The following is a 57,671-nucleotide window of genomic DNA, read 5'->3' as shown; positions in this document are numbered from 1 at the left end:
GTCACGGTTGATTTGGCCCATGATGTTTTTCAGAAGTGGACTAAATGCTGATGCTTTGGCATCAGGTAACAGGGCTTGCACAGTACCTGAGGCAAACATATCACGCAGTAACTGCTCGGTTGGGGTTAATTCCTGCTCCATTACTTTAATATCGTATTGCTTCAAACCCGCTTTTTCAGCAGCTGCGGCTATTGCATCATCAAAGGTGCCCAGTTTATCCACTAAACCAAATTCCAAAGCTTTGGTACCAGTCCAGACACGACCTTGCGCGATTTTATCCACGGCTTCTTTGGTCATACCACGGTTTTCAGACACCATACTGATAAAGTCGTCATAACCTTTGTTGATCAGAAGCTGGAATATGCTGGACATCTCTGGCGTTAAGCCTTTAAACAGCGGCAGCCCAGCACTCATTCCTGCGAGTTCAGTAGTGCCTACACCATCGGTATTTAAACCTAACACAGGCATTGCGTTTTCCAGGGTGTGGAATAAACCGAAGATACCAATAGAGCCCGTGATCGTGGTAGGAGAGGCCCAGATCTCATTCGCCGGAGCCGCAATCCAATAGCCACCCGAAGCCGCTACCGCGCCCATAGACGCAACCACAGGCTTACCGGCAGCTTTTAACAGCTTGATTTCCTGACCTATCACATCAGATGCAAAGGCACTGCCGCCGCCGCTGTCGATACGAAGTACCACGGCTTTTACTTTTTCATCAAAACGGGCACGACGTAATAAAGCAGCAGTGCTATCTCCGCCTATAGTGCCAGCTTTGGCTGAACCGTCAATAATAGTGCCTCGAGCAACCACTACTGCGACTTTTTCAGTCAAAGGATTGTCGTAATGAACCGGTGGTAACACCTGGGCCTGATAATCTTTAAATTGAATTTGATTAAAGCTGTGTTTATCGCTTTCACCAACGAGCGCTATTAAATCCTGACGGAACTCTTCACGACTTTTGATGCTGTCGACTAACTTGGCATCCAGAGCATACTGAGTCATATCGCCATTGACGGCTTGTAATTTTTGATACAACCCGGTGATGGTCTCATCAAAATTGTCGACTGCAAAACCGCGACGCTCGGCCACTTGCTGCTTGTAGCTGGCCCATAATTCGTCTAACCAGGCTTTGTTGGCTTCTTTGGCCTCATCTGACATGGTATCGCGGGTAAAAGGCTCTACCGCAGACTTGTAGGTGCCTACTTTAAACACATGAGTGGTGATCTTTAATTTCTCTAATGCTGACTTGTAATACATAGGGTAAGTGCCGAAACCTTCCAGTAATACAGTACCCATAGGGTTTAAATTGATGCTGTCGGCATAAGAGGCCAGGAAATACTGGTTTTGACTGTAATAATCTCCTGTCGCCAAAACTTTTTTGCCTGTTGCTTTAAAGTCCTGCAGAGCAGCACCGACCATAGTCAATTTGTCCATAGAACCAGAACCAAAGGAGGATAATTCCAGTACTATGGCTTTAATACGCTCGTCCGTTTTTGCGGCCTGAATAGTTTTCAGCAGGTCAGTCAGCAAAATTTCCGGTTCTTCCTCTTCGGAGCCCATGCTCTCATTCAACACTTGATCCAAAGGGTCGACATAACGTTTTTCTTCCACCAAATCACCAGATAAGTTCAGAACTAACGCTGCACTTTCAGGAACTTCAATCTTATCGTCGCCGCTGAAAATGGAGATCAGGACCAAAATGAAGACAAGAGCAAACAGCAGATTAAAAGTGATATGACGAACCAGACTGATAGCGCGCCAAATGCCACCAAAAAAGCGTCTTAAGATCCCAGGTTTTTTCTCAGACATATGATGTACCTATAGTTTCGGCAAAGTAGTAGAGGTCTATGCTAACGAATTTATCTGCAAAGCTCAGGGTGGAATTTGTAAGTAAATGTTTATTTGCTTCTGTCATAGAAAGTTTCATCGGTAATTACTTTGGGTAGTTCTTGCGATAAGGCAGTAAAACGGCTACATTCTTGCTATTCAACAGGTACGACCAGAGAGATTGTTGTGGCATATCCGCATTTATTGGCCCCATTGGATTTGGGCTTCACTCAGTTAAAAAACCGCGTCATTATGGGTTCCATGCATACTGGCCTGGAGGAAGAGAAAAAAGGTTTCGATAAACTTGCTGCTTTTTATGCCGAACGGGCTAAAGGCGGAGTAGGTTTAATTATCACTGGCGGTATTAGTCCCAACTTTCGTGGCAATCTGGTGCCTTTTGGCAGCCAGCTTACTTGGTGGTGGCAAGCCGGAAAACATAAAAAAGTCACGCAAGCTGTGCATCAGCATGGTGGAAAGATTTGTATTCAGCTGCTGCATGCCGGTCGCTATGGTTATCATCCATTTAGTGTGGCTCCAAGTGCTGTGCAATCGCCTATTACGCCCTTTAAACCTAAGGCGTTGTCGGATAGCCAAATTCGCAGCACCATAGCCGACTTTGCACACTCTGCCAAACTGGCGAAAAAAGCAGGCTATGACGGTGTTGAAATTATGGGCTCTGAAGGTTATTTATTAAACCAGTTCCTTTGCGAGCGCACCAATCAGCGCACCGATCAATGGGGCGGTAGTTTCGAAAACCGTTGCCGCTTTGTCCTTGAAGTTTTAAAAGCAGTGCGTGAAGCCTGTGGTAAAGACTTCATTATTATCTACCGCTTGTCCATGCTGGACTTAGTTGAAGATGGTAATAGTTTTGATGAGGTCATCGCACTGGCCGCTTCTGCGGCCGCAGCTGGTGCCACTATGCTCAATACCGGTATAGGCTGGCACGAAGCCCGTATTCCAACCATAGGCACTATGGTGCCGCGGGCCGCCTTTAGTTGGGTGACGGAGCAAGTTCGCAAACACGCCAGCATTCCTGTGATTGCCACCAACAGAATTAACGATCCAGAAGTGGCCGAACATATCCTCCAATCAGGTCAGGCCGATATGGTCTGCATGGCACGGCCATTTTTAGCTGATGCTGAATTTGTGAATAAAGCCGCAGCAAACCAGGCGCATCTAATCAATACCTGTATCGCCTGTAACCAGGCGTGTTTGGACCATGTATTTCAACAAAAGCGGGCCAGTTGTCTGGTGAATCCCCGAGCTTGTTACGAGACTGAACTGAATTTTGAAACTGCAGCGACAAAGAAAAAAATAGCTGTAGTAGGTGCAGGTCCAGCAGGTTTGGCTTTCAGTGTTTATGCAGCCTCCCGTGGTCATGATGTGACTTTGTTTGATCGCGCTGCAGAAATTGGTGGCCAGTTTAATTACGCCAAACAAATACCAGGTAAAGAAGAGTTTCATCAGACGCTGCGTTATTTCGCCGAGATGTTAAAGGTAAACAAAGTCAATGTGCAGCTGAATTCTGAACAAACGGCCGAGAGCTTATCTTCTGGTGGTTATGATCATGTGGTGTTATCTAGCGGCATTAAAGCCCGTCAGTTAGATATTCCAGGTTTTGATCACCCTAAAGTATTAAGTTATCTCGATGTTTTAAAGCATCACAAGAGTGTCGGAAAAACCGTGGCAGTGATCGGGGCCGGTGGTATTGGTTTTGATGTGTCTGAGTATTTGACTGAGCCACATTCGTTAACTTTACAACCCGAAGCCTGGTTAAAAGACTGGGGTATAGACAAGGGGTATCAAAGCCGCGGTGCTCTGCTGCCTGATACTCCCTCTGAACCTGCAGAACGTAAAGTATTTTTATTGCAGCGTAAAACCAGTAAGGTCGGTGCCGGGCTTGGCAAAACTACAGGCTGGATCCATCGCAGTTCATTAAAGAAAAAAGGCGTCGAGATGCTCAGTGGCGTCAGCTACCACAAGGTGGATGACGCAGGACTTTGGATTAGCATTGATGGCAAGGAGCGTTGTCTGGCGGTTGATAACGTCATCGTTTGTGCTGGGCAGGAGCCTGAGCGCAGCTTGCAGCAGCAATTGCTGGATGCAGGACTACAGGTGCACCTGATCGGTGGTGCTGATGTAGCCGCTGAGCTGGATGCAAAACGTGCCATTCGACAGGGCGCTGAACTAGCTGCCCGTTTATAGTATGTTTCTGTCAGCTCCAATCAGACTATACACAGATTGGAGCTGACAAAATCTTCGCCGCTTTTACTCTGATCCCGCTGCTGAAATATATTTTTCTAACTTTCACTTGCTAAGCAGACCCAATTCCCGTTATTACTCAGCTCGTGATTGCATTCGTATGCATAAAGCTGCTGTTCTATTTTGGTGCAACTTTGAAGCGCTGCACCAAAAAAGAGACTTGTCATACAGACGTCATCTGCTGTTCCTAACTTAACTGTTCGTAGAAGCATTGCCGGGCTTGGGGCTGCAAGAGTTTTTCGTGCTTCTGCTGCTTGTGGTATTAGCTTTGCTTTTGTAGCAACAAAGTAAAAAAACAATAGTCAAATCGTCAGTTATATCTACAGGGAGAATTTTATGTCTGGTGTACTTACCATGATTTTAGCAGGGGGCGAAGGGACCAGGCTGGCACCTTTGACTGGAGTCAGAGCTAAACCTGCGGTGCCTTTTGGTGGCAATTACAGGATTATTGACTTTGTACTGAATAACTTCGTCAATTCAGATTTGTTGCAGATCTTTGTGATCACTCAGTTTAAATCACATTCACTGATGAAACACTTAAGCCGGGCCTGGCGGGTGACGGGCTTAACCAACAGATTCATTGACCCTATTCCTGCTCAGATGCAAACGGGTAAACATTGGTATCTGGGTACAGCGGACGCTGTTTATCAGAATATCCATCTGATCCATGGTCTGGATCCGGAAGAGGTGTGTGTGTTCGGGGGAGATCACATCTATAAAATGGATGTACGGCAAATGCTGAACTACCATCGTCAGAACAATGCTCTGCTGACGGTGGCCGCTATCCCGGTGCATGTGTCTCAGGCTCATGAGTTTGGTGTGATAGAAGTCGATAGCACAGGCAAAATGATAGGTTTTGAAGAGAAACCTAAATCGAATGCTAAAACTATCCCTGGTCGGCCAGACTACGTATTGGCGTCGATGGGCAATTATATTTTTGATGCTAAAACCTTAGTTGAGGTGCTGAACGAAGATGCAGCACAAATTGATTCAAAGCATGATTTTGGTCATAACATTATTCCGAAGATGTACCCGCAAGGCAGCGTCTATGTCTATGACTTCTCTACTAACGTGATCCGTGGTGAGCAGGCAGAATCTAAAGGGTACTGGAGAGATGTAGGGACTTTAGATTCTTATTATGAAGCCAATATGGATTTAATTTCGGTTCAGCCGCCACTGGATTTATACAACAAATACTGGCCACTACGCAGTTACACGCCACCAATGCCACCTGCCAAGTTTGTCCATGATGAGGCCAACAGAACAGGGCAGGCGATAAGTTCCATGGTGGCTTCTGGCTGTATTGTCAGCGGCGCTATCGTGTATCAATCTATTTTGGGTTATAACACCGTAGTGCACAGCCATGCTTATATTGAAAAAAGTGTGTTGATGGGCAATAACGATATTGGTCGGGGTTGTCGTATTCGCCGTGCTATCATCGATAAAGATGTGAAAATTGCACCGAATACCATTATCGGCGAAGATCCGGTGCTGGATCGTCAGCGTTTCCATGTATCGGCTGACGGTGTTGTAGTGATCCCCAAAGGGGCAATGGTAGGATTTGACTGATACTGTAGGCAAAAGGCCGCAGGTCGGAATGCGGCCTTGAGTGGGAAAGAATCAATGCGTGTGTTGTTTTTATGCAGTGAATTTGAAGGTGTCATTAAAACCGGTGGTTTAGCCGACGCCTGTCGAGGTTTAGCATTGCAGATGCAAAAACTTGGGCATGACGTCAAAGTACTGATCCCTCGTTATGGCAGCCTCTATGCAGTGCCTGTTGAAGAAAGCTGGAGTTCTGTTTATTTTGCTTTAGGTGGTCATGCGCAGGGCTGTGCAGTGCGACAAGTTGTGAATGCGGAAGTACCGCTTTTACTGATCGAGCACCATGATTATTTTGGCCGGCCGCGACCTTATGACGATGGTCAACAGGCCTATGCTGACAATGCGTTACGTTTTGCTTTCTTTTGCAAGGCAGCCTTGCAGTTTTGTGTTGATACGGGCTGGATACCGGATCTGATCCATGGCCATGACTGGCAGACCGGTATTGCCGCCTATTACTTAAAACAGTATTACCAGCAGGCTTTGCCCGGCACTAAAATGCTGTTTACTATTCATAACGGTGCTTATCAGCAAGCTTTATCCGCTCAGGACAGGGCACAAACAGAAGTGTACTCATCCGATTCTATAGCATGCTCCAGTATGTTGGCTTTGGGACTGGCGCACGCGGATAAGGTGAATACGGTCAGTAAAGGTTATGCCAGTGAGTTACTGTCTGAACCTGCAGCCAATGGTTTAGCGGCTTTGTATCAATCCCGACTTGCTGATTTCTCTGGCATCTTAAATGGATGCGACTATGAACAATGGGACCCTGCCACTGATATCTATCTGAGTTCGAACTACAGTCAGAGTGAACTCGAAGGCAAACAGGCCTGTAAAGAGCGGATGAGACAAAGGTATCATCTGGAGCTAAGCACGGCGCCACTTTTTGTACTGGTTAGCCGGATCACCGAACAAAAAGGTTTTGCTTACTTACTGCCTGCACTGGAGCAGTGGCTCAGTGATGCGGATGCACAGGTACTAATGATGGGGACAGGGGACCAGATGTACGCCGGGCGACTGCGTGCGCTGAACGAAAAGTTTCCGGGGCGCTTTGTGTTTGTCGAAGGTTTTGATGAAGCCTTATCACACCAATTGGAGGCAGCGGGTGATTTTTTTCTGATGCCTTCTTTGTTTGAGCCTTGTGGCTTAAACCAGATTTATAGCCTACGTTATGGCACAGTACCGCTGGTGCGTTTAACGGGGGGCTTAAAAGACACAGTACGGGATTTGACGGACAGCGAGCCCACAGGAGTAGGTTTTGTAGAACCTACGATGCAGGCTCTGCAGGAAGCCTTGAACAGAGCTGTGACCTTGTATCAGCAAAAGACCTTATACAAAGAAATACAGCAACGTGGTATGCAACAACGTTTCGGTTGGGCTGAGTCTGCCTTGCAGTATCAGATGTTGTACCAACAACTTAAGCCTTAAAGGGGCATCGCAGCACTAATTCGTCCAGAGCTTGAACAAACAGTAGCTGAGGGTACGAAAGCTGTTGTACGGATAAAATAAAGTTTGGTAGCCTTAAGCCAGCTAAATTAAAGGGTTTATTTATGGATGCTGTTACATTACTGACGACCCGTTATTCCTCTGCGCGTTTAACTGAACCTGCGCCAAGCGGCGAAGCTTTGGCGTTGATCAAACAAGCTGCCTTACAGGTGCCAGATCATGGTCATCTGAGACCCTGGCGTTTTGTAGTGGTCCATGGCCGTAAGTCTCTGGAAAAGTTAGGGGATATTTTTGCTGAAGCAGCGTTGGAAGAAGACCCGTCCGTTGCTAACGAGCTGATTGAACGTGCCCGCCAGTTGCCTTTGCGTGCTCCTATGGTCATTGTTTGTATTGCTAAATGTGTAGAACACCCGAAAGTACCTTTGTCTGAGCAAATCCAGTCTGCTGCTTGTGCCGTTATGGCGATGCAACAAGCCGCTTTTGCCTTAGGTTTTGGTGGTATATGGCGCACAGGTGCCTACACTCAGTATGAATTTGTAAAACAGGCTTTCGAGCTTGGCGAAGATGACGAAATAGTGGGTTTCCTGTATCTAGGCACTTGTGCTCAGGACGTACCAGCCAGGGCACCTTTAGCTGTCGAAGAGTTTTTTAGCGATTACCAATAAAAGATTGTTTTGACACAATAGCACCGACGATAAAGGATGAAGAACTGACTATGGATCAACAGAGTGTTTTTCTGGCGCAAGTGCAACTGCAGTTTGAACAGTTGTTTCAGGCGAAAAAAAACGGTCAGAATGTGCAGGTATTAAAACATAGAGCTGAAGGTTTTTTTTATGCAGGGGAGCTTCTAGGCCTGGTGGATAAAGCGGTATTACAACAGTTGATGGAGCAAAGTTATCTGCAGGTATTTGGGGTGGCTTTATCGAAAGACTCGTCGTACAAAACTGAACGTAAACAGGCTATGGACAACGAATTTTATCAGTATTTTGAAGAGCCTGCTTTTAACAGAGTTCGTAGCTAAAGCGCATTCTTACTATCGATGGTAGTAAAAAGGCCTCTTTTGAGGCCTTTTTACTTTGCTAAGTCAGAACTTAGAAATCAGCATTTCCAGGTGTACGAGGGAAGGCAATGACGTCACGGACGTTGCCCACACCAGTCACATAAGACACCAGACGCTCAAAACCTAAACCAAAACCAGCATGAGGTACTGTGCCGTAACGGCGCAGGTCGCGATACCAGCTGTAGTCTTCTTTATTCAGACCCATCTGATCCATACGCGCATCCAACTGCTCTAAACGCTCTTCACGTTGGCTGCCACCGATGATTTCACCAATACCAGGCGCCAGAATATCCATAGCGGCCACAGTTTTACCATCTTCATTCATCCGCATGTAAAAGGCTTTGATGTCTTTTGGATAGTTTTGCAGAATGACAGGAGCACCTACGTGCACTTCAGCTAAGTAACGCTCGTGTTCAGACTGTAAATCCACACCCCATTCCACAGGGTAATCAAACTTCTTGCCGCAGTTTTTCAGAATTTCAACCGCGTCTGTGTAATCCATACGAACAAAAGTGGAGTCGATCATGCTCTGCAGACGACTGACCGCGTTTTCATCGACACGTTCAGCAAAAAATGCCATATCATCAGCGCGTTCTGCGAGGACAGCTTTAAATACAAACTTCAGCATGTCTTCCGCCAGCTGCGCTACGTCTTTTAATTCGGCGTAAGCTACTTCTGGTTCAATCATCCAGAACTCGGCTAAGTGACGGGTGGTGTTTGAGTTTTCAGCGCGGAAAGTCGGGCCAAAGGTATAGACCTTCGACAAAGCACAGGCATAAGTTTCAACGTTCAGTTGGCCTGATACCGTCAGGAAAGTTTCTTTGCCGAAAAAGTCCTGTTTGTAATCAATAGCGCCTTTGTCGTCACGTGGCAGATTTTCCAGATCCAGTGTACTGACTCGGAACATCTCGCCAGCGCCTTCAGCATCAGCACCTGTAATAATAGGCGTGCTGATCCAGTAGAAACCCCGTTCATGGAAGAAACGGTGAATGGCCTGAGCTAAACAGTGACGCACACGGGTGATAGCACCAACCATATTAGTACGGGCGCGCAAATGCGCTTGCTCACGCAGGTACTCCATGCTGTGGCGTTTTGGTGCCATAGGGTAGGTGTCCGGGTTTTCTACCCAGCCAACCACTTCAACAGAGGAGGCCTGGATTTCAAAGGCCTGACCCTGACCTTCTGACTTGGCAATAGTGCCGGTCACAATGACAGAGCAAGCCGTCGTCAGACGTTTAATTTCGTTTTCGTAATTATTCAAATCAGCCGGAGCAACGGCCTGAACTGCATCAAAGCAGCTGCCGTCGTGCACGGCTAAAAATGAAATCCCGGCTTTGGAATCACGCTTAGTGCGGATCCACCCTTTTACTGTGACTGTATCGCCAACCTGATACTGGCCAGACAGCACATCTTTGATTACTGCATGCGTCATGCAACCTGCTCCAACTTACTAATAGACTTTAAAAATAAGAAAGATGACATCATACTGAGGCGAAGAATGAACACAAGTAAAAGTTGTAGGAAAACTACATATGGAAAGCCCTGCTGCATCAGAAAACACACAAAGAAGGCGCAGTGACCGCCGTAAAGGCTCAGATTGGCTCATGCGTTTGCTTGCTGCACTAAACCTTAGTTGCTGGGGACTGTTGTTGCTGGTGCTTAATCTGGCTCATTTCGCTAAACCTGAATTTAACAGTGGCCTTGTGCAGTACTGGGGTTTGGCCGTTGATACGAGCTGGGATGCTGAACAGGTAAAGCGGCTGCAGCTTATGCTGTACTGCTGTCTGGGTTTTACTTTGCTAACCTTGCTGATCCACCAATTCAGGAATAGAAGACGAAGTGACGGCAAAAGACTTAATTTGCTTTTTGTTGCTTTAGCCTGCTCAGTGGCACTTTATATTTTTTCTACCTTGTAGTGGAGTCTGAAAGACTGACGATCCGTACCTTCTGAATGTTCAGGCGCCTGGCAGCGCCTGAACCCTTGTTGTCGGCGTATCAAGACAAGCTAAGCATAACGCCGAGGTTAATTTGGAAAGCTGCGCTCTACCAATGACGTAAGGTGGCATGATATAGAGCAGTTTGCCAAAAGGCCGGATCCAGACTCCCAGTTCAACAAAAGCTTTTTGCATAGCTGCCACATCGACATTCTGTTTCATCTCTACTACCCCTATAGCACCCAGTACCCGCACATCAGCGACATAAGGTGAGCTACGGCAAGGCTCAAGCTCATTTTTTAATTGCAGCTCTATAGCTGCAACCTGTGCTGGCCACTGGTTTTGCCGCACCAGTTGCAGGCTTTTCACCGCTACAGCACAGGCCAGCGGATTAGCCATATAAGTAGGGCCGTGCATTAACGCAGGCACAGCGCCCTTCGCTATGCCATCCGCGACTTTATCGTTGCACAAGGTCGCAGCAAGCGTCAGATAGCCGCCTGTTAAAGCTTTACCCAGACAAATAATATCCGGGCTTATATCTGCATGCTGACAAGCAAAGAGTTTTCCGGTACGACCAAAACCTGTTGCTATTTCATCTGCTATCAGCAGCACCTGGTATTGATCACAAAGTTTACGCGCCAGCTTTAAATAATCCGGATGATAAAAACGCATCCCGCCCGCGCCTTGCAGTATGGGTTCCAGAATAAAAGCCGCTAAGTGCTGGTGATGTTTCTCAAATAAAGCCGTCAAAGCCTGCTCATCTTCAGCTAAAAAGTCGCCATCAAATTGGCTTTGGGGCGCAGGGGCAAATAGCTGCGGGATGATCTGATGTTTAAACATCGAATGCATACCATCCACAGGGTCACAGACCGACATAGCTGCAAAGGTATCACCGTGATAGCCTTTTTGAATGGTCAGTAAGCGGCTTTTCTCCGGTTGGCCTAAACCTAACCAGCACTGCAACGCCATTTTAATCGCCACTTCGACTGAAATAGAACCGCTGTCAGCAAAAAACACTTTGGTTAAACCTTGAGGCACCATCTGCAGTAATAACTTCGCCAAGTCCACAGCAGGCTGATGGGTGATACCGCCAAACATCACATGGCTCATTTTTTTGCTCTGTGCAAGTAACGCCTGATTCAACTCCGGATGATTGTAGCCATGAATAGCAGCCCACCAGGAAGAAGTGCCATCGACCAAAGCGCGACCATCTTCGAGCATCAGCTCGCAGCCATGAGCACTGACCACAGGATAGACTGGCAGAGGTTTACTTAAGGAAGTGTAGGGATGCCAGATATGCTGACGGTCAAACTCACGATCGATGCTCATAAAATAACCTGCAGTAAACTTTGCGAACTGGTTGGCGTTGACATGGCGCTAAGGGCCGATAGACTAACGGAAAATTTAAAAGACCACAATTTGTCTGGCTCTTGTCTTCGGGGAATTTTATGTCTGCAGTTTTACCACTTCGTCACAACTGGACTCTGGCTGAAGTAAATGCCTTATTTGCTTTACCTTTTAACGACTTAGTTTTTCAGGCCCAAACGGTGCACCGTCAATTTTTTAAACCCAATGAAGTGCAGATCAGCACTTTATTGTCGATTAAAACCGGTGCTTGTGCCGAAGACTGCAAATATTGCCCTCAAAGCGGCCATTACAATACTGGTCTTGAGCGCGAACGTTTGCTGGAAGTGGAAAAAGTCTTAACTCAGGCCAAAGCCGCTAAAGACAAAGGCGCCAGCCGTTTTTGTATGGGCGCGGCCTGGAGTAATCCAAAACAGCGGGATATGCCGTTTCTGATGGAAATGGTCAAAGGCGTCAAAGAAATGGGTTTAGAAACCTGTATGACGCTGGGCAAACTCGATGCGGGTCAGGCGCAGGAATTAAAACAGGCCGGTTTAGATTACTACAATCATAACCTGGATACCTCGCCTGAGTTTTACGGTGAAATTATTACGACCCGTACTTATCAGGACAGATTAGACACCCTGCAGCATGTGCGTGATGCAGGTATGAAAGTTTGTTGTGGTGGCATAGTGGGTATGGGCGAGTCGGCGAACGACAGATCCGCACTTCTAATGCAACTGGCGAATTTGCCTGAGCACCCACAAAGTGTGCCTATTAATATGCTGGTAAAAGTGCAGGGCACTCCGATGGAAAATGTCGAAGACTTAGATGGTTTCGAATTTATCCGTACCATAGCGGTCGCCCGAATCATGATGCCACAAAGCCATGTGCGTTTATCTGCAGGTCGTACGCGCATGAACGAGCAAATGCAGGCGCTGTGTTTCTTATCTGGTGCGAACTCGATATTTTACGGCGATAAGTTGCTGACCACAGAAAACCCGGAAGCAGATGCCGATATGTTGTTATTTGCTAAGCTCGGTATCAATCCAGAGCAACGCCATGATGTATCAGACGAAGCCCATGAAGCGGCTTTAGCCGATGCGATTAAAGAACAAAATACACCTTCATTGTTCCATAGCGCGGTTTAAGTCTGGTGATGGACAGGTTACAGCGCTTTGCGCAGCAGATTGCCGATCGCAAAGCAGCTGGCTTGTATCGGCAGCATCCGGCTATTGATTCCTATCAGGGCCGTTTGCTGCAGAATCAGCAGGGCGCTTATGTTAATTTTTCCGGTAATGACTATCTGGGTTTGGCCACTGAACCACAGCTTATAAAAGCTCTGGCAGAGGGCGCTGAACGTTTTGGCGTTGGTAGTTCAGGTTCACCTTTGGTGACCGGGTTTCATTATGCGCACCGGGCTTTGTCTGATGCACTGTGTGACTGGCTGGGCGTGGACGATGTCTTGCTGTTTTCCTCAGGTTTTGCTGCTAATCAGGTGATGCTGCAGCATTTAGCCGATAAAACCGACCAGCTGCTGTTAGATAAACTCTGTCATGCTTCTTTGATTGATGCTGCGCTCAATAGCGATGCGCCCTACAAACGTTTCCCGCATCAGGACCTTTCTGCACTTGAGATGCTGTTACAACGTTATCCATCCGCTTTGGTGGTGACTGAAGGCGTATTTAGTATGGATGGTGATAGTCCGGATTTAACAGCTCTGTCTGCGCTTTGCAAAACACACAACGCGGATTTATTACTGGACGATGCTCATGGCTTGGGAGTGCTTGGCAAAGAGGGCAAAGGCAGCTGGGATGCGCAGGGGCTAGAGTCCAGCGATATGCTCTGCCTGATGGCGAATTTTGGTAAAGCTTTAGCAGGTCAGGGTGCGTTTTTAGCGGGTTCAGCCCCAGTGATTGATTATTTACGCCAGTTCGCCCGGCATTATATTTACAGCACAGCTCTATCACCTGCGTTGTGCTGGGCAATGAAAAGCTCCGTTGAGCTAGGCCGCAGCCAAGAGTGGCGTCGAGACAAACTGAACGACAATATTGGGCTCTTTAAAACTCTGGCCGCTGGTGCTGGCTTGACTTTATTGCCATCCAACACCGCCATTCAACCGCTGATTATTGGTGATGCCGACAAAGCTATGTTGATCAGCGCCTCACTGAAAAAACAAGGCATTTGGTTAAGTGCCATACGGCCCCCTACAGTGCCACAAGGTAGTGCAAGGTTACGCATTACTTTATCGGCCATGCATCAGAGTGAGGACATTCACTTTTTAGTACAACAACTGGAGCCATTGCTATGAATGCTTTGGCATTGACAGACGATATTGCCCGCCACTTTGGTCGAGCCCGTGAAAGTTACGAGCAGGCGGCGCGGCTGCAACGTTTAGTCGCTGCTAAAGCCCTGAGTTTATTAACACCAACAGCTGGATTGTTACTGGATTTAGGTTCTGGCCCAGGTTGGTTTCATCCAAAGCTAAAACAGCATTGTTCTGAACTTATAGCCTTGGATCTAAGCCACGACATGCTGCAAAAAACCAGGGCAGCACAACAAGCAGTATTGGTCGTTCAGGCAGATGCTCAGTCCTTGCCTGTCGCGAGTGAAAGCATAGACAAGGTGTTTTCCAGCCTGATGCTGCAATGGTGCGAACAGCCTGGGCTTGTGCTGCAGGAGATCAACCGTGTGTTAAAGCCCAGCGGTTCAGCAGTGATCAGTACTTTGCTCGAAGGCACCTTGCAGGAATTTAAACAGGCCTGGTCGCAGGTGGATCAACATCAGCATATCAATCAGTTTTTGCCTTTGGGTTTTTATCAGCAGCTAGAGCGTCAGTATCCGCATTTAGGTTTGCAGTTACAGACTGAAACTGTGCAGTTGGAGTATCAGGATGTACTGGCTTTGGCACGGGAACTAAAAGATTTAGGTGCCAATACAGTGACCCAAGGTCGCAATAACGCCTTAACCGGTAAACAACGCTGGCAAAAAGTGCAGCAGGCTTATCCATCCCGTTGCATTGATGGTCAAATCAGCGCCAGTTATCAGGTGTTGTATCTGACCCTGACTAAGCAACACTCTGAGTCATAACAGAAGAATAAACATATGCAGACGATTTTTATTACAGGCACAGACACAGATGCCGGCAAAACCTATGTGGCAGTGGCGTTACTGCAAGGTTTAAAAGCTTTGGGTTATCGCACTGTGGCGCAAAAACCAGTAGCAGCAGGAGTCAATGGCGCAGGTTTTAATACCGATGCTTTGCAATTGCAGCAGCACGCGACAGAGCAACTGAGTTATGAGATGGTGAATCCCTATTGTCTGACCGATGCGGTGGCCCCGCATTTAGCTGCTGCAAAAGCCAGGCTTAGTATCGAGCCTGCTGTTTTGACTAAAGAATTACAAAAGCTCCAGGCTGTGGATGCTGATGTCGCATTAGTGGAAGGTGCTGGTGGCTGGTTATTACCACTGGATGATCACAGCACTATGGCTGATTGGGTAGCAGAGCAGCAATTACCAGTGTTATTGGTGGTGGGCATGAAACTGGGCTGCTTAAACCATGCCTTACTGACGGTACGGGAAATTGAGCGCTCTGGCCTGAAGCTTGTTGGCTGGGTGGCTAATTGTATTGATCCGGATATGGCTTATCAGCAGGAAAACATCAACTATTTGCAACAACAGCTGACAGCGCCATGCCTGGGTGTTTTGCCTTATCAGTCAGAACCACAGCTCAATACTTCTCTGGCCAGCGCTTTTATCAAGCAGCTGCGAAACTGACGTGTCCTGTCGCATCAACAACTCCATTCATCTTTATTTACAATTGCTTGTCGCACTTTGATTGAAAAACCGCTTCTAAGCCATATAGTACAAGCAGTAGCTTAATAAACGAGGTATCTATGAAGCGAATTATACTGTTCCTTGCCACAAACCTGGCGGTGATGTTGGTATTAAGTGTTGTGCTTAGTATCGTTTTTAAAGTGCTGGGCATTGATAGCCGAAGCATTGGCGGCTTGTTGGTGTTTGCAGCAGTATTTGGTTTTGGTGGCTCGTTCATTTCATTGTTTATGTCGAAGTGGATGGCGAAACGCTCGACCGGTGCTGTGGTGATCACTCAACCTCGTAATGCTACAGAACAATGGTTGTTTGACACAGTGCGTCGTCAGGCTCAGCAAGCAGGCATAGCGATGCCGGAAGTGGCCATTTATGATTCGCCTGAAATGAATGCTTTTGCGACTGGTCCAAGTCGAAACAATGCTCTGGTGGCCGTCAGTACAGGCCTGATGCGTAATATGCGTGAAGAAGAAGTCGAAGCCGTATTGGCCCATGAAGTCTCACACGTCGCCAATGGTGATATGGTGACTCTGACGCTTATTCAGGGTGTGGTGAACACTTTCGTGATTTTCTTTGCTCGACTAATAGCTGGTGCTATTAGCGGTAATCGTAACGATGAAGGCGGCGGTGGTAACGGTTTTGCTTATATGATCACTGTGTTTGTATTAGAAATGGCCTTTGGTGTGCTGGCCAGCATCATCGTGATGTGGTTCTCACGTAAGCGAGAATATAGCGCTGATGCCGGTGCTGCAAAGTTAGTGGGGGCCAATAAAATGATTGCGGCGCTGGAGCGTCTGCGCAATAACCATGAAAGTCAGCTCGAAGGCTCAATGATGGCTTTTGGTATCGCCAGTAAGCCTGCGACTTCAGAGCTGTTTTTAAGTCATCCACCGCTAGAAAAACGTATTGCTGCGTTACGTGGTGGTTTTTAAATTGGTCAGATAAAGTTCACAAAGAAAAAGGGACTTCGGTTCCTTTTTCTTTTCAGTTGACCCGCTTAGCACATCACGACCTGATTACGTCCTGCTGCCTTGGCTTGATACAGGGCTTCATCCGCCGCCTGAATTAAATTAAAAGCCGTAGACCCATGCTCGGGATAAATAGAGATGCCGGCAGATAAAGTGATGTTCACCGCCTGATGTTTGGCAAAAACTTGAGCTTGTTCTACATGAACACGCCAGTTTTCGGCCAAATGCTGGGCCTGGCTTGCATTGGTGTTCGGTAAGATCACCAAAAACTCCTCACCACCGTAACGGAATAACACATCTGTTCTGCGGCTTTGTCTGAGTAAATGTTTCGCGACCATTTCAATGACTTTGTCACCAGTCTGGTGACCAAACTGGTCATTAAGTTGTTTAAAGTGGTCGAGGTCGAGCATCACTACTGCCAGAGGTTTTTGATTCCGCCTGGCCAGTGCCAGCTCACGCTCCATGAATTCGTTTAAGAACCTGCGATTATAAAGATTCGTCAGCGGATCCCGAATAGATTGCTCCCGAATTCTGTTTTTCAACTGTTCTATAGTCGCCAGGCGCTGCTGCAATTGTTCATTTTGTTTTTTAAGCAGTTCTATAGCATTTTCCAGCTCACTAATATCCTGCATGACCAGCAAGCAGCTGTCTGGGTCCGAATCGCTGAATGCCGCTTGTAGTTTAAAATGCTGACAATGACCGTCGTCTGTCATCACGCACCAGACGGGCACTCTAGTGCTTGGGCTAAGCTGCTGTAACAAATCAATAAAATCGACGGGCAGGGAGTTGAGCCGCTGAGCGCTGTTGGTTGTACTTAGATTAAATAACTGTTTAAAAGCGTTGTTACTACGGAGTAATTTAGGAGGATTTTTGGCACTTATCTGCAGTAAAGCGACAGGATCAGATAAGCACTGAAACAAGTCAGTCCAAAGATGTGCTGTGTTTACGTTTGAATATCCCTTAGCCACGATTTCTAAAGCTCTCCATAGTTTGTCTGACTATAGGAAATATCTGCTTAAAAATACAGCTGTAGCCTTATAAAAATAGGGGAGTTTTCATGACTAAGGCTTGGAATAGTGGAAGGACCGATACTTTTTCTGGAAAATTTGTCAAATAGGGTCTAGTTTCAAGCAAAACAATGACAAAGGAAAAGACGAGATGCCAGTAAATTCACAATTGAATGACGAAATTCGTATTTTGACTTTATTTAATTTAGACACCTCACTGGAGGGCATTAAAGCACACAAATCAGCAGACCCAGGTGCCAAAGAAGCCATAGAACGTTTATACAAAAAAGGTTTGCTCACTCAGGCTGATGGTGGTTATTTGACAGATTTAGGACGAAATTGTGCTGAACATCTGCAGAGTGCACTGCGTATTCTTAGTTCCTGAGCAGAACTTAGTGCTTAGATATCTGGCGGAGCTGTGCATGTATTTTCGGCTCCAAAACCCTCTACTTCAGTAGATGGATTCTTTGATGTACGCACCCTAAGTCAGGGTGCTAAGGCATGCGCTAGGGGGAACTCAAGCTTGGTAAATGCTCTATCAGTAAATGACTTTTCGACCTAAATAACACAAGGTCAATCTGACCGACAGAGGTTAACTTAAAATCAACTGATGCAGCTGTGGTTCCAACTGCTGCAAAGCCTGAACTTCTGACATAAAAACTCCAATGAGAATAGTGTTTTCAGCCTATAAAGCATGCTAAAAAACGCTTGATATTTTCAGATGTGTAGCCATCTGGGTGTTTTTAATGATAAATGTCGTGCTATTTACAAAATTCAGCGCAATATACTCATTTAAGCATTGAATTTAGCCGCCAATAAATTTACTTTGTCTGCGGATAAATAACCTAGTGACCTTAACTATTAATTCAGAACTATAGGACTACTTAAAGTGACGACCTGGACGCCTCAAAGTTGGCGAGCTTTTCCAATCCAACAACAACCTCATTACGATGATCAGGCTTTACTCAGCAGTGTTGAGCAGCAATTGCACAAATATCCGCCTTTGGTGTTTGCGCAAGAGACTCGTGATCTCTTTAGTCAGCTTGGGCAAGTGGCTGAAGGCAAAGCATTTTTGCTGCAAGGCGGAGATTGTGCGGAGAGCTTTAGTGACTTTAATGCACCAAAAATTCGTGACACTTTTAAAGTATTGCTGCAAATGGCTGTGGTTCTCACTTTTGCCGGCGGCTGTCCTGTAGTCAAAGTGGCTCGTATGGCAGGCCAATACGCCAAGCCTCGCTCCAGTGATTTGGAAACCATAGCTGGTATATCTCACCCAAGCTACCGTGGTGACATAGTTAACAGCTTTGAATTTACAGCAGAAGCGCGCAAGCCAGATCCTAATAGGTTGATGACGGCTTATCATCATTCCGCTGCCACGTTAAATTTGCTACGGGCTTTTGCCCAAGGTGGATTAGCCGACCTGCATCAGGTCAGCCGCTGGAATCTGGGTTTTGTTGATGCTAACCCACTGAAAGGTCGCTATCAGGACGTGGCTCAGCGTATTCAGGAAGCACTGCGTTTTATGGAAATTTGCGGTATTACGGCGGAAAACTCGCCGTCTATTCGCGAAACATCCTTATATACCTCGCATGAAGCACTGTTGCTGAACTACGAAGAAGCCTTAACCCGCCGTGATTCCTTAACAGGGGACTGGTATGACTGCTCAGCGCATATGGTCTGGATAGGTGAGCGCACCCGACAGCTTGATCATGCCCATATTGAATTCTTCCGTGGTATTAAAAATCCTGTGGGTGTGAAAGTAGGCCCTGGTATGGATGAGGTGGATTTATTGCGCCTGATTGATGCGCTGAATCCGGACAACACACCAGGCCGACTGACCTTAATCACCCGAATGGGCGCGGATAAACTGGCAGAAAAACTGCCAGCTCTGGTGCGTCGTGTTGAGCGTGAGGGGCGCAAAGTGGTCTGGAGTTCAGACCCTATGCATGGCAACACAGTCAAAGCCAGCAACGATTATAAAACCCGTGACTTTGAAGCTATCTTGCGTGAAATCCGTTATTTCTTTGCGGTGCATCAGGCTGAGGGCACTCATGCCGGTGGTATTCACCTGGAAATGACAGGCGATAATGTCACTGAATGTACTGGTGGCGCTTATGGTTTGTCTGAAAACGATTTAAGCAAGCGTTACACCACTCAGTGTGACCCTCGGTTAAATTCAGATCAGGTGCTGGAACTGGCATTCCTGATCGCAGATACCCTTCGTGCGGTCCGCAAATAAAAATCGCTCAACAGCGCTGCTGTCTGATCATTCAGGCCGTAGCGCTGTCCCTCTACGAGTAGCTGTCGTAGGCGCAGGTGCTATCGGTTGTTACCTCGGTACCGTACTGGCCCAATCTCCTGAATGTGAAGTGATATTTATCGGGCGCGAACGCATGGCGCTCGAAGCCGCAGCTTATGGTTTAACAGCCCAGGATTTAAACGGAGCTTGCCATCGGCTCCGCTCTCCGGCTGTTTATACCGAGTTTGAAGCGCTTCGTACCGCACAGCTGGTGCTGGTCACGGTAAAGGCGTTGGATTTGCAGATTTTATTACCTCAACTAGCCCACTATCTGTCTGCAGACGCTTTGGTCGTGGCGATGCAAAATGGTGTAGCTATCGCACCTCTGTATCAACAGCTCTTATCTCAACCCGTATTTAGGGCCATAGTCCCTTTTAATGTGGTGAAAATCAGTCCGGGTTTTTATGCCAGGACTACGGGCTCAGAGATGATCTGGCAGCGAAGTGACGATGCACGTATTCACGCTGTACTGAAGCAGTTAGACCAGCACGGTATTAAGTCAAAACAGCTGGAGAATGTCAAAGCGGCTGAATTTGGTAAGTTAATGTTGAATCTGAATAATGCCATTAACGCATTGTCAGACTTACCTTTGCAGCAACAGCTGTTACAACGCCCTTATCGGTTAGTGCTAGCTGCAGCGATAGATGAGTTGCTGAGGATATGCAGGTGTTTGAACATTCAAAGTTTTTCCTATACCTCTGTCCCCAACAGCTATATTCCTTTTTTATTGCGAACCCCCAATTGGTTATTCAAACGTCTGGCAAAAAAGATGCTGGCTATATCGCCAGAAGCGCGCTCTTCAATGTGGGATGATATTCAGGCCGGCAAAGCGACTGAAATCGACTTTTTAAATGGCGCAGTGGTGACTCTGGCAGAGCAGTTGAAACTTGACGCACCTGTAAACCGACTCTTGGTGCAGCTGGTCAAACGTAAAGAGCAAGGTGAGCCTATCCGGCTGTGCCTCCTGCATGCTAAACAGTTGCTGCAAGAGGCCAGCGCTGTTCAACCCTCTTAATATTTTTGTCGTTTTAAACCGGTTTGCGCCAAAATTTTTGCCGATATCTCTTCAATGGATAAATGAGTTGAGTTTAAAAACGGAATTTTTTCCTTTTGATACAAAGCTTCAACTTCATCCAATTCCAGTTTGCATTGCCGCAGTGACGCATATTTACTGCCTGGGCGGCGCTGCTCACGAATTTTACTCAAACGTTCTGGCGTAATGGTCAGGCCAAACAGCTTGGCTTTTTGCTTCTTCAGCTCATCCGGTAGTCGCAGCATATCCATGTCTTCCTGCACAAAGGGGTAGTTGGCTGCTTTAATTCCATACTGCAATGCCAGATATAAGCTCGTTGGCGTTTTGCCTGAGCGACTGACACCCACCAAAATAATATCGGCTTTCGCATATTCCTTTAAGTTCACACCATCGTCATTGGCCAGCGCATAGTTCACCGCATCAATACGGAAATCATAGGTTTTTTCATGAATGCTATGAGTGCGATGAGTTTTGGGCATTGCCGCTATGCCTAATTCTTTTTGCATCGGCTCAATAAAGGCATTTAAAAAGTCGTAACAGACACCATCGCTGCTGTTAATGATCTGCCTTAGTTCCTCGTCGACAAAGGTCTGAAAAATTAAAGGGCGAATTCCAGTTGTTTTATAACGATCGTTTATTCGTTGTTTTGCTTGTAAGGCGATCTCTTTAGTTTCAACAAAAGGGATGGTGATATGGTCGAACTCTGCCGGAAACAGTGACAATAGAGCGTGTCCGAATACTTCGGATGTAATGCCTGTGCCATCAGAGATATAAAAGGCTGTTCTCACAATTTACTCCATTTTGTCGTTATAAAATTACATAAAAATTAAGGTTTTATTTAGCTTTCGCGCCAGTGTAGAATTAGTATGCTTGTGTGGCTGGCCATGTAAGCTTACATAACCTGCAACAAAAATTGGAGACTCATTGTGCAAGAATTCGTTGTTTGGTACCAGGACCTGGGCATGCACGACGTTCCTCGCGTTGGTGGTAAAAATGCTTCATTGGGTGAAATGATCAGTAACCTGGCAAATGCAGGGGTACAAGTTCCTGGCGGTTTTGCCACCACAGCTTATGCCTTTAATCAATTTCTTGAACAGAGTGGTCTTAACGAGCGTATTTATCAAGTGTTGGATGGTCTCAACGTTGATGATGTAAACGCCTTGGCCAAAGCTGGTGCGCAAATTCGCCAATGGGTGATTGATACACCATTTCAAACCGAATTCGAACACGCTATTCAAACATCCTATCAACAGCTGCAACACGGTTGTGCTGAAGATGTCTCCTTTGCAGTGCGTTCCTCAGCCACTGCGGAAGATATGCCTGATGCATCCTTTGCGGGTCAGCAGGAAACGTTTTTAAACGTACGTGGTTATGCTCAGGTGATTGAAGCCATTAAGCACGTATTTGCGTCATTATTTAACGATCGTGCTATTTCGTACCGTGTGCATCAGGGTTATGACCATCGTGGTGTAGCTTTGTCTGCCGGTGTGCAGCGTATGGTGCGCTCGGATTTATCCGCCTCTGGTGTGATGTTCAGTATTGACACTGAATCAGGTTTTGAAGATGTGGTCTTTGTTACCTCATCTTACGGTTTAGGTGAAATGGTGGTGCAGGGCGCAGTCAACCCTGACGAGTTTTATGTGCACAAGCCAACGGTGATGGCTGGTCGTCCTGCAGTTGTTCGTCGTAACTTAGGCAGCAAGTTACTGCAGATGGTGTACTCCAAAGATTTAACTCATGGCAAACAGGTTGTTGTTGAAGATGTGCCTGTAGCAAATCGTCAGAAGTTTTCACTGACGGATGCTGAAGTGCAGGAATTGGCGAAACAAGCCATTATCATTGAAAAACACTACGGCCGTGCTATGGATATCGAATGGGCCAAAGATGGTCAGGACGGTAAGCTGTATATAGTTCAGGCCCGCCCTGAAACCGTACGTAGCCGCGAAGACAGCAACGAAATGGAACGCTTCCAGCTGCAAGGCACAGCACCCATAGTGGTTGAAGGTCGCGCTATTGGTCATAAAATTGGTTCAGGCAAAGCCAAAGTGCTGGCCAGTATCGCAGATATGGATCAAATCCAGCCTGGTGACGTGCTAGTCACTGACATGACAGACCCGGACTGGGAACCTATCATGAAACGCGCTTCAGCTATTGTCACTAACCGCGGTGGCCGCACTTGTCACGCTGCAATTATAGCCCGTGAACTGGGGATCCCGGCCGTAGTAGGTTGTGGTGATGCCACCAAGAAAATCAAAAATGGCCAGGACGTGACCGTATCTTGTGCTGAAGGTGACACGGGTTTTGTCTACGACGGTATTTTAGGTTTTGACGTGATGACTTCACGTGTAGATCAAATGCCAGCGCTGAAGATGAAAATCATGATGAACGTGGGCAACCCGGAACGTGCATTCTCCTTTGCCAAATTACCTCATGCAGGCATAGGGTTAGCCCGTCTGGAATTTATTATCAACCGTATGATTGGTGTGCATCCAAAGGCGCTACTGAATTTCGATGCCCAGAGTGACGAGCTTAAAGCAACGATCAGTCAGATGATGGCTGGCTACAGCTCACCTGTAGAGTTTTATGTGGGTAAGCTAACAGAGGGTATTTCTACTTTGGCTGCAGCTTTCTCGCCAGAGCGGGTAATAGTGCGGATGTCCGACTTTAAGTCAAACGAATACGCTAACCTTATTGGTGGTCAGCAGTACGAACCGCACGAAGAAAATCCGATGATAGGTTTCCGTGGCGCATCACGTTATATTTCGGCAGATTTCCGTGATTGTTTTGCGATGGAATGTGAAGCCTTAAAACGGGTTCGTAATGAGATGGGCTTTACCAACGTCGAAGTGATGATCCCATTCGTTCGGACGCTGGAAGAAGCTAAGGCAGTGATTGAACTCTTAGAAGCTCATGGCTTGAAACGCGGTGAAAATGGCTTAAAAGTGATTATGATGTGTGAATTGCCATCCAACTGCTTGCTGGCTGAAGAGTTCCTGGAGTACTTTGATGGTTTCTCCATCGGCTCCAATGACTTAACTCAGCTGACTTTAGGCCTGGACAGAGACAGTGGTTTAATAGCGCATCTGTTTGATGAACGTAACCCGGCTATTAAAAAGCTGTTGTCTATGGCGATTCAAACCGCTAAAGCTAAAGGCAAATACGTCGGTATTTGTGGTCAGGGCCCTTCAGATCATGAAGACTTTGCGGCATGGCTGATGGATCAAGGCATCGATTCTGTGTCATTAAACCCTGATACAGTATTGGAAACCTGGTTGTATCTGGCTGAGAAATACGGTCAGTAAATGAAGCTAATTGAACCAAAAGCCAGCCTCGATGCTGGCTTTTTTCTTTCCAAAAATAAGCTATTTCGTTGATTTTAAAGCGAAGTACTTGGCTTCTTGGCTGCAATACCTTATATATTAATCAAGCATAAAAATTAGCCGCTTAAGGCTTTATCACGACGGAGGTCTGCATGAGCGATCCGGTACTCAAATCCAAAGCCCTGGGTTTGATGTATGGCTTATTGGCCGGAGAAGTTTTAGGTTCCGCCGTTGAAGGTTTTGAGCAAGATGAACGTGAAGAGCGGCTTCGCTTTGACCTGAGTGAAATGTTACTGCAAAACCCCTGGCAAACCTTGTCAGGACAGCCAACAGACAGCGGTGAGCTTGCTGTGCTTTTATGCCGCCTGTTAGCTCATTATGGTGAGTATCAGGAAGAGGGGGCCTGGCAAGCCTATGAATATTGGCTCAGGACCGAACCTTTTGCTGTACCCGATGAATTAAAACGCGCTTTGTTAAGTCAGCAGGACGAGGAGTCCTGTGCAACAACTGCTTTGGCTCGTGTTGCCCCCATGGCGTTGATGGTGCCTTATCAGTCTTTACCTCAGTTAGCGGCCTGGGCCATGGCTGATACCGCGTTAACTCATCCGAATATGTTATGCCAGCAAGTCAGTGGTTTGTATGTGATGGCATTAGGCCATGTGCTGGAAAACGACTGCAGTGCAGATCAGTTGTATCAACTGATTAAAGACTGGGCTTCACAGCTTAAAGTGGATAAACGTATTATCCGCACTATTGATCATGCGTTATTTATGCCACCAACAGAAGCTGAGATGTCAGATCTTTCAGTGCTTGGGTGTTTTCAGAATGCCATCTGGCAGCTGTTGTATGCTCAGGATTATCTGGATGGTATGTTGGACACACTAAAAAGAGGTGGAGACACTGCCAACAACGCTGCCGTGGCCGGCGCTTTATTAGGGGCTTGTTATGGTGTGGCTGAGGTCCCTGATTCATTGCGCAACGCTATTACTCACTGCAGACCACTCAAAGGCCAGTTTGGTGTGCTTCAGCCACGACCTGAATGCTGTTGGGCCAATGAAGTAGAGTATTTAGCCGAACAGATTTTAACGGGTATAAAAAAACCGGCCTGATCACAGCCGGTTCAATCTAGGGAAGAAACTGAAATTTACTTGGTATTACGATTTTCTTCGCACGATTTTTTATCGACGCACTCACCATACAAATATAAGCTGTGGTGTGTCAGCTTAATACCGTTTTTCTCAGAAATTTCTAATTGCTTACGTTCAATATCATCATCTTCAAATTCGATGACTTTACCGCAATTTAAGCACACCAAGTGATCGTGGTGATCCATGCGGCTTAATTCGAACACCGACTTACCACCTTCAAAATGGTGACGGGTGACAATGCCTGCATCGTCAAACTGGTTTAATACCCGGTATACAGTCGCCAGACCTATATCTTCACCTAACTCCAGCAAAATCTTATACACATCTTCAGCACTGATATGCTGATGATTAGGATCTTGCAAAATATCGAGGATCTTCACTCGTGGCAGAGTGACTTTGAGGCCTGCTTTACGCAATTCGGTATTATGATCTGACATGGACTGTTCTACTCTTTCTTGAATTTCAAATGATTATAAGGCCATTACCAACAGAAGCAACCTCTAAATCTGCCCATTACTACCAGCAAAGCGCTGACAAAGTGCAAACAAGACGTTAGAATTTCGCCAAACAGGTCTTACCAGAGGTTTCTTATGCGTTGGGCATTTAATCCGGCCGTGATGCGACATTTATTAAATTTGTGGCCACCATTTTTCTTCACAGGTATTAAGGTGGTTGAGCTGGCAGAGGACTACAGGTATTGCAAGGTGGAGCTGAAAAACAGGCCCTGGACCCGTAATATCAATAGCAGTCAGTTTGGTGGTTCTATGTTTGCGATGACCGATCCTATTTATCCCTTGATGTTGATGGGGTCTCTGGGCAAAGAATATATGGTGTGGGATAAGCAAGCCGATATTAACTACATCACACCGGGTCGTGGCAAATTAACCGCTGAGTTTGTGCTGACAGATAACGAGCTTGAGCATATCAAACAACAAACTGAAGCAGGAGAGAAGTATTTCCCTGATTTTGTGGTGCACGTCAAAGACTGCAAAGGCGAGTTGGTATGTGAGGTCAAACGTAAGGTGTATATCCGCAAAAAGCCTAAATACCGCGATACCTCTCAATAAAACAAGAGGGTCAGAGCTTCAGCTCTGACCCCGGGCAGATTACAAACCTTCCAGCTCTTTTAAGCTCAGTTCATCATAAATCTGCTTACACCATTGTTTCACACGTTGCTCGGTCAGTTCTGGCTGACGGTCTTCGTCTATGCCTAAACCAACAAAGTGGTCGTTGTCAGCGAGGGCTTTTGATGCAACAAAGTTGTAGCCTTTGGTTGGCCAGTTTCCAACGATAATAGCGCCTTTAGGTTCGATAATGTCACGTAAGGTGCCCATCGCATCAAGGAAATACTCGGCATAATCTTCCTGATCACCACAACCAAAAATCGCGACCAGCTTATTGTTAAAGTCTATGTTTTCCAGCTCAGGAAAGAAGTCATCCCAATCACACTGGGCTTCACCGTAATACCAGGTCGGAATACCAAACAGCAACAAATCGTAACTGGCAATTTGTTCTTTTGTGCTTTTGGCAATATCCATCACATCAAACAAATGTTTGCCCAGCTCTTTCTGAATCATTTTTGCGATATGTTCAGTGTTACCTGTATCGCTACCAAAAAATATACCTACAGTTGCCATAACTTTCGCCTTCTACCTGGTCAACGCTTGTTCTAAAACCCATTCTATATAGGCGCTACGTGTCATATTTTTCTGCTCTGCAGACAAACTCAGCTGTTCATACAACTGCTCTGACACTTTGCACTCTATACGCTTTAAACCTTTACTTCGATCGCGTTTGATTTGATTGCGTTTGTTCAGCTTCAGCTGTTCTTCCCGTGGTAAAGGATTAGTCCTTGGCCGGCCGGGGCGCTTTTCATGCGCAAACAAATCTATGGTTGTGCGATCTGTGGCTATTTTAGCCATGTCTCGCACCTCATTTATTCGACAAAAAACTCAAAAATCACTTTAGCTAAAAAAGCTGCAGGAGATAAAAACAGCACTAACCACACAAAAATTTTGCCAAAACGAGGAGCGTTACTTTTTTTCAGTACATCCCAAATGGCCATCACAATAAACAGATACAGGGCACCAACACCCAGAAAAAGACCCAGGGTCTCAAACTGCTCAATATTCATAATGACCCACTAGACCTTAAAAATTGCGCGCACTATAGCACAATTTTTTTAGGAATTAATTGCGTTAACTCAATAAAAAGTCGGTGACAATTTTAGCGAAAGCCACAGGCTTTTCGGCGTGTAACCAGTGGCCTGTGCCCATAATGACTTTAGCTTTGCTGTGTGGAAACAATTGCTGGATCAGGCTCTGGTGTTCTGGTAACAGATAATCAGATTCTGCGCCTTTAATAAAAAGCGTAGGGCCTGAATAGGGGCCTTTGCTCGGCGGAGCTTCTAATAACTGTGAATAATTGGCAATCAGTGCTTTGACATTAAAGCGCCAGCGGAACTGGTCACCGTCTTTATACAAGCTTTTGAGTAAGAACTGCCGCACACCGGTTTCAGTGATAACCAAAGCCAGTTGTTGATCAGCCTGCTGTCTGCTTTGCAGGTTGCTAAGATCGATACCATCCAGTGCGGACAATATTTCCAGATGACGCGGCCTGTTTTGCACTGGTGATATATCGGCCAGAATGAGTTTACTAACACGCTCTGGGTAACGAAGTGCAAACTCCATCGCAATTTTGCCACCCATAGAGTGGCCCAACAGGATCACTTGCTCTAAGCCCAAATGATCCAGAGTCTCTTTCACATCCTCTGCCATCAGCGCATAGGACATGCTATCGTGCCAGTCGGACCGGCCATGATTACGCATGTCCAGGTTGATCACTTGCCATTGTCCGGCTAAAGCGCGTGCAATCACGCCGAGGTTCTCGTAGCTGCCAAAAAGGCCGTGGATCAATACAATAGCTTGACCTTGGCCTGTGATCTCGGTATGTAATATCATTGTTTTTTCCGATTTAACGACCTTATTTACGACATAAAGGTATGGTATCAAAACAGCTGGCTGGCGTCAGCGCCTACCTTTTGTATAGCCAAAGTAATTGGTGTTGCAGGGAGGCGACAAGTGATTGAGCCCCCAGGAGCATAGTTGTCTTAGGTGATTGGGGGGAAGAGTGCAGTCAACAAAGCTGCAGCTTCAAGCACTAAGGGTATATAATGGCTTCACTTTTAAAAACGCGGACTAACTTCATGAAAACCATCGAAATAGATGACGATCTTTATCAATTTATCGCCAGTCAGACTCAACAGATTGGTGAAAGCGCCTCTGATATTCTGCGCCGTTTACTGATTGTCAGCCTGACAGAAGCACAAGCTCCTGCTGTACCAGCTGCAAAAAAAGAAACGAAAACCTCAGTGGAAGTGGCCTCTAAGTCAACGACAGGATCAGTAGAAAAACCAGCAGCACCGGCTGTAGTCGAAAAGAAGGCAAGCGCTGTTACTACTACAGATAAATCCAGCTCTGTTTTTGATTTTATCAGCCAACAAGATCTGTCTGCTGAACAAAGCGTGGTAGGGCGCTTCTTATTTATCTTATCAGCTCTATCCCGTGCTCATCGGGGCGATTTTGCTCAGGTACTGGAAATTAAGGGCCGTAACAGGCTGTATTTCGGTCAATCCGAAGCCTCTTTGTTAGAAGCGGGTAGCAGTACCAATCCAAAACCTATTCCCAATACAGATTTTTGGGTGATCACCAATTCAAACACCACACGTAAGAAAATGATGCTGACTGAAGTGGCCACTAAGCTTGGCTACAATGCAGCTGAGGTAGAACGGATCCGCGATTTGTTATAAGGAGAGTGTATGTCGTTACATCCGCTGGCAGGACAAACTGCACCAGCTGCCATGTTGCCAAATATAGCGCAGCTGATGGCTGCCTATTACAGCCTGAAACCTGATGTGGCGATCGCCAGTCAGCAAGTGAGTTTTGGTACCTCAGGGCACAGAGGAGGAGCTTTACTGAAGTCCTTTAATGAGTTTCATATTCTGGCGATAGTACAAGCCGTTGCAGAGTACCGAAAACAGCAGGGTTATAGTGGCCCGTTATTTTTAGGCAAAGATACTCACGGCTTATCAGAAGCTGCTTTTGTTAGCACTTTGCAAGTACTGATTGCCAATGGCGTCACCACTCATATTCAGCAGGACGGCGGTTTTACACCCACCCCTGTTATTTCTCATGCAATTTTGTGTTACAACAAAGGTCGTTCCTCGGATTTAGCGGATGGTCTGATCATCACGCCTTCCCATAATCCACCGGAAGACGGCGGTATTAAATACAATCCACCTCATGGCGGTCCTGCCGACACTGACGCGACAGATTGGATCCAAAAACGAGCCAATGCCTTACTGGCTGCACAGTTAGATGGCGTGAAGCAGGTAGGCTACGAAGAAGCGTTGGCGTCCCCTTTGTGTGTCAGCATTGATTACGTGCAGCCTTATGTCGATGATTTAGCGAACGTGATTGATATGGCCGCTATCGCCAAAGCGGGTGTCAAAATTGGTGTTGATCCCTTAGGCGGTTCAGGTATTGCGTTTTGGCCTGTGATTGCCAAGACCTATGGTCTGAATATCACCGTAGTGAACGAACGGGTTGACCCGGCTTTTAGCTTTATGCCGTTGGATAAAGACGGAAAAATCCGTATGGACTGCTCCTCTGCGTATGCAATGGCCAATCTGATCCAACTCAAAGATCAGTTTGATGTGGCCATAGGCAACGACCCTGATTTTGACCGTCATGGCATTGTGACCCGAAGTGGCGGCCTGATGAATCCAAATCATTATCTGGCTGTAGCCATTAACTATTTATTGAGCAACAGACCTTTATGGTCAACCGGCTTAGCAATAGGCAAAACACTGGTTTCTTCAGCCTTGATTGACAGAGTAACTCAAGGCCGCGGCCGTAAAGTGTATGAAGTCCCGGTGGGCTTTAAATGGTTTGTCGATGGTCTCTACAAAGGCACTGTAGCTTTTGGGGGGGAAGAAAGTGCAGGGGCAAGTTTCCTGCGTTTTGATGGCACTGTCTGGTCGACCGATAAAGATGGTTTTATTCTGGGATTACTGGCGGCAGAAATGCTGGCAAAAACCGGAGTCGATCCGTATCAGCAGTATCAGGCGCTGACCAAAGAATTTGGTTCACCTTTGTATCGTCGTCTGGATGCAGCAGCTTCAGCAGAGCAAAAAGCTGCACTGAAAAATCTCGATGTCAGCAGTGTAAAACAGACTGAATTGGCAGGCGATGACATACTTGCAGTGCTTACAAAAGCACCAGGGAACGATGCCAGTATTGGTGGTGTAAAGGTAGTCACCAAAAATGGCTGGTTCGCTGCGCGGCCATCCGGTACAGAAAATAGCTATAAAATTTATTTAGAGAGTTTTGTTGATCAAACACATTTAATGCAGCTTGAATCTGACGCCAAAGCCTTTGTGGATGCGGTGTTCAAGGCAATTTAAGCATTTGAAATAGCCTGTTAGCGTGTTGTAATAAAATTACGATAACAGGCTTTATTTTTGCTAATTCTTGACTATTGCCCGCCATTTTTGTAATTTTTCTACAACTACAGTTATAAAAAAAAGCGGCCCACCGCTCATTAAACCGGGATTTAGCAATGAAAAAAACGTCTTCAAAGGCAAAAGCCTCAGTGGCTATTGCGGACCTTCCGAGCACGGAAGAATTAAAAAACAGTATTATTAAACATTTGCACGGCAGCCTTGGTACTGACGTAAATAAAGCCAGCCCACAAGCCTGGTGGCGCGCTACTTGTGCTGCAGTGAACGAATATGTGTACGATGGTTTACGTAATACTCAGCGTACTCACTATCAACAAAATACCCGCGCTGTGCATTATTTCAGCCTTGAATATTTAATGGGTCGTCTGTTCAGCAACAACCTGCACAATTTGGGTGTTTATGACGCTGCAAAAGATGCACTGGCACAGCTGGGCTTAAATATCGCTGATCTGGAAGATCAGGAAGAAGACATGGCGCTGGGTAACGGCGGTTTAGGCCGTTTGGCTGCCTGTTTTATCGACTCTATGGCGACGTTGAATTATCCAGCTATTGGTTATGGTATTCATTACGAACACGGATTGTTTAAACAAGAATTTTCCGATGGTCGTCAGATTGAGCGTCCGGATAGCTGGCGCGAATACGGTAACCCATGGGAGATTTGCCGTCCTGAATCTATTCAGGAAATTTCAGTCTACGGTTATGTCGAAACCACCTATGACTTGCAAGGCAAAATGAAAAAAGTGTGGCACCCTGGCCGCATTATCAAAGGTGTACCTTGGGATATTCCGGTGGTAGGTTATCAGGGCAGCTCTGTTAACGTATTACGTTTGTGGGAAAGCCGTGCCAGTGATTTCTTCAACTGGGACGTATTTAACTCAGGCGGTTACATCGATGCGGCGCGTCAGAACATCGAAGCGGAAACCATTTCCAAAGTACTGTATCCAAATGATGAAACAGACGCGGGTAAAGAATTACGTTTAATTCAGCAGTATTTCTTCTGCTCTTGCTCACTGAAAGACATTATTCGTCGTTACAAACGCGCTAATGGTGATGACTGGAGCAAGTTCCCAGAGCAAGTGGCTATCCAACTGAACGATACTCACCCCGCAGTGGCTATTCCTGAACTGATGCGTATTTTAGTTGACCGCGCAGAAATGAGCTGGGATGAAGCCTGGAACCTTTGTCAAAATGTATTTGCCTACACCAACCATACCTTGTTGCCAGAAGCTCTGGAAAAATGGTCAGTGCGGTTATTTGAAAAAGTATTACCACGCCACTTAGAAATCATTTACGAAATTAACCGTCGTTTCCTGGTTGAACAAGTGGACGTGTTGTGGCCTGGCGATAACGAGAAAAAACGTAAACTGTCAATTATCGAAGAAGGCCATGAGCCTATGGTTCGTATGGGCCATTTGTCTGTGGTCGGCTCGTTCCGTGTTAATGGTGTGGCCGAAATTCACTCAGAGTTAGTGAAATCAGATCTATTTCCGGAGATGGTTGCCTTATGGCCGGATAAATTCACCAACGTGACAAATGGTGTAACACCACGTCGCTGGTTAAAGGCCTGTAACCCACGTTTAGCCAAGTTGCTGGACGAAACTATCGGCGATGAATGGCCACGTGACTTAAAACAGCTGAATAAGTTTGCTGCTTTTGCTGATGATCCTGCCATTCAGGATGCCTTTATGGCCATCAAACAGCAAAACAAAGCTGATTTAGCGACAGTAGTGAAGAAGCTGACCAATATCAGCATTGACCCTCATGCTATTTTTGATATTCAAATCAAACGTTTGCATGAATACAAACGTCAACATCTGAACTTGTTGCATATTCTGGCCTTGTACCGTCGTATTCTGCAAAACCCGGATTACGACATGGTGCCACGTGTATTCCTGTTTGGTGCGAAAGCAGCTCCTGGTTACAAACTGGCCAAAGAAATTATTTACGCCATCAATAAAGTGGCTGAGAAGATCAATAATGACAAACGGGTGAAAAACCGTCTGAAAGTGGTCTTTATGCCAAACTACCGTGTGACATTAGCTGAGAAAATGATCCCGGCTGCTGACGTGTCAGAGCAAATCTCTACCGCAGGTAAAGAAGCTTCAGGTACAGGTAATATGAAACTGGCGTTAAACGGTGCTATTACTGTAGGTACGCTGGATGGCGCCAATATTGAAATCGCAGAGGAAGTGGGGCCGGATAATATTTCTATCTTCGGTTTAACTGTCGATGAAGTAAAAGCGCTGCAGGCCAAAGGCTATCACAGCTGGGATTACTATTATCAGGATGCTGAAATCAAAGCCATTCTGGATTGGCTGGAGACGGATTACTTCACACCGGGTAAACCAGGTGAATTGTCCGCCATCAAACGCAGCCTGCTTGAAGGTGGAGATCCGTACTTAGTGTTGGCCGATTTCCAGTCGTACGTGAAGGCACAAGAGAAAGTGGATGGCTGGTACCGTGATCAAGCCGGCTGGGCGAAAAAAGCTATTCTGAACACTGCACTGATGGGCAAGTTTACCTCAGACCGCTCTATTGAGGACTATGTAGAAAAAGTCTGGAAATTGGACTCTTGCAAAATTAGTCAGCAATAACCTGTTGTCTGAGTCGTTCGCTCAGTGACGAATAACAAAGCCCACTTCGGTGGGCTTTGTATTTGAATCAAAGCAACGGATCTGGACAGGTACAGAGAAACAACTGAACTATTTGTTACAATTTGCAGTCCTAGCAAGCATTGGGAATTCGTTTTCGCACCCCCATTAAGTTTACAGAGCCAATGAACAGGCGTTTTAAAGAGAGCAATCCATGAATTATCAACAGCAAGCCCAACAATGGCAGGCCTTATTCCGTCAGAAACAGCAGGGCAGTTTCCTAAGTCGTGTGCTGCTATGGCTGGTCGCCGGTATCATGCTGGTGTTTGCAATGGGCGTATTACTTTTTGTGCTGATGCTAAGCTGGTTACTTATTCCAGTGTTTTTATACAAAAGACATCAGCTACGCAAACAAGGTAAGTCGTTTTTCCAACAGGCTCAGCAACAGCAACAACAGCGTTCATCGGAAAGCTCTGGTCGGGTAATTGAAGGCGAAGTGCTGGAACGTAAAAGCGACAATTAAAAGATTCACTCACAAATGTAAGCAAAGCAGGGCATTGGAAAGTCAGTAATTTTTTCCTAACGCCCTGACCATCTATCCTGTGCTTTGGTATACTCGGCCCAGTTTTAAATCTGGTGCGTCTTATGATCCCAAAGTTAACTGCGTCCGAAACACTTAATCCCCAGGTACAGGCTTATGTCACTGCTTTAACTGCTGCTGGTTTTACCGGCGACATTGAAGTTAGTTACGCCAGTCGTTTGGCGGTAGCCACAGATAACAGTGTGTATCAACAATTGCCCGCTGCTGTGCTACTACCTAAGTCCGCTGCTGATATACAACTCATTTGTTCTTTAGCTCAGACATCAAGTTTTAGTGAGATTAAGTTCACGCCACGAGGCGGTGGTACCGGCACCAATGGCCAGGCGCTCACCTCTGCAGTGGTGGTGGATTTGTCGCGCCATATGCGTGAAATCCTGGAGATCAATGTCGAAGAGCGCTGGGTGCGAGTGCAAGCTGGTGTGATTAAAGACCAGCTGAATGCCTTTTTAAAACCCTATGGCTTTTTCTTCTCTCCGGATTTATCGACCTCAAACCGAGCCACCATTGGAGGCATGATCAACACCGATGCTTCAGGTCAGGGCTCTTTAGTCTACGGCAAGACCAGTGATCACGTGTTATCCCTTGATACTGTGCTGATTGATGGCACGGCGCTGCATGCTCATGTCATGCCGATAGACCAGGCAGAGCAGTTGGCAGAGCGCCAGGACAGCATTGGCCGCGTGTATCGTCAGGTATTATCCAGTTGCCGCGATTTCCGTGCTGATATATTAAAAACCTTTCCGCGTTTAAACCGCTTTTTAACAGGTTATGACTTAGAGCATGTATTTAACGAGGATTTAACTCAGTTTGATTTATCCCGCGTTATTACCGGCTCTGAAGGCTCTTTAGGTTTTGTCACTGAAGCCAAACTCAATATCACGCCTATAGCCCGATACAAATGCCTGGTCAATGTGAAGTACGACAGCTTCGAAAGTGCGCTTAGAAACGCACCATTTTTAGTAGCTGCTCAGGCGACGTCGGTGGAGACTGTCGATAGTAAAGTGCTGGATTTAGCCCGTAACGATATCATCTGGCATCAGGTCAAAGACTTTATTCAGGATGTACCAGGCAAAACCATGCTGGGTCTGAATATGGTCGAATACAATGCTGAAGACGAAGCCGATATGGCGCAAAAAGTTCAGCAGTTAGAAGCACGCTTGCAGCAGTCAGTGGCAAAGGGCGAGTCTGGCATTATCGGCTATCAGCTGACTTATGATAACAATGCCATTACCCAGATTTATGCGATGCGCAAAAAGGCAGTAGGCCTTTTGGGCAATGCCAAAGGTAGCAAAAAACCTATTCCTTTTACTGAAGACACCGCTGTTCCACCTGAAAATCTGGCTGATTTTATTATGGAATTCCGTTCCTTACTCGACAGCCATGGACTAGCTTATGGCATGTTTGGCCATGTCGATGCTGGTGTGCTGCATGTACGTCCGGCTTTGGATATGTGTGACCCGGAGCAGGAAAAACAGTTACGCGTGATTTCCGACCAGGTGGTGAAACTGACCGCAAAATACGGTGGCCTGATGTGGGGCGAACACGGTAAAGGTTATCGCAGCGAATATGGTCCGGAATTTTTTGGCGAGGCTTTGTTTACCGAACTGCGGAAAATCAAAACCGCTTTTGACCCCTTCAACCGCGTCAACCCAGGCAAAATTTGTACGCCTATCGACAGCAGCGAACAGTTAGTTAGCGTGGATGATGTCAAACGTGGCTTTTACGACCGGCAAATTCCGGTGGTGGTCAAAGACAGTTTTGACAGTAGCTTAAACTGCAACGGCAATGGCCTGTGTTTTAACTACGAAGAAAATTCGCCTATGTGTCCGTCCAGTAAAGTCACTAAAGACAGACGCCATAGTCCGAAAGGCCGTGCCGGTTTAATGCGCGAATGGCTGCGCTTGATGAGCAATCAGGGCGTGGATGTGCTGGCACAAGAACAGCAGATCCTCACTAAATCCCAGACGCTGTCGGGGGTAGTTGCCAAAATCAAAAACAGCTGGCAGAAAAAACAAGGCCAGTATGATTTCTCCCATGAAGTGATGGAGGCAATGGAAGGTTGTCTGGCCTGTAAAGCCTGTGCCGGCCAATGTCCTATTAAAGTGGATGTACCCTCTTTTCGTGCCCGTTTTATTCAGCTCTATCACAGTCGTTATTTACGTCCGGCCAAAGATTATCTGGTTGGAAATATCGAACGCTCAGCACCGCTGTTAGCCAGCATGCCAAAACTGGTCAACTTTTTCCTGCAGCAAGGCTGGATGGCAAGCTTGCTCAAAAAGACTGTAGGTTATGTCGATACACCACAATTATCGGTTCCCACTTTAAAGCAAAGAGTGCAGGGCAAATATGGTTTTGATTTAACCGAGCTGCAGGCTCTGCCTGATGCTGATAAACAAAAGTTAGTCTTGTTGGTGCAGGATCCATTTACCAGCTTTTATGAGGCTGATCTGGTAGCTGACGCATTACAGCTGATTGAGAAACTGGGTTTCAGGCCTGTGTTGCTGCCATTTTTACCGAACGGTAAACCTCAGCATGTCAAAGGCTTCTTACGTGATTTTGCTAAAACAGCAAAAACAGCCTCTGATTTTTTAAATCAGGTAGCCGCTTTAGGCGCGCCATTGCTGGGCTTAGATGCTTCGTTAGTGCTGGTGTACCGCGACGAGTATGTCAAAACCTTAGGTGCAGAACGTGGCGATTATCAGGTGGCGTTATTTCATGAATGGTTAGTAAAACAAGATTTACCTGCTATTCAGACCCAGCAGAGCTTTAGTTTACTGGCGCATTGCACCGAAAAAACGGCGTTGCCAGCGACAGAAAATCAGTGGAAGCAAATTTATGCCAAAGCAGGATTAGAACTCAAAGCTGTGTCTGTAGGTTGCTGTGGTATGGCCGGTACTTATGGCCATGAGGCGCAAAATTTTGATAATAGCAAAACGCTGTATGAAATGAGCTGGCAAAAACCCGTGCAAAACACCGGTGCCGATCAGGTCTTGGTCACAGGCTTCTCCTGTCGTAGCCAGGTAAAACGTCTAGAAGGGGTGAAACCTAAACATCCGTTGCAGCAACTTTTGCAGTTACTTTAGGTCATTCTTTGACAACATACAGGGGCAGCAATGCCCCTGTATGTTGTCTGCCACTCTGGTTTCGACAGTCTCTGGTTGTCGCTATATAGATAAGTCAATAAAACGGTACAAGTTCAGCTAAGGTTTATACCACTGAGCTATGCTGTCCATTAGCTTTTTAATAACGTCACCCAAAGGAAGATGGATATGAATTGGTTTAAATGGCTGCTCGCGGTCGTAGCGGGCTTTATCGCAGTGGCTGCCTTTTATCTGCTGGTTGTGTTTGATTTAAATGACTTTAAAGCGGAAATCACCCGCAAAGTCGAACAACAAACCGGGCGACAGCTGCAGATAGCAGGGGATATAGGTTGGACTATTTACCCTAGTCTTGGGCTATCACTGAGCGACGTAAAATTATCGAATCCAAAGGGTTTTGCGCCAGAGCAAATGCTGGAAGTGTCTGAATTGAAGGCTGCCGTAGCCTTAATGCCTTTATTTAACCAAGATCTGCAAATTCAACAGCTGCATCTAGATGGCGTTATAGCGAACCTTGTCACCCGTAAAGATGGCAGTTCCAGTATGGACGGCCTGACAGCAAACAAAACGACCACTACTACTGAGACTGAAACTGCAGCTGCAACAGGCCCAGAATTGCAACTACAGGATCTGTCTGTCAGCAATCTGCAATTAAACCTATTGAGTGAAGGTAGTCCGGACCAACGATTAACCTTGAAATCACTCAAACTAAATGATTTTAAAGCCAATGAATGGGCACCATTAGATTTTGAACTGGTCGTGCTATCGAGCCAAACTCAGCTCGATGTTAAAGGTTCTGCTCAATTGCAATTGAGTGAAAATAATCAGCTAGTGCAGTTAAAGGATTTTGTCCTGAAGACTGACTTTACCGGAGTACCGGTCAAACAGCTTTCTTTAGAGACAGAGTTAACACTGGCTCTGGATAAAAAGCAGCTGGAGTGGCAATGGAAAAAGCTGCAACTGGATGAGATCATAGGTTCGGGCCAACTAGCGGTGAATTATGCCAAACAAGCAGTGATTAAACTGGATTTGCAGTTGGATGAAGTTGATACCGCATCTTATAGTTCTGAAAACAGTACCGAGCAGGCAGGCACAACAGCGCAGCAAAGCCAGGCCGAGCCTGATTTATCCGCGCTGCGCCAATTTAATTTGGATTTAAAACTGGCAGTGAATACATTAAAAGTGGCGGGTTTGCATACAGAAAACCTGCAATTAGCGTTGACCAACAAAGCAGGACTGGTGCAAATTCAAAACGCCAGCGCCGATCTCTATCAAGGTAAAGTGCTGGCTAAAGCCACATTAGATGCCCGCAAAACGCCTGTAAGTTACAGCTTTAACAAACAACTGTCCGGCCTGGCGCTGCGGCCTCTACTGACAGATGGCGCTGATATTGATTTATTAAGTGGCACTGCAAAACTGAGCATCGAAGGCAAAGGCCATAGTTTGTTACCGGAGCAAATCAAGAAGAACCTGCTGGCAACTGGCAGTTTTGAAGTCACAGACGGTTCTTTGTATGGCGTCAATATCGCGCAAATGATCAGAAATGCTAAAGCCACCCTGAAAAATGAAGCTCAGACCGGTGATAATTCAGAGCAAAAAACCGACTTTTCCAGCTTAACCGGCAGTTTTAACCTGACAGATGGCTTGCTGACGAATCCTGATTTAAAAATGGCAGCACCTTTGTTACGACTAGCAGGCAAAGGCTCAGCTAACTTACTCAGTGAAGAGCTGGATTATCAACTCAGTACGGCGCTGGTCAATACGTCAAAAGGTCAGGGCGGTAAGGAAAAAGACGACCTGGCTGGCGTTGAGATCCCACTTAAAATCAGCGGTACTATGCAAAAACCTAAATACTCTTTGGATACCAAGGCCTTGTTGGAAGGCCAACTGAAAGAGAAAGTAGAAAGTGGCAAAGAAAAACTGAAAAATAAATTATTGGAAAAGCTCGGTGGACTGTAAATAGTCAGCTTTTTCAGAGCATAAAAAAACGGAGCTTATAAAAGCTCCGTTTTTTACATCAAATTCAAACTTAGAATGCTGAAGTGTCCTGAAATAAACCGACTTTCAGATCTTTGGCTGTATAAATTTCACGACCATCTACACTGACAGAACCTTCGGCAATCCCCATAAACAACTTGCGTTTAATAACGCGGGTCATATCGATACGATAAGTAACTTTTTTCGCTGTAGGCAGGATTTGGCCTGTGAATTTGACTTCACCTACACCCAAAGCACGGCCTTTACCTGGACCACCGGCCCAACCAAGAAAAAAACCAACCAGTTGCCACATAGCATCTAAGCCTAAACAACCTGGCATCACTGGATCACCTTTGAAGTGGCAATCAAAAAACCACAGTTCAGGATGGATATCAAATTCAGCGATGATTTCCCCTTTGCCGTATTTGCCACCTTCTTCCGAAATGTGTACGACACGGTCAATCATCAGCATGTTGTCAACCGGCAACTGGCTGTTGCCTTCGCCAAATAATTCCCCACGGCCACAGGCCACTAAATCTTGTTTTGTAAAGCTATTCTTAGTCATGTATGTTAGATCCATCATCAAGGCTGGGCCACTTTAGCGAACACTTGTAAGCTAAACAAGTCCGATTAGTCAAGGTGACCCTCTGAAATCAGATTAACAGCAAAAGATAGAAGCATTATGACGGCACAAGAAAAAAAAACACTTTCTAATGCAGAAAAGCAACAACGTTACAGAGAACGGCAAAAAGGCAGTGGAAAAAAAGAGCTGCGCGGCTATTTAACACCTGAAGCTTTGGCCTGTTATCAGGAAATTCAACAAAAAACTGAATGGAGTGACAGCGTGATGCTGAGTAATGCTATTCGGTTGATGTATGCGGCTCACAAACTTGGACAAATAGGTTTACTGAACGGCTGGCTGACCGAACATAAAAAATAAGGCCAACTTAACGCGCGCCGCGTATTGCTTTATAATGCAGTCACTTTTGCTGTTTCAGCCTTATCCGGAAGTTTTTTATGATCTTATTTGTCCGCGACTTAACCGTCATCGATTTTTCCTACCTTTGCCAGCAGCGAGGCTTGCTGGGCGAAAGTTATATTGTTGATGTGGAGTTGCATGGGGATTTGGATCAAACCTCTATGGTGTTTGATTTTGGTCTGGTTAAAAAAGTCATTAAAAAAGCCATTGATCAATTGGTTGATCATAAACTTGCTATTCCGGCTTTAAGTTCGGCCACACAGCTGCTCAGCGGTGAAGTGGAGCAAGTGTTATTTAGCTGCGCTAAAGGTCTATTGCAAATCGCCTCACCAGCTGAAGCTTTTGCTGTGATCCAGGCTGAAAAAATTGATATGACCTCAGTCACCGAATTTTTAACCGAGCAAATTAAACCTCTATTACCTGACAATGTGGCCAAACTAGTGTTACAGCTGCGCACTGAACAGGTTAGTGGTTTTTCTTACCATTACACTCATGGCTTGAAAAAACATGATGGCAACTGTCAACGGATAGCCCATGGCCATCGCTCCACTATTCAGATTTTTGATAACGGTATGTTGTCGCCTAGATTAGGCAAATACTGGTGTGAACGCTGGGAAGATATTTATCTGGCCACTGCTGAAGATCAGATTGAAGCATCTGCTTTACGGTACTTAAAAGCAGAAGCAGGGGCGCTTAATTTTGCTTATAGCTCAGATCAGGGTTATTTTGAAATCTCTTTGCCAGCCAGCACCTGTGAAGTGGTGCCTTGTGATACCACAGTGGAGTGTTTAGCTGACTACATTGCAGCCAGTATCAAAGAATCACATCAATTGAGAGCCGTGAAAGTTGTCGCTTTTGAAGGTGTGGGTAAAGGCGCTATTGCTTTTGCTTAGTGCTTTGCTATGGAGCAGAAGGCAGAGCAGAGCTCTGCCTTTTTTGTCAGTGCACCAAATCCGATAAAGGCAATTGAGTTTTTGCCAAAGCCCTCTGGTACAACCAGGCAAAGCTTGCGCCATGATCGCGCGGCAATTCAAGTTGTACAGGGGGTTTGGCTTGTTCGTTTTCTGCGACTACAAAACTAAAACTGTAAAAGGGTGCCATGCCCATCCGAAGATCGGTCAGCAACACTTGTTGTCCTTTTTGCTCTAATTGGTAAAAACCATGACTAAACCAGGCCAAACGAGCGACTGCCGGATTATCTTTCCACTGCGCCATCAGGTCTTGATCCCGGTGAAAACTGCGCCACTGCATGGCGGTGGAGCCATCCAATAACGAATAATAACCTTCCATATACTCGCCATCCTTAATCACTACTGCGCGCCACAACAAGGTATTAAAAGGGGTTGCGGTAACTAATAGCTGCCCGGTTTTGTGGTCTGTAGTGGCCAGCTGTTGTCTGACTTCAGCATAAGCCCATTGCTGGGCTACTAAACCAAACAGCAGATAAGCACTACTCAACAGTATGCCTGCACTGTTCCAACTTAGCTTTTTGTTAAACAGTGCTACACCAGTACCAATTAGCAACGGCAGAGTGTAAAGAGGGTCAATCACAAAGACGCTGCCAGTGCCAAAAGGATAGTCGCTAAAAGGCAATGCCAGTTGGGTGCCATAAATGGTCAGAGTATCCAGCAGCGGATGAGTGATTAGCACTAACCATATCGCCACTAAGCTCTGTTTAAACAGTTCCTGCTTTCCTAGTAGCTTCACTAGCAGCCAGGCAAAAAGCGGGGAGACTAACGTCAGGTAAAATAACGCATGGCTTTCAGTGCGGTGCAACGTCATATCACTGATAGGATCGCCATGAGAAATCAATACATCCAAATCAGGCAAGGTACCAAAGACAGCACCCGCGGCAGCGGCTTGCCAGAGTTTAAGTTGTTTATCGCGTATTGGTTTACGAAAGGCCGCAACACTGACTGCTGCGCCCAGGGCTATTTGTGACAACGAATCCATTTTATTCCTGTGTTTTTCCAAGCCATGCAGCGGCTTTTTGCTGGTCGACAAGCTGCAAGTACGTCAAAGTCTCAACAGCAAGCTCTACCGGCATCGACAGCTGTACCAAGCGTTGTTTACGAAATACATGCAGATTGAGTACGCTGCCAATCTTACTTTGGTTGAGTTGACGCCAGAAGTTTTGCTCTGTGGCTTTCACCGCGTTGATGGCAATCAGCTGATCCTGTGCCATTAAGCCAGCTTTGTAAGCGACCGAGTTCAGTGGAACGTTGACTATCTTCAGGCCTTCCGCTGATGCGGTAAAAGCTGCTCCAAAAGCCCGAGCTGGATAAGTCGGTGCTTTACTGCCTGATAAATCTTTACTCTGCTCTTGCTGGCGCTTGGCTGTCGCTACACCAAGATGGGGTAAGAGTTCTGCCAGAGGTAACACAGAGGTTGCATGCACCCAGCTGTATAGTCGGCTGGCGATGTCTTTGCCTGCGTAGTCTGAACAGAGTTGGATAAATTGCTGCTCAGAACTGCCCAGGGCTGGCTCACCATAACTGCGCCATGCCAACTGCATTAACGCATCCAATGTCTTATTTTGGCTGCGTAATAACGCGTCCAGACATAAAGCAATTAAGCTACCTTTGGTGTAATAGCTGACCACCGCATTGACGGCGTTTTCGTCTTGTTTGTAATACTTAGTCCATGCATTGAAGCTGCTGTCCGCCACAGATTGCACCAGTTCAGAAGGACTGAGCTGCACTCTGTTAATGGTTTTCTCCAGTGCCGCAAAGTACTGTTCCTGCGTCAGTAAACCAGAACGGACCAACGCCAAATCATCGTAATAAGAGGTAAAGCCCTCATAAAGCCACAGCTGACTGGTGTATTGCTCTGTGTTTAATCGATAAGGTAAAAATTGAGCTGGTTTAGCGCGTTTCACCCACCAGGTATGAAAATACTCGTGACTACAAAGGCCGAGTAAATTTTGATAATCGGCGGTACTTTCGTCTGGTCGTTGTGTGTTGGGTAAATCCTGATGCGTCAGCAGCAGTAAAGTGGAGTTATGATGCTCTAAACCGCCATAACCTGAATCTGTCACCCAACACAAAAACCAGTAGTGCTTTAAATCAGTAGGTAAGCCACCAAACACTTGCTGTTGCTGCAGACAGATGCGTTGCAACTCTGCTTTGAAACGTTCCAGATCAACCTGCTCATGGCCTGCCAGTACCAGATAATGGGGCACTCCACAGACATCAAATTCGGCCATATCCAGTTTGCCTAACATCAAAGGGGTGTCAATCAATTGCTGATAGTTATCGGCATGATACAAACCGCAGTTCTGTGCTTGGGTGCCACGACCACGAGTTAAGCCTGTCGCCACTTGCCAGTCTAAACATTCCGGAGTCACGACCGTCAGGTTGATTGGCTCAGCTTCCATGCCTTTAACTTCAAGGCACAAAGCCGCAGGATTTAAAATAGCAAGCTGATCATCCAGATAACAGCCACGTACCGACAAATCAAAAGCATAGACTTTGTAGCGTACTGTCAGGGGGTGTTGATTATGATTTAACTGCCAGCTTTGTTTGTCCAGCTGTTGCACCATCAAAACGCCTGCATCATCAAAAGCTTCGATAGAGTGCAGATGCTTGGCAAAGTCACGCACCATATAACTGCCGGGGATCCAGCTTGGCAAAGATAACAGGATGCTGTCGTTGGTCTGTGGTGTAAAACGCAGTTCAACAGCGACCAGATGTGCGGTAATGTCAGTGATACTAAGCTGGTAAGCCAGTGGCGTCATACCCTATACTCCCGAAAGTGATGTATGCATTATTCTATAAGGATCTTCTGATGGCTCAAGAAACTATTTTCAGTAAAATCATTCGTCGTGAAATTCCTGCCGATATTTTATATCAGGACGACTTAGTTACTGCTTTTCGTGATATCAATCCTCGGGCACCGACTCATATCCTGATTGTGCCTAATGTATTAATTCCAACAGTAAACGATGTTGAACCTGAACATGAGCTGGCTTTAGGCCGCTTATTTACGGTCGCCCGCAAGTTAGCCGCTGAGGCAGGCATAGCGGAAAACGGCTACCGTTTGATCATGAACTGCAATCAGCATGGCGGACAGGAAGTCTATCATATCCATATGCATCTGGTCGGTGGGAAAGCTTTAGGGGCTATGGTGGCGCGTTAATTATTGTTTGTCTGATAATCCCCGACAATTGGGTTGCAATTGCCGGGGAAACTTCTAAAATTCGCGCCTTATTTTTTGCCGGAGTGTCTGATGACTGACGAAGCTTTACTTGCCAAACGTATTGAATATGCGGTGACCCGTGTCACAAAAACTGTATTTCCTGGCCGTACCAATCACCATAACACTCTGTTTGGTGGCGAAGCTTTAGCTTGGATGGATGAGGCGGCCTTTATTGCTGCGACCCGTTTTTGCCGTAAACCTCTGGTTACTGTCTGTTCGGATCGGGTTGATTTTAAAGAGTCTATCCCTGCCGGGACAATCATTGAACTGGTTGCCCGCATTGCACACGTTGGCCGTACCAGTATTAAAGTGGATGTCGATATTTTTGTAGAAAATATGTACGACGATGATCAGCACAAGGCTATTTCAGGTAACTTCACATTCGTTGCTTTAGGCCCGGATCGTAAACCAACACCTGTCTTAGGTTGATAACTTGGCGTTTACCTGATGTAAGTGGTTTAGCAGGGAAGACTAAAGCGCGCAGCCTAAAGTAGTGAAGGTATTGCGACTAATGGAGAGCTACCCGAGTTTAATCCCCAAAGCAAAGCTCTCCAAGCTTAGGTTGCTGAGATACAATAGAGGTAAGAGCAGATCGAGTTGTAACCATTTTGCAAAAATTTTTCGAAGACCGTCATCGCTTGTTTTGGCTACTGCACACCCTTGGATGGGTGGGTTTTGCCTTAATCAGTTACTTAGGTTCCTTGTTTCAGGAAATGCGTAGCGCCTACTGGATAGTAGTGGCGCTGGATGCTTATGCCGGTTGGCTACTGACCATTCCGCTGCGTTATGCTTTTCAGCGCGTCTGGCATTGGGAACCCTGGAAAATGCTACTCAGCGTGCTGGCGGTCGCTATTCTTATTGCAGCTGTTTGGACTGTATTTCGTAACTTTAATTACTGGGAAATTTACCGGCATGGTTTTAAACCCGATAGCTGGACTCAGTATTTCCGCCAGACCACAGTAGGATTTTATGTCCTGTTAAGCTGGAGTGGGTTGTATTTTGGTATTAAGTACTACCAGACCTTGCAGCAGGAAAAACAAAAGTCGCTGACAGCCAGCAACAAAGCCCATGAAGCTCAGCTAAAAATGCTGCGTTATCAGCTCAATCCGCATTTTTTATTCAACACCTTAAACGCGATATCGACTTTAGTCTTATTAAATGAATCAGATACTGCGAATAAAATGTTAGTCCGATTAAGCGACTTCCTGCGTTATTCGCTGTACAAAGACCCTATTAAAAAGGTGCCGCTGCAACAAGAATTGTATGCTGCCAATTTATATCTGGAAATAGAAAAAGTCCGGTTTTCAGAACGACTGACTATTATTTATGACATTGACGAAGCGGCGGACCAGGCATTGGTCCCCAGTCTTATTTTGCAACCTTTGGTTGAAAACGCTATTAAATATGCGGTAGCAAGCCAAACCAGTGGCGGCAAAATTATGATCACAGCGCAAAAGTTTGGACATGATTTACTGATGGAAGTGGCAGACGACGGGCCAGGAATGGTGATTTCCGATGGTTTGCCAAAAGGGGAATCTGGCGGAGTAGGTTTGGTTAATACCAAAGAGCGATTAGCGGCTTTGTACGATCGTAATTTTTCTTTGGTCTTAACACATAACCATCCACGGGGTTTGAAAGTAAATATCAGAATACCATTTGAAACAGAGAGTACTGATGAAACAAATGCTTAAGGTGATAGTAGTCGACGATGAACCGTTAGCTCGCCGCGGTATGTTGGTACGTTTAGCTGACTTCCCTGAACTGGAGATAGTTGCACAATGCAGCAATGGTGAAGAAGCTGTAGCCGCTATCCGTGAGCATCAGCCGGACGCGGTATTTTTAGATGTCGAAATGCCGGGCCTGGATGGTTTTGGTGTGTTAAAACAACTGCAGCAGCTGCAGATTGATTTACCTTATGTGGTGTTTGTCACGGCCTACGATCACTATGCGTTAAGTGCTTTTGAAGTACAGGCATTGGATTATGTACTCAAACCGGTAGAAAAAGAGCGTTTGGCGGCAGCTGTTGCGAAGCTTACGAAAAACTTCGAAGCCAAAGATCATCAGCGTCACAAAGGGCAGTTGGCAGCTGTAGTAGCACAGCTGACAGGTGAGAAAACCGACCAAATTTTACAGCGTCTGGACCAGTCTCAGCCGGTGATGAACGAGCGGTTTCCGGAAGCCATCAGCATAAAAGACAGTGGTGAAATAACCCGTGTGCCAGTGAGCGCAATCGACTGGGTAGACGCCGCAGGTGACTATATGTGTATTCATACCCGTGATGGTCAAACCCATATTTTGCGTCGCACTATGAAAGAGCTGGAGCAAGAGCTGGATCCGAAATTGTTTGTCCGTGTGCATCGTAGTGCCATAGTCAATGTCAACACCATCGCCAAACTACAAATGCTGGCCAATGGTGAACATCAACTAATGCTGACCAATGGGCAAGCAGTGAAAGTTAGCCGCAGCTATAAAGACCGCGTCAAAATGGTGTTTAATTCCTGAGTGGTTTCTGTTTGAAAAGCCTCCTCCCGGAGGCTTTTTTATCGAAGATATTAGTACTGAGCAACCTGCTGTTGCCAGCGCAGTAAATAACTGTCGACCTGTTTTTTCTTATCGCCGGTTAATGCCAGAGGATACAAACCAGCCTGACCGTTAATTTCGCCGGCCATCATCATATGCGCGCCTTGCAGCAGTTGTTCAACTGCATAAGCGCCGAGTTTAGTCGCAAGAATGCGATCTGCGCCCACAGGGCGGCCACCGCGCTGAATATGGCCGAGAATTGCGGCCCGACACTCTATACCTCGTTTCTCCAGATCGGTCGCTAAAGCCGAGACACCACCAGGGTACATGGTTTCAGCTATTACAATGATGTAGCTGCAATTTCCTCTGTGTTTGCGGGCTTGCTCGACATGTTGCGCGATTTTGTCCAGATCAAGTTCTGACGCCAGCTCAGGGCAAATAATTTGTTCTGCACCTGCTGCAATACCAGCTGCAACTGCTAAGTAACCGGTGTGGCGCCCCATGACTTCCACTAAAAATATCCGCTCAAAGGCATCAGCCGTATCTCGGATTTTATCTATCGCATCCAAAGCTGTATCCAAAGCTGTGGCAAAACCTATAGTAAAATCTGAGCCGTCGACATCATTATCTATAGTACCTGGTATACCAAGCAGCTGACCTTTGTAAAAGGTAGACAACTCCACGCACCCACGGAAGCTGCCGTCACCCCCTATCACCAGCAAAGCATCCAGCTGGAGATCATGCAGGTTTTGCGCTGCCTGTTGTAAACCAGCGTCGGTGTGCATGGCTTCACAGCGCGCACTTTTTAGGATAGTGCCGCCATTTTGAATAATGCTGCTGACATGATAAGGCGATAACGTCTGGTACTGTTGCTCGATCACCCCATTAAATCCACGCTGAAAACCTATAACTTCAAGTTCGTTGGCATGTGCGGTCAATACCAGTGCGCGCACACAGGCATTCATTCCCGGTGCATCACCGCCAGAGGTTAACACTCCAATTCGTTTCATTTTATGATCCTTGGGCTTGTCTGTTTCTTATCCTAGCGCAGTTAGGCTCTCTTGCCTTGATCTGGGGCAACAGAGCGTACAATTCTGACTTATTTTTTCTGGTGAAGGCCGCTACCCACAGACAAAGGTACGATTTCTGGCGGATAATAGTAACCTTGGAAAGGAGAGGTTATGCATCAGTCGTCTGGCCGGGTTGGTTTAGGGTTTAGCTTAGCGTTGTTAACGGCAGTGTTATGGGGCTTATTACCCATAGCCTTAAAGTGGTTATTAAGTTCCATGTCTGCGGCAACCATTACCTGGATCCGTTTTATGGTAGCAGCTGTGTTGGTTGGAGTAGTGCTGCTGGTCCACAGAAAGATCCCATCGCTTAGCGCTTTAACGAAAAGAAAGAAGTTACTGATCCTGATTGCCATTGCAGGTTTATTGTTAAATTACATTTTGTATCTCAACGGTTTATTTTTGCTAACTGCAGAAACGGCTCAGGTGGTGATCCAATTGGCGCCATTTTTGATGATGCTCGGAGCAGTTTATTTGTTTAAAGAACGTTTATTGTTATGGCAAAAAATAGGAGCCTGGTTGTTGGTCTTCGGTTTGTTACTGTTTTTTAACGACAGATTGGCTTTATTACTGACACAGTTTGGCTCTGAGGGTTATGGTCTGCTGCTGGTGATAGCGGCTGCTGTGGCCTGGGCTTGTTATGCGCTGGCGCAAAAACAATTGCTGATGAGCTTTAATTCTCAACAAATTATGTGGCTTATTTATATGGCCGGTGCTTTATGTTTTCTGCCTGCGGTGGAATTGGCGCCCGTATTAGAATTGTCAGCCTGGCAATGGGGCATAGTCGTGTTTTGTTGTCTGAATACTATTGTGGCTTATGGTGCTTTTGCTGAAGCCTTACAACACTGGCAAGCTGCGAATGTTAGTGCCGTATTGGCCATCACACCGCTTTTGACTATAGGGTTTGCGCAGTTATTGGCTTATTTCTATCCGCAGTTTCCAAGCGAATCATTGAATGCCTGGGCTTGGGTTGGTGCGTTGTTGGTCGTTGTAGGGTCAATACTGACGGCTTTAGCGCCTATGCTGAGGCAACGACTTTAAACTCCCTTTTTCCATATACCCAAAGTAATTGGATTTGCAGGGAGGCGACAAGTGAGTGAGACCCCAGGAGCATAGTAGTCCAATGTGACTGGGGCGAGAGCGCGCAGTCAACAAAGCTGCAACGTCAAGTACGAAGGGTATAAACAAAAAAGGCGCCACTCAATGAATAAGTAGGCGCCTTTTTTTATGAAATCAACCTCTTAGTTGATTTGTACTATCTTACAAGTGTTTGATGCACCTACAGTTTCCATCATATCGCCGTAAGTCAAAATCACCAAATCACCACTTTTTAAGTGCGCAATATCCTGCACAGCTTCAATAGCTGCTGCTGACACTTTTTGCTGACCCGGAGTTTGAGTGCTGTCAAAAAATACCGGATATACACCACGATACAGCGCCATTTTATTTAACGTCTTTTGGTGACGTGACAGCGCATAAATTGGCTGAGATGAAGTAATGCGTGACATCAGCTTGGCAGTATATCCAGACTCGGTCAGAGCAATAATAGCTTTAATGCCTGTTAAGTGGTTCGCTGCATACATAGCGGATAAAGCGATGGTTTCGCTGATTTCAGTAAAAGAGACGTCCATGCGATGTTTCGAGCTTTGCACTCTTGGGTGTTTCTCGGCACCATCACAAACACGAGCCATAGCTTTTACTGTGTCTACCGGATACTTACCAGCAGCAGTTTCACCGGACAACATCACCGCATCCGTACCATCGAGCACAGCGTTGGCTACGTCCATCACCTCAGCACGGGTTGGCATCGGGCTTTCAATCATCGACTCCATCATTTGAGTCGCGGTGATCACCACGCGGTTGAGCTGACGTGAGCGGGCAATAATACGTTTTTGCTGACCTACTAATTCAGCATCGCCAATTTCAACGCCCAAATCACCACGGGCAACCATCACCGCATCTGATGCACGGATAATATCGTCCAGAGTTTCGTCATCAGCCACTGCTTCAGCACGTTCTACTTTTGACACTATTAAGGCTTCAGAACCTGCAGCACGAGCCAGTTCACGTGCAACACGGAGATCATCACCGCAACGTGGGAAAGACACGGCCAGATAATCCACATCGATGTAAGCGGCTAAAGAAATATCCGTTTTATCTTTTTCCGTCAGGGCAGGGGCCGATAAGCCACCGCCTAAACGGTTAATGCCTTTGTTATTGCTGAGCTTACCCGCCACAGAGACTTTAGTATGAATACGCTGGCCTACCACGTGCTCTACTATCATCTGAATACGGCCATCATCTAATAACAGTACATCACCTGGCTGCACGTCTGACGGCAATTCTTTATAGTCGATACCGACCTGAGTTTCATCGCCTTCGCCTTTTGGCAGATCAGCATCTAACACAAAGTGTTGGTCTTCTTCTAAAATGACGGAGCCATTTTTAAAGGTAGAGACACGGATTTTCGGGCCTTGCAAATCACCCAGAATAGCGACGTGAGCACCGGTTTTGGCTGCTGCAGCTCGCACCATTTCAGCGCGTTGTTTATGATCTTCGGCACTGCCGTGAGAAAAGTTAAACCGAAATACGCTGGCACCGGCCAGGATCAGTTTTTCAATAATGGCTTGTGAATTCGTTGCAGGTCCAAGGGTAGCGACTATTTTAGTTCTTCTGGGCATCAAGAGCTCCTAAAAGCTTATCTATGGATGGGTCGACTTTAGTGTAATGTAATTTTATTACAGAATATAGCTGCAGTTTGAATAAAACTTTCAGCTTTAGCCGCATGTCCGACCTGTTAAAGCAAAAAACAGCTAAAAAAAGAGGGGCTTCTTACAAAAAGCCCCTCTGCATTACAGATCAGTTGTAAGACTGGTCATTAGTTTTGAAAGTCTTTTTTATCAAAACGTGAGCCACGTAAGCTGTCTTTGACCTTTTTCAGATTCTCACGGAATTTGGTGCCACGACGCAAAGTAAAGCCAGTCGCCAGAATATCAATCAATACCAGTTGCGCTACACGGGACGCCATCGGCATATACATATCTGTATCTTCCGGCACATCCAGCGACAACACCAGGGTACATTCCTTGGCTAAAGGGCTGTCGTAAGCCGTAATACCTATGACTGTTGCATCGTTTTCACGGGCGATAGCAGCGATATCACACAAGTTTTTGGTCCGGCCTGTGTGACTGATACAAACCACCACATCACCTTCTGCGCTATTAATAGCACTCATACGCTGCATGACTATGTCGTCAAAACAAACCACAGGGACGTTAAAGCGGAAAAACTTATTTTGCGCATCATGTGCCACAGAGGCTGAAGCGCCTAAACCAAAAAAGGAGATCTTTTTCGCCTGAGTCAGTACATCCACTGCGCGATTAATAGTAAGAATATCAACATTTTGGCGAGCTGCGTCTAAAGCCGCCATAGTGGATTCAAAAATCTTGGCGGTGTAAGCCTCAGGGCCGTCATCTTCTTCCACATGGCGGTTTACATAAGGAGTACCGTTGGCCAGACTTTGCGCCAGATGCAATTTAAAATCCGGAAAACCTTTAGTATCCAAACGGCGGCAGAACCTGTTCACTGTAGGCTCGCTGACATCGGCCATCTTGGCCAGAGCCGCTATACTACTGTGTATAGTGGTTTGCGGATTGGCCAGGATCACGTCGGCGACTTTGCGCTCTGATTTACTGAAGCTGTTGACGCTGTTAATTATTTTTTCCAACACATTCATCGGATAGTCCTGACTGAGAAACACTGAACAACACAGTGCAAAATGTTGTAACTCGCTTTGTTATACAACCTGGTGCCACTGCAAAATAGTGATAAAGTTACGACAAAGCAGCTGATTCATTGCCTAGGCTGCCTTATTATATGAGAATAGTCAAAACTTTAGCGTCTCTGTAATTTAATTACAACTTATCTGGTTTACATCTGGCTTTTGCTCGGCTAGTATGCGGATAAGTGTTGTAAAATTACATCTAATCAAGGGTCATTCATGACAACAACAGCACCACTAAACAAAGCCTGTGATCTGATTCTCTTTGGCACCAAAGGCGACTTAGCTCGTCGTAAGTTATTGCCAGCACTCTATCAATTGGAAAAATCTGGCCTGTTGCATGCCGACAGCAAAGTCATAGGCGTGGCCCGTGACGAATTAAGCCTGGATGGCTATAAAGAGCTGGTTGAAACCAACTTACAGAAATTTATCAAAGAACCTCTGGACGCTGATGTTTTAGTTCGTCTGAAGGCTAAATTAGAGTACGTTCAGGTCGACCTGACCAAAGAAGAAGCATATAAAGCCTTAAAACAGGTGACCGATCCTAAAAAACGTATTCCTGTCAGTTATTTTGCGACTGCTCCTTCTTTGTTTGGCAATATTTGTAAAGGCTTGTCTATTGCTGGATTGTCGGCAGAGCCGGCCCGTGTGGTACTGGAAAAGCCTATTGGTCACGATTTAGCCTCATCTAAAGTGATCAACGATGAAGTCGCGAAGTATTTCAACGAATGCCAAATCTACCGCATCGACCACTATTTAGGTAAAGAGACAGTTCTAAACCTGTTAGCTTTGCGTTTTGCCAACTCCATTTTTGCCGCCAACTGGGACCACAATGCCATTGACCATGTGCAGATTACTGTGGCCGAAGAAGTTGGGGTAGAAGGGCGTTGGGGTTACTACGATGACGCTGGTCAAATGCGCGACATGGTACAAAACCACTTATTACAGGTGTTGTCGCTGATTGCGATGGAGCCACCAGCTCGTCTGGATGCCGACAGTATTCGTGATGAAAAGTTAAAAGTTCTCAAAGCGCTGCGTCCTATTAATGTATCAAACGTGCAGGAAAAAACTGTCCGTGGCCAATACGCTGGTGGTTACGTGGCTGGTACTCCTGTGCCAGGTTATCTGGACGAAGAAGATGCGCGTCCAAACAGCAAAACCGAAACTTTTGTCGCTATTAAAGTGGATATCGACAACTGGCGCTGGGCTGGTGTGCCGTTCTATTTAAGAACAGGCAAACGTATGCCGAAAAAAATGAGCGAACTCGTCATTTGCTTTAAGCCGCAGCCACACAATATTTTCTTTGAAACCTACAAACAGTTGCCAGCCAATAAGCTGATCATCCGTTTACAGCCAGACGAAGGTGTAGAAATTCAGATCATGAACAAAATTCCTGGTCTGGGCGAAAGCATGCAGCTGCAACAAACCAAACTGGACTTAAGTTTCGATGAAACCTTTAAGTCGCAGCGTATCGCCGATGCCTATGAGCGTTTATTACTGGAAGCCATGTTAGGCAACCAGTATCTGTTCGTGCGCCGTGATGAAGTTGAACAGGCCTGGAAATGGGTCGACGGTATTTTGGATGCGTGGAAAGTGACCAACGAGCCGCCAAAACCTTATCAGGCCGGTACCTGGGGTCCTGTTTCCGCCATTTCGTTATTGGCGCGTGAAGACAGAAACTGGGACGAATAACAATGCAGCTTCATACTTTCGATTCAAGCGCTGCATTAAACCAGCAATTTGCCAGTGAGATCAGCAGCCGTTTGGCTGCTGCTATCGCAGAAAAAGGTGCTGCTACTTTGGTGGTGTCCGGTGGCAAAACGCCTTTGCCGTTGTTTAAAACCTTATCTGAAACTGATTTGGATTGGTCACGCGTGACTATCACTTTGGCGGATGACCGCTGGTTACCTGAGACTCATGCCGACAGCAACGAAGGCTTGGTGAAAGCCAACTTGTTGCAAGGCAAAGCAGCTAAAGCTCGTTTTATCAGCTTATTTGACAGCGCATCAGCAGACGACGCCTATAAAGGTGCTGCCACAGTCGCGGCTCGTGTCGCTGAACTGCCGCTATTTGATGTGCTGATTTTAGGCATGGGTGAAGATGGTCACACAGCCTCTTTATTTCCGTGCAGCAAAGAAATTCAGGCCGGTTTAGCTGCCGATGCACCAGTGGCATTGGCTGTGACTCCAGCTACTGCGCCTTACCAGCGTTTGAGTTTAAGCAAAACACGCTTACTCCAAAGCGCTGTGATTTATTTACATTTGGTTGGCCCGAAGAAGCTGACCGTTCTGGAACAGGCCATGGCAGGTCAGGACCCTTTGCAAATGCCGGTACGGGCATTTTTGCATCAGCAGCAGGTCCCTGTGCATGTAATGTTCACAGCTAACTAATCGACAAGACGAGGTTAACATGAATCCGGTTATACAACAGGTCACAGACAGAATAGCGGCACGCAGTGAGAAAAGCCGTGCGCTTTATCTGCAGCGGATGGAACAGGCCCGCGCCAAGGGGCCGCACCGCGGTGCTTTGGCCTGTGGCAATCTGGCTCATGGTTTTGCAGCTTGTTCAGCTCAGGAAAAATCTGATTTACGTAGCTTAACCAAAGCAAACATCGGCATTATTTCCTCGTACAACGATATGTTGTCTGCGCATCAGCCGTATGAAGCCTATCCGGCCATTATTAAAGCCGCTGTTGCTGAAGTGGGCAGTGTCGCGCAGTTTGCTGGTGGTGTACCGGCCATGTGTGATGGTGTGACTCAAGGTCAGCCAGGCATGGAGCTGAGTTTGTTAAGCCGTGACATTATTGCCATGTCTGCCGCTGTTGGTCTGTCGCACAATATGTTCGACGGTGCCATGATGCTGGGTATTTGTGACAAGATAGTGCCGGGATTATTGATGGCTGCTTTAAGTTTTGGCCATCTGCCTTTTGTGTTTGTGCCAGCAGGGCCTATGCCATCAGGTATTCCAAACAAAGAAAAAGCCCGGGTACGTCAGTTGTATGCTGAGGGGAAAGTAGGGCACGACGAGTTATTAGATTCTGAGTCTGCCTCTTACCACAGCGCTGGTACTTGTACTTTCTACGGTACTGCTAACTCGAACCAGCTTGTGGTTGAAGTGATGGGTTTACATTTACCTGGATCGTCTTTTGTTAATCCGGGTACTGCATTACGTGATGAACTGACTAAAGCGGCTGCCCGTCAGGTGACTCGTTTAACAGACTTGGGCACTGATTATTTACCTATCTCCAAAATCGTGGATGTCAAAGCCGTTGTCAACGGTATTGTGGGTTTACTGGCCACTGGTGGCTCTACCAACCACACCATGCACTTGATAGCTGTGGCACGCTCAGCTGGTTTTATTGTGAACTGGGATGACTTTGCTGATTTGTCGCATGCGACTCCACTGATCACCAGAATTTACCCGAACGGTCAGGCCGACATTAACCACTTCCAGCAGGCTGGCGGTATGGCGTATTTAATTCGTACTTTATTAGACAATGGCTTGTTGCATGAAGATGTGAATACAGTGGCAGGCCCTGGTTTGCGTCGTTACACCCAAACTCCTGTATTGCAGGATGGCAAATTAGTGTGGGTGGATGGCCCGACAGAGTCGTCTGATCTAACAGTGTTAGCTGATGCGGCTAAACCCTTTAAAGATCACGGTGGTTTGCAGGTGTTATCCGGCAACGTGGGCCGTGGTGTGATTAAAACCTCAGCACTTCGTGAAGGTACTGAAATAGTGCAAGCACCTGCTGTGGTGTTTTCCAGCCAGCACGAATTAGATGCCGCTTTTAAAGCTGGTGAATTGAATAAAGATTGTGTAGTCGTTGTGCGTTTCCAGGGCCCACGTGCCTGTGGTATGCCAGAGCTGCATAAACTGACTCCGCCTTTGGGTGTATTGCAAGACCGCGGTTTTCATGTCGCTTTAGTGACAGACGGTCGTATGTCCGGTGCTTCAGGTAAGGTACCAGCCGCTATCCACGTCACACCAGAAGCGGTTGACGGTGGTGTGATCGCTAAAATCCAGACCGGCGATATGATGCTGGTGGATGGTATTAACGGTGTATTAAAAGTATTAGTGTCAGATGAAGAGCTGGCTAAACGCCAAGCTGCAACCCGTGATATGAGCGACAGTCACTGGGGCATGGGCCGTGAGATGTTTGGCGGTATGCGTATGGTGATCACCGGTGCAGAACAAGGTGCCTGTAGTCTGTTTAACACAGAGGATCAATACCATGGCTGATATCCAGTTCGCTATTGTTGCTGATATTGGCGGCACTAACGCACGTTTTAGCCGTGTTGATTTAGATAGCCTGCATTTAGACAAAGTGGCGGTGTATCCATGCGCAGACTTTGATACCTTGGCTGATGCTTTGCAGTTTTACCGTAACGAGCAAGGTTTAACAGCCATTCGCCATGTGGCTTTGGCCATTGCCTGTCCTGTCACAGGTGATTTTGTCAAAATGACCAACTTCCGCTGGCAGTTTTCTGTAAGTCAAATGAAAGCCGATTTGGATTTAGCCGAGTTTATCGTGTTAAACGATTTTACCGCTGTGGCCATGAGCTTACCTGCGCTAAAACAAACCGAGCTGGTACAAATTGGTGAAGGCCATGCCGATCAATTTAAACCTATGGCAGTGTTAGGTGCAGGCACAGGTTTAGGTGTAGCGCATTTAATTCCTACCGCTTTAGGCTATTTACCATTGCCAGGCGAGGGCGGTCATGTCGACTTTACCGCTCAAACCGAACAGGAATGGTTTATTCAAAAGTTTTTAGCGAATAAATACGGTCATGTCAGCCCTGAGCGTTTGTTATCAGGCCCAGGCTTAGAAGATTTGTATCTGGCTATTGCTGCCTTTAACAACAAAGCGGTTGAGCCTTTAAACGCCGCCCAAATCGCTGGTAAAGCTTTAGATGGCAGCTGCGTGTTATGCAAAGCCGTTATCGAGCAGTTTTTTGCCAGTTTAGGTGGTTTGGCAGGGGATTTAGCCCTGACTTTAAGCACTTTTGGCGGCGTTTTTGTCGCTGGTGGTATTACGCCAAAATTACTGTCGCTGATTAATCAAAGCGAATTCAGAACCCGATTTGAAGCAAAAGGCCGGTTTAAAGACTTCAACCGCCGTATTGCAACTTTTGTCGTCACTGCAGAGCAACCAGGTTTAACCGGCTGTGCAGTCTACTTAAAACAACATATGGCGAGTTAACACTATGGCATTTGAAAATTGGCAACTACAACCTGACGTTTTGTTCGCACAAGGCCCTGTGGTGCCCGTCATTGTGATCAAAGATTTGGCTGACGCTGTTCCTATGGCAAAAGCCTTAGTGGCAGGCGGCATTAAAGTGCTGGAAGTGACTTTACGTACTCCTGTGGCTCTGGATGCAATTCGTTTATTGGCCACTGAAGTGCCTGACGCCATAGTAGGTGCTGGTACTGTCACAACAGCCAAACAGTTGGAAGAAGTGATAGCAGCAGGTGCACGTTTTGCCATCAGCCCGGGTTCTACCCGTGAACTGCTGCAAGCAGGCAAAGACAGCGCTATTCCGCTGATCCCTGGTATCGCCAGTATTTCCGAACTGATGGAAGGCACAGCAGTAGGCTACACCCACTTTAAGTTTTTCCCGGCAGAAGCAGCGGGTGGCGTAAAAACCTTAAAATCAATTCACGGTCCATTCTCTGATATACGTTTTTGCCCAACAGGCGGTATTAACGAGAAAAACTTCAAAGAATACCTAGCCTTACCTAACGTACGTTGCGTAGGCGGCAGCTGGATAGTGCCAGACGAAGCCATTAAAAACAAAGAATGGCATAAAATCACAGAGCTATGTTTAGCAGCTGTGGAAGAAGCGAAAACAGTGCAGAAGTAATGCTTTTGTGTGGTTTAGTCTGATGGAAAGAACCCGGCATTGGTCGGGTTTTTTTATGGTTTGAGATTTCAGTTGCGTCACTGTAAAAAAATACAGTGGTTTGTTTTGAGTTAAAATATGAACAACTAGCGTACAGGCTGTATAGATTTTGTCGGCCATAAATTTACTGATTTCAGAAAATGTTGTTGAAATAGAGGTACATCAGCGTTAGTTTGGTATGAGTCAAAATCATGAAAGAAGGCAGAAAAATGTTCGACTTGCGGGCAGAAAGCCTTCTATTAAATTGTTGAACTAAGCCGCTACGCGGAGCCTGATTTCACAGACTGAGTCTGAGCTTCCACACTTACTCCGGGACTGTTCCCAAGACAACCGGAGAACCATCATGACCCCTTTACGC

50 protein-coding genes (1 of these 50 running past the window's edge) are annotated in these 57,671 nt (G+C 46.3%); 34 read left to right on the top strand and 16 right to left on the bottom strand.

The window, feature by feature from the left end; all coding sequences use genetic code 11:
• Positions 1-1,809 carry the 5' portion of a signal peptide peptidase SppA gene (gene sppA, locus IEW88_RS12260; RefSeq protein ID WP_147904212.1) on the bottom strand. 75 nt of this gene lie to the left of the window's left edge, so the window shows 1,809 of its 1,884 coding nt (coding positions 1-1,809); its start codon is at positions 1,807-1,809; the stop codon falls past the left edge of the window.
• Positions 1,810-2,013: 204 nt separating this feature from the next.
• Between sppA and IEW88_RS12255 the strand changes: the two genes are divergently transcribed.
• The 5 genes from IEW88_RS12255 to IEW88_RS12235 all read left to right on the top strand — a co-directional run bounded on the left by IEW88_RS12255 (position 2,014) and on the right by IEW88_RS12235 (position 8,155).
• The gene (locus IEW88_RS12255) at positions 2,014-4,032 is read left to right on the top strand and encodes an NADPH-dependent 2,4-dienoyl-CoA reductase (protein ID WP_147904211.1); all 2,019 of its coding nucleotides are present in this window, start codon (positions 2,014-2,016) and stop codon (positions 4,030-4,032) included.
• 363 nt (positions 4,033-4,395) lie between these two features.
• Entirely contained in the window at positions 4,396-5,658 is a 1,263-nt protein-coding gene (gene glgC / locus IEW88_RS12250) for a glucose-1-phosphate adenylyltransferase (RefSeq protein ID WP_308936425.1), read from the top strand.
• Between the two features lie 54 nt (positions 5,659-5,712).
• On the top strand, positions 5,713-7,116 hold the full coding sequence (locus tag IEW88_RS12245; protein ID WP_147904210.1) for a glycogen synthase: 1,404 nt from the start codon (positions 5,713-5,715) through the stop codon (positions 7,114-7,116).
• A 122-nt stretch (positions 7,117-7,238) separates the two neighbouring features.
• Positions 7,239-7,799, top strand: coding sequence for an NAD(P)H nitroreductase (locus tag IEW88_RS12240; protein WP_053423524.1), 561 nt, complete (start codon positions 7,239-7,241; stop codon positions 7,797-7,799).
• 50 nt (positions 7,800-7,849) lie between these two features.
• On the top strand, positions 7,850-8,155 hold the full coding sequence (locus tag IEW88_RS12235) for a hypothetical protein (protein ID WP_147904209.1): 306 nt from the start codon (positions 7,850-7,852) through the stop codon (positions 8,153-8,155).
• Between the two features lie 70 nt (positions 8,156-8,225).
• On the opposite strand, the gene asnS is transcribed toward IEW88_RS12235, so the two are convergent.
• Both asnS and bioA read right to left on the bottom strand, forming a co-directional pair.
• Positions 8,226-9,626 carry an asparagine--tRNA ligase gene (gene asnS / locus IEW88_RS12230; RefSeq protein ID WP_147904208.1) on the bottom strand — a complete coding sequence of 467 codons (1,401 nt, stop codon included), beginning with the start codon at positions 9,624-9,626 and terminating at the stop codon, positions 8,226-8,228.
• A gap of 523 nt (positions 9,627-10,149) precedes the next feature.
• The gene (bioA, locus tag IEW88_RS12225; protein ID WP_147904207.1) at positions 10,150-11,457 is read right to left on the bottom strand and encodes an adenosylmethionine--8-amino-7-oxononanoate transaminase; all 1,308 of its coding nucleotides are present in this window, start codon (positions 11,455-11,457) and stop codon (positions 10,150-10,152) included.
• 119 nt (positions 11,458-11,576) lie between these two features.
• Between bioA and bioB the strand changes: the two genes are divergently transcribed.
• The 5 genes from bioB to htpX all read left to right on the top strand — a co-directional run bounded on the left by bioB (position 11,577) and on the right by htpX (position 16,235).
• Positions 11,577-12,623: a biotin synthase BioB gene (bioB, locus tag IEW88_RS12220; RefSeq protein WP_147904206.1), complete on the top strand. Its 1,047-nt coding sequence runs from the start codon at positions 11,577-11,579 to the stop codon at positions 12,621-12,623.
• An 8-nt stretch (positions 12,624-12,631) separates the two neighbouring features.
• Positions 12,632-13,783: an aminotransferase class I/II-fold pyridoxal phosphate-dependent enzyme gene (locus tag IEW88_RS12215; RefSeq protein ID WP_147904205.1), complete on the top strand. Its 1,152-nt coding sequence runs from the start codon at positions 12,632-12,634 to the stop codon at positions 13,781-13,783.
• Positions 13,780-14,562, top strand: coding sequence for a malonyl-ACP O-methyltransferase BioC (bioC, locus tag IEW88_RS12210; RefSeq protein WP_147904204.1), 783 nt, complete (start codon positions 13,780-13,782; stop codon positions 14,560-14,562). The genes IEW88_RS12215 and bioC overlap by 4 nt, the downstream gene beginning before the upstream one ends.
• 15 nt (positions 14,563-14,577) lie before the next feature.
• Complete coding sequence (bioD, locus tag IEW88_RS12205) at positions 14,578-15,249, top strand: dethiobiotin synthase (RefSeq protein WP_147904203.1); 672 nt, start codon at positions 14,578-14,580, stop codon at positions 15,247-15,249.
• A gap of 119 nt (positions 15,250-15,368) precedes the next feature.
• Positions 15,369-16,235: a protease HtpX gene (htpX, locus tag IEW88_RS12200; protein ID WP_147904202.1), complete on the top strand. Its 867-nt coding sequence runs from the start codon at positions 15,369-15,371 to the stop codon at positions 16,233-16,235.
• Positions 16,236-16,300: 65 nt separating this feature from the next.
• On the opposite strand, the gene IEW88_RS12195 is transcribed toward htpX, so the two are convergent.
• Positions 16,301-16,984 carry a GGDEF domain-containing protein gene (locus tag IEW88_RS12195; RefSeq protein ID WP_147904201.1) on the bottom strand — a complete coding sequence of 228 codons (684 nt, stop codon included), beginning with the start codon at positions 16,982-16,984 and terminating at the stop codon, positions 16,301-16,303.
• 445 nt (positions 16,985-17,429) lie between these two features.
• Between IEW88_RS12195 and IEW88_RS12190 the strand changes: the two genes are divergently transcribed.
• From IEW88_RS12190 to IEW88_RS12180, 3 genes are all read left to right on the top strand, one after another.
• A complete protein-coding gene (locus IEW88_RS12190; protein ID WP_053423535.1) occupies positions 17,430-17,663 on the top strand; it encodes a TIGR02647 family protein in 234 nt (77 codons plus the stop codon).
• 504 nt (positions 17,664-18,167) lie between these two features.
• The gene (locus IEW88_RS12185) at positions 18,168-19,517 is read left to right on the top strand and encodes a class II 3-deoxy-7-phosphoheptulonate synthase (RefSeq protein ID WP_147904200.1); all 1,350 of its coding nucleotides are present in this window, start codon (positions 18,168-18,170) and stop codon (positions 19,515-19,517) included.
• Positions 19,501-20,592 (top strand): 2-dehydropantoate 2-reductase, encoded by a 1,092-nt coding sequence (locus IEW88_RS12180; RefSeq protein ID WP_185148592.1) that lies wholly within the window; start codon positions 19,501-19,503, stop codon positions 20,590-20,592. The genes IEW88_RS12185 and IEW88_RS12180 overlap by 17 nt, the downstream gene beginning before the upstream one ends.
• On the opposite strand, the gene ppsR is transcribed toward IEW88_RS12180, so the two are convergent.
• Positions 20,589-21,398 carry a posphoenolpyruvate synthetase regulatory kinase/phosphorylase PpsR gene (gene ppsR, locus IEW88_RS12175; protein WP_147904198.1) on the bottom strand — a complete coding sequence of 270 codons (810 nt, stop codon included), beginning with the start codon at positions 21,396-21,398 and terminating at the stop codon, positions 20,589-20,591. The genes IEW88_RS12180 and ppsR overlap by 4 nt on opposite strands.
• A gap of 138 nt (positions 21,399-21,536) precedes the next feature.
• Here ppsR and ppsA point away from each other — a divergent pair, with 138 nt between their 5' ends.
• Both ppsA and IEW88_RS12165 read left to right on the top strand, forming a co-directional pair.
• Positions 21,537-23,912, top strand: a complete 2,376-nt coding sequence (ppsA, locus tag IEW88_RS12170) for a phosphoenolpyruvate synthase (protein ID WP_147904197.1) — start codon at positions 21,537-21,539, stop codon at positions 23,910-23,912.
• Positions 23,913-24,082: 170 nt separating this feature from the next.
• Entirely contained in the window at positions 24,083-25,039 is a 957-nt protein-coding gene (locus IEW88_RS12165; RefSeq protein ID WP_147904196.1) for an ADP-ribosylglycohydrolase family protein, read from the top strand.
• 35 nt (positions 25,040-25,074) lie between these two features.
• On the opposite strand, the gene fur is transcribed toward IEW88_RS12165, so the two are convergent.
• Entirely contained in the window at positions 25,075-25,515 is a 441-nt protein-coding gene (fur, locus tag IEW88_RS12160) for a ferric iron uptake transcriptional regulator (RefSeq protein WP_053426054.1), read from the bottom strand.
• A 153-nt stretch (positions 25,516-25,668) separates the two neighbouring features.
• On the opposite strand from fur, the gene IEW88_RS12155 reads away from it, so the two are divergent.
• Positions 25,669-26,145: a DUF4442 domain-containing protein gene (locus tag IEW88_RS12155; RefSeq protein WP_147904195.1), complete on the top strand. Its 477-nt coding sequence runs from the start codon at positions 25,669-25,671 to the stop codon at positions 26,143-26,145.
• 39 nt (positions 26,146-26,184) lie between these two features.
• Here IEW88_RS12155 and fldA read toward each other — a convergent pair whose 3' ends face one another.
• From fldA to IEW88_RS12135, 4 genes are all read right to left on the bottom strand, one after another.
• Positions 26,185-26,715, bottom strand: a complete 531-nt coding sequence (gene fldA / locus IEW88_RS12150) for a flavodoxin FldA (protein WP_147904194.1) — start codon at positions 26,713-26,715, stop codon at positions 26,185-26,187.
• A gap of 12 nt (positions 26,716-26,727) precedes the next feature.
• The gene (ybfE, locus tag IEW88_RS12145; RefSeq protein ID WP_147904193.1) at positions 26,728-27,000 is read right to left on the bottom strand and encodes a LexA regulated protein; all 273 of its coding nucleotides are present in this window, start codon (positions 26,998-27,000) and stop codon (positions 26,728-26,730) included.
• Positions 27,001-27,014: 14 nt separating this feature from the next.
• Positions 27,015-27,212 (bottom strand): DUF2788 domain-containing protein, encoded by a 198-nt coding sequence (locus tag IEW88_RS12140; protein ID WP_053426051.1) that lies wholly within the window; start codon positions 27,210-27,212, stop codon positions 27,015-27,017.
• A gap of 64 nt (positions 27,213-27,276) precedes the next feature.
• Positions 27,277-28,038, bottom strand: a complete 762-nt coding sequence (locus IEW88_RS12135; protein ID WP_147904192.1) for an alpha/beta fold hydrolase — start codon at positions 28,036-28,038, stop codon at positions 27,277-27,279.
• Positions 28,039-28,283: 245 nt separating this feature from the next.
• Between IEW88_RS12135 and seqA the strand changes: the two genes are divergently transcribed.
• From seqA to IEW88_RS12105, 6 genes are all read left to right on the top strand, one after another.
• Positions 28,284-28,886 carry a replication initiation negative regulator SeqA gene (seqA, locus tag IEW88_RS12130; protein WP_147904191.1) on the top strand — a complete coding sequence of 201 codons (603 nt, stop codon included), beginning with the start codon at positions 28,284-28,286 and terminating at the stop codon, positions 28,884-28,886.
• Between the two features lie 9 nt (positions 28,887-28,895).
• Positions 28,896-30,542, top strand: coding sequence for a phosphoglucomutase (alpha-D-glucose-1,6-bisphosphate-dependent) (gene pgm / locus IEW88_RS12125; RefSeq protein ID WP_053426049.1), 1,647 nt, complete (start codon positions 28,896-28,898; stop codon positions 30,540-30,542).
• A 155-nt stretch (positions 30,543-30,697) separates the two neighbouring features.
• Positions 30,698-33,193, top strand: a complete 2,496-nt coding sequence (locus IEW88_RS12120; protein ID WP_147904190.1) for a glycogen/starch/alpha-glucan phosphorylase — start codon at positions 30,698-30,700, stop codon at positions 33,191-33,193.
• Between the two features lie 211 nt (positions 33,194-33,404).
• On the top strand, positions 33,405-33,713 hold the full coding sequence (locus IEW88_RS12115) for a hypothetical protein (protein ID WP_147904189.1): 309 nt from the start codon (positions 33,405-33,407) through the stop codon (positions 33,711-33,713).
• Between the two features lie 122 nt (positions 33,714-33,835).
• On the top strand, positions 33,836-36,874 hold the full coding sequence (gene ydiJ, locus IEW88_RS12110) for a D-2-hydroxyglutarate dehydrogenase YdiJ (protein ID WP_147904188.1): 3,039 nt from the start codon (positions 33,836-33,838) through the stop codon (positions 36,872-36,874).
• 186 nt (positions 36,875-37,060) lie between these two features.
• Positions 37,061-38,848 carry an AsmA family protein gene (locus IEW88_RS12105; protein WP_147904187.1) on the top strand — a complete coding sequence of 596 codons (1,788 nt, stop codon included), beginning with the start codon at positions 37,061-37,063 and terminating at the stop codon, positions 38,846-38,848.
• A 70-nt stretch (positions 38,849-38,918) separates the two neighbouring features.
• On the opposite strand, the gene fabA is transcribed toward IEW88_RS12105, so the two are convergent.
• Complete coding sequence (gene fabA / locus IEW88_RS12100) at positions 38,919-39,431, bottom strand: 3-hydroxyacyl-[acyl-carrier-protein] dehydratase FabA (RefSeq protein ID WP_147904186.1); 513 nt, start codon at positions 39,429-39,431, stop codon at positions 38,919-38,921.
• 117 nt (positions 39,432-39,548) lie between these two features.
• Here fabA and IEW88_RS12095 point away from each other — a divergent pair, with 117 nt between their 5' ends.
• Complete coding sequence (locus IEW88_RS12095) at positions 39,549-39,806, top strand: hypothetical protein (protein ID WP_053426043.1); 258 nt, start codon at positions 39,549-39,551, stop codon at positions 39,804-39,806.
• A gap of 77 nt (positions 39,807-39,883) precedes the next feature.
• The gene (locus IEW88_RS12090) at positions 39,884-40,738 is read left to right on the top strand and encodes a 6-pyruvoyl trahydropterin synthase family protein (protein ID WP_147904185.1); all 855 of its coding nucleotides are present in this window, start codon (positions 39,884-39,886) and stop codon (positions 40,736-40,738) included.
• A gap of 46 nt (positions 40,739-40,784) precedes the next feature.
• Here IEW88_RS12090 and IEW88_RS12085 read toward each other — a convergent pair whose 3' ends face one another.
• Both IEW88_RS12085 and IEW88_RS12080 read right to left on the bottom strand, forming a co-directional pair.
• A complete protein-coding gene (locus tag IEW88_RS12085) occupies positions 40,785-41,798 on the bottom strand; it encodes a metal-dependent hydrolase (protein ID WP_147904184.1) in 1,014 nt (337 codons plus the stop codon).
• Between the two features lies 1 nt (position 41,799).
• Positions 41,800-43,581, bottom strand: a complete 1,782-nt coding sequence (locus tag IEW88_RS12080; RefSeq protein WP_147904183.1) for a M61 family metallopeptidase — start codon at positions 43,579-43,581, stop codon at positions 41,800-41,802.
• A 50-nt stretch (positions 43,582-43,631) separates the two neighbouring features.
• On the opposite strand from IEW88_RS12080, the gene hinT reads away from it, so the two are divergent.
• The 4 genes from hinT to IEW88_RS12060 all read left to right on the top strand — a co-directional run bounded on the left by hinT (position 43,632) and on the right by IEW88_RS12060 (position 46,544).
• Positions 43,632-43,982, top strand: coding sequence for a purine nucleoside phosphoramidase (gene hinT / locus IEW88_RS12075; RefSeq protein WP_046521046.1), 351 nt, complete (start codon positions 43,632-43,634; stop codon positions 43,980-43,982).
• Positions 43,983-44,072: 90 nt separating this feature from the next.
• Positions 44,073-44,471 carry an acyl-CoA thioesterase gene (locus tag IEW88_RS12070; protein WP_053426038.1) on the top strand — a complete coding sequence of 133 codons (399 nt, stop codon included), beginning with the start codon at positions 44,073-44,075 and terminating at the stop codon, positions 44,469-44,471.
• Positions 44,472-44,650: 179 nt separating this feature from the next.
• Positions 44,651-45,733: a sensor histidine kinase gene (locus IEW88_RS12065; RefSeq protein ID WP_147904182.1), complete on the top strand. Its 1,083-nt coding sequence runs from the start codon at positions 44,651-44,653 to the stop codon at positions 45,731-45,733.
• Entirely contained in the window at positions 45,717-46,544 is an 828-nt protein-coding gene (locus IEW88_RS12060) for a LytR/AlgR family response regulator transcription factor (protein ID WP_229670465.1), read from the top strand. The genes IEW88_RS12065 and IEW88_RS12060 overlap by 17 nt, the downstream gene beginning before the upstream one ends.
• A gap of 50 nt (positions 46,545-46,594) precedes the next feature.
• Here IEW88_RS12060 and IEW88_RS12055 read toward each other — a convergent pair whose 3' ends face one another.
• Positions 46,595-47,572 (bottom strand): ATP-dependent 6-phosphofructokinase, encoded by a 978-nt coding sequence (locus IEW88_RS12055; RefSeq protein WP_147904181.1) that lies wholly within the window; start codon positions 47,570-47,572, stop codon positions 46,595-46,597.
• 171 nt (positions 47,573-47,743) lie between these two features.
• Here IEW88_RS12055 and IEW88_RS12050 point away from each other — a divergent pair, with 171 nt between their 5' ends.
• Entirely contained in the window at positions 47,744-48,670 is a 927-nt protein-coding gene (locus IEW88_RS12050; RefSeq protein WP_147904180.1) for a DMT family transporter, read from the top strand.
• Between the two features lie 200 nt (positions 48,671-48,870).
• Here IEW88_RS12050 and pyk read toward each other — a convergent pair whose 3' ends face one another.
• Positions 48,871-50,310, bottom strand: coding sequence for a pyruvate kinase (gene pyk / locus IEW88_RS12045; RefSeq protein ID WP_053426035.1), 1,440 nt, complete (start codon positions 50,308-50,310; stop codon positions 48,871-48,873).
• A 197-nt stretch (positions 50,311-50,507) separates the two neighbouring features.
• A complete protein-coding gene (locus tag IEW88_RS12040; RefSeq protein ID WP_008900048.1) occupies positions 50,508-51,365 on the bottom strand; it encodes a MurR/RpiR family transcriptional regulator in 858 nt (285 codons plus the stop codon).
• Between the two features lie 264 nt (positions 51,366-51,629).
• Here IEW88_RS12040 and zwf point away from each other — a divergent pair, with 264 nt between their 5' ends.
• Genes zwf through IEW88_RS12015 form a run of 5 tightly spaced genes read left to right on the top strand, consistent with a single transcriptional unit; the run spans position 51,630 to position 57,274 of the window.
• A complete protein-coding gene (zwf, locus tag IEW88_RS12035; RefSeq protein ID WP_147904179.1) occupies positions 51,630-53,102 on the top strand; it encodes a glucose-6-phosphate dehydrogenase in 1,473 nt (490 codons plus the stop codon).
• A 2-nt stretch (positions 53,103-53,104) separates the two neighbouring features.
• Positions 53,105-53,800 carry a 6-phosphogluconolactonase gene (gene pgl, locus IEW88_RS12030; RefSeq protein ID WP_147904178.1) on the top strand — a complete coding sequence of 232 codons (696 nt, stop codon included), beginning with the start codon at positions 53,105-53,107 and terminating at the stop codon, positions 53,798-53,800.
• A gap of 19 nt (positions 53,801-53,819) precedes the next feature.
• Positions 53,820-55,652 (top strand): phosphogluconate dehydratase, encoded by a 1,833-nt coding sequence (edd, locus tag IEW88_RS12025; protein WP_053426032.1) that lies wholly within the window; start codon positions 53,820-53,822, stop codon positions 55,650-55,652.
• Entirely contained in the window at positions 55,645-56,613 is a 969-nt protein-coding gene (gene glk, locus IEW88_RS12020; protein WP_053426031.1) for a glucokinase, read from the top strand. The genes edd and glk overlap by 8 nt, the downstream gene beginning before the upstream one ends.
• Positions 56,614-56,617: 4 nt before the next feature.
• Complete coding sequence (locus IEW88_RS12015; protein ID WP_147904177.1) at positions 56,618-57,274, top strand: bifunctional 4-hydroxy-2-oxoglutarate aldolase/2-dehydro-3-deoxy-phosphogluconate aldolase; 657 nt, start codon at positions 56,618-56,620, stop codon at positions 57,272-57,274.
• Positions 57,275-57,671: the final 397 nt, after the last annotated feature.

The sequence above is a fragment of the Rheinheimera tangshanensis genome, from assembly GCF_014645135.1.
Lineage (GTDB): Bacteria > Pseudomonadota > Gammaproteobacteria > Enterobacterales > Alteromonadaceae > Pararheinheimera > Pararheinheimera tangshanensis.
This window is presented reverse-complemented; position numbering and strand designations above follow the sequence as displayed.

Bases quoted from the DNA above. Each gene is read 5' to 3' on its own strand.
- IEW88_RS12095 (WP_053426043.1), top strand. From the start codon at position 39,549: ATGACGGCACAAGAAAAAAAAACACTTTCTAATGCAGAAAAGCAACAA.
- pgl (WP_147904178.1), top strand. From the start codon at position 53,105: ATGCAGCTTCATACTTTCGATTCAAGCGCTGCATTAAACCAGCAATTT.
- fabA (WP_147904186.1), bottom strand. From the start codon at position 39,431: ATGACTAAGAATAGCTTTACAAAACAAGATTTAGTGGCCTGTGGCCGT.
- IEW88_RS12240 (WP_053423524.1), top strand. From the start codon at position 7,239: ATGGATGCTGTTACATTACTGACGACCCGTTATTCCTCTGCGCGTTTA.
- seqA (WP_147904191.1), top strand. From the start codon at position 28,284: ATGAAAACCATCGAAATAGATGACGATCTTTATCAATTTATCGCCAGT.
- fur (WP_053426054.1), bottom strand. From the start codon at position 25,515: ATGTCAGATCATAATACCGAATTGCGTAAAGCAGGCCTCAAAGTCACT.
- IEW88_RS12235 (WP_147904209.1), top strand. From the start codon at position 7,850: ATGGATCAACAGAGTGTTTTTCTGGCGCAAGTGCAACTGCAGTTTGAA.
- bioB (WP_147904206.1), top strand. From the start codon at position 11,577: ATGTCTGCAGTTTTACCACTTCGTCACAACTGGACTCTGGCTGAAGTA.
- hinT (WP_046521046.1), top strand. From the start codon at position 43,632: ATGGCTCAAGAAACTATTTTCAGTAAAATCATTCGTCGTGAAATTCCT.
- IEW88_RS12050 (WP_147904180.1), top strand. From the start codon at position 47,744: ATGCATCAGTCGTCTGGCCGGGTTGGTTTAGGGTTTAGCTTAGCGTTG.
- IEW88_RS12040 (WP_008900048.1), bottom strand. From the start codon at position 51,365: ATGAATGTGTTGGAAAAAATAATTAACAGCGTCAACAGCTTCAGTAAA.
- IEW88_RS12070 (WP_053426038.1), top strand. From the start codon at position 44,073: ATGACTGACGAAGCTTTACTTGCCAAACGTATTGAATATGCGGTGACC.
- pgm (WP_053426049.1), top strand. From the start codon at position 28,896: ATGTCGTTACATCCGCTGGCAGGACAAACTGCACCAGCTGCCATGTTG.
- asnS (WP_147904208.1), bottom strand. From the start codon at position 9,626: ATGACGCATGCAGTAATCAAAGATGTGCTGTCTGGCCAGTATCAGGTT.
- IEW88_RS12140 (WP_053426051.1), bottom strand. From the start codon at position 27,212: ATGAATATTGAGCAGTTTGAGACCCTGGGTCTTTTTCTGGGTGTTGGT.
- bioD (WP_147904203.1), top strand. From the start codon at position 14,578: ATGCAGACGATTTTTATTACAGGCACAGACACAGATGCCGGCAAAACC.
- pyk (WP_053426035.1), bottom strand. From the start codon at position 50,310: ATGCCCAGAAGAACTAAAATAGTCGCTACCCTTGGACCTGCAACGAAT.
- IEW88_RS12015 (WP_147904177.1), top strand. From the start codon at position 56,618: ATGGCATTTGAAAATTGGCAACTACAACCTGACGTTTTGTTCGCACAA.
- zwf (WP_147904179.1), top strand. From the start codon at position 51,630: ATGACAACAACAGCACCACTAAACAAAGCCTGTGATCTGATTCTCTTT.
- IEW88_RS12085 (WP_147904184.1), bottom strand. From the start codon at position 41,798: ATGGATTCGTTGTCACAAATAGCCCTGGGCGCAGCAGTCAGTGTTGCG.
- glk (WP_053426031.1), top strand. From the start codon at position 55,645: ATGGCTGATATCCAGTTCGCTATTGTTGCTGATATTGGCGGCACTAAC.
- IEW88_RS12105 (WP_147904187.1), top strand. From the start codon at position 37,061: ATGAATTGGTTTAAATGGCTGCTCGCGGTCGTAGCGGGCTTTATCGCA.
- IEW88_RS12115 (WP_147904189.1), top strand. From the start codon at position 33,405: ATGAATTATCAACAGCAAGCCCAACAATGGCAGGCCTTATTCCGTCAG.
- ybfE (WP_147904193.1), bottom strand. From the start codon at position 27,000: ATGGCTAAAATAGCCACAGATCGCACAACCATAGATTTGTTTGCGCAT.
- IEW88_RS12135 (WP_147904192.1), bottom strand. From the start codon at position 28,038: ATGATATTACATACCGAGATCACAGGCCAAGGTCAAGCTATTGTATTG.
- bioC (WP_147904204.1), top strand. From the start codon at position 13,780: ATGAATGCTTTGGCATTGACAGACGATATTGCCCGCCACTTTGGTCGA.
- IEW88_RS12055 (WP_147904181.1), bottom strand. From the start codon at position 47,572: ATGAAACGAATTGGAGTGTTAACCTCTGGCGGTGATGCACCGGGAATG.
- IEW88_RS12060 (WP_229670465.1), top strand. From the start codon at position 45,717: ATGAAACAAATGCTTAAGGTGATAGTAGTCGACGATGAACCGTTAGCT.
- IEW88_RS12090 (WP_147904185.1), top strand. From the start codon at position 39,884: ATGATCTTATTTGTCCGCGACTTAACCGTCATCGATTTTTCCTACCTT.
- IEW88_RS12195 (WP_147904201.1), bottom strand. From the start codon at position 16,984: ATGACAGACGACGGTCATTGTCAGCATTTTAAACTACAAGCGGCATTC.
- ydiJ (WP_147904188.1), top strand. From the start codon at position 33,836: ATGATCCCAAAGTTAACTGCGTCCGAAACACTTAATCCCCAGGTACAG.
- fldA (WP_147904194.1), bottom strand. From the start codon at position 26,715: ATGGCAACTGTAGGTATATTTTTTGGTAGCGATACAGGTAACACTGAA.
- IEW88_RS12165 (WP_147904196.1), top strand. From the start codon at position 24,083: ATGAGCGATCCGGTACTCAAATCCAAAGCCCTGGGTTTGATGTATGGC.
- htpX (WP_147904202.1), top strand. From the start codon at position 15,369: ATGAAGCGAATTATACTGTTCCTTGCCACAAACCTGGCGGTGATGTTG.
- IEW88_RS12190 (WP_053423535.1), top strand. From the start codon at position 17,430: ATGCCAGTAAATTCACAATTGAATGACGAAATTCGTATTTTGACTTTA.
- IEW88_RS12155 (WP_147904195.1), top strand. From the start codon at position 25,669: ATGCGTTGGGCATTTAATCCGGCCGTGATGCGACATTTATTAAATTTG.
- IEW88_RS12120 (WP_147904190.1), top strand. From the start codon at position 30,698: ATGAAAAAAACGTCTTCAAAGGCAAAAGCCTCAGTGGCTATTGCGGAC.
- IEW88_RS12080 (WP_147904183.1), bottom strand. From the start codon at position 43,581: ATGACGCCACTGGCTTACCAGCTTAGTATCACTGACATTACCGCACAT.
- bioA (WP_147904207.1), bottom strand. From the start codon at position 11,457: ATGAGCATCGATCGTGAGTTTGACCGTCAGCATATCTGGCATCCCTAC.
- IEW88_RS12215 (WP_147904205.1), top strand. From the start codon at position 12,632: ATGGACAGGTTACAGCGCTTTGCGCAGCAGATTGCCGATCGCAAAGCA.
- edd (WP_053426032.1), top strand. From the start codon at position 53,820: ATGAATCCGGTTATACAACAGGTCACAGACAGAATAGCGGCACGCAGT.
- IEW88_RS12245 (WP_147904210.1), top strand. From the start codon at position 5,713: ATGCGTGTGTTGTTTTTATGCAGTGAATTTGAAGGTGTCATTAAAACC.